Genomic DNA, 57,110 nt, shown 5'->3' with positions numbered 1-57,110 from the left:
ACTTCGACGGCTTCCTCGCCGACCTGGTCCTGGACCGGATCGCCCGCCTGGAGCGCCAGGCCGCCGAACTGCGCGCCGCCGCCGGTACCGGCGGCGTGGTGGCCAACCTGGCCGCGGCACTGACCGAGCTGTTCGGCCCGGTGGCGGTGGCGATCGTCGCCCTGGTCACCTTCCGCGACGAACTGCGCGCCCGGCTGCGCCGGACCAGGCCGACCGGCCTCCCGCTGCTGACCGAGGCCACCGCGATGGTCGCCGACTACCTCGCCGCCGAACGCGCCCTGGGCCGGATCAGTACCGCCGCCGACCCGGCCACCCTCGCCCCCACCCTGATCGGCACCGCCCACCTGCTCTTCGCCGACCGCACCGCCACCCCGCCGGACGCCGCCGCCGTGCACCGCATGGTGGCCGCCACCCTCGAGGGGGTGCTGCCGCGATGACGGACCCTTCGCCGGCGTGGCAGCGCCGGCTCGCCGACCTCCCCCCGGCGCAGCACGCCGAGGCCGATGCCCTGCGCGCCCGCTTCGCGGCCCTGGGCGCGGACGATCCCGAGGGCTGCGCCCGCTCCGAGATCGCCGAGGACCAGCCGCACCTGGCCCGCTACCTGCTGCTCCGCACCCTGTGGCGCACGGTGATCGACAACTGCGGCAGGCCCACCGGGCTGGAGCAGTCGCCGGTCGGGCGCCGACTGCTGGACGCCGGCGCCGACCGGGCGGATCTGGCCCGCTTCGCCCGCGAAGTCGCCTACGAGGCGCTGTTCCTGACCCTCGAGGAACTCGACGGCGGCGGCGGACAGCACGCCGGGCAGGACGCCGGGCCGGCGGTCGGCTGGTCGCTCCAGGAGACCGGTGCGGACGGCGCCCTGACCGGCCGCCGGCTCGCCGCACTCCACGAGGACTTGCTGACCATGGACCCGGGCGAGTCGGCCGCCCGGCCCTGACCGCCCCCACCGCTCGGCGGCCGCCTGCACTTCGCTGACTTGGTCGGGTGACAAGCCGCGCACTGCTGCCCCGCGCCGCCGGTCTCCTGGTGCATCTCCGCTGCTCCTGCGCGCTCGCCGTCGACTCGTGCCCCGCCCTGATGGCCCGCGTGCGGCGGTGCGTCAGGGCACCCCTCAGCGGACGCCCCGGCCCGCGCGGCGGTCGCGGTGGGCCGGCAGGGTGGCCAGCGCCATCGCGGTGGCGGTCAGGGTGAACGCCCAGGGGTAGCCGGTGCCGGCTGCGAGCCAGCCGAAGGTCACGGCGCCCACGCCCATGCCGGCGTCGTAGGCGAAGTTCCAGAGCGCGCTGACGGTGCCGAAGCCGGCGGCGGGGACCCGGGCGTACATCAGGGTCAGGGTGGCGTTCTGGGTGATGCCGAAGCCGATCCCGAACACGCCGACCGCGACCACCAGGGCGATCGGGCTGCCGGTCAGCGCCATCAGCACGGTGCCCGCGGCCGACAGCAGCAGGCCGGGCAGCACCAGCCCCGCCGGGCCGTGCCGGTCCGCGTGCCGGCCGGCGTACCAGCGGGCCAGCGTGGTGGCCGCGGGTTGGACGAAGAGCGCCACGGTGACCAGGCCGGTGGCCGAGGCGGGGACGGCGAGCGGCAGGAAGGTCACCACGATCCCCGCGGCCACGGCGGTGGCCGCGAACACCACGGTGGGCCGCCGCAGTTCGGCCCCGCGCAGCCCCTCGCCGATGCCGACGGCCCGCCCCGCGGTGCGGATCCGGTCGGGCAGGCCGGGCACCGCGGGGATCGCGGCGAGCGGGACCAGCCCGCCCGCGGTGAAGACCACGCCGTAGCCGACGTGAGCGGCCAACCAGGCCCCCAGCGGCAGTGCCACCAGCGAGGGCACCCCGCTGACGAGGCCGACCAGCGCCAGCCCTTCGCCGCGCCGTTCGGCGGGGATCAGCGAGGCCGTCAGCGCGCCGCCCGCGACCATGGTGAACGCGAAGCCCAGCCCACGCAGCAGGCAGACCGCGACGATCCAGCCCAGGGCGCGGGAGCACGGCAACGCCAGCGCCGGCGCACCCAGCAGGGCCAGCCCGACCGCCAGGACGGCGCGGTAGCCGTGGCGGTTGACCAGGGCGGGCGTGGCGAGCTCGCCCAGCACCGTGGCCAGCATCAGCGCACCGGTGGCCAGCCCGGCGCCGGCCCCGCCGGCGTGGGTGGCTGCACCGGCGTGGGTGGCGGCACGGGCGGTGGCGTAGCCGGGGACGACCGACAGCAGCAGGTAGAAGCCGATCGAGGCGCCCAGCATGGAGACGAAGCGGAGCAGCAGCGGCGGGGTGAGCAGCGGCGGGCGCGGGGCGAGCGCCGGGGGCGTGGTGTCGATCGTTTCGGTCACGGCAGGACGCTAAGGGCGCAACCGGACCACCGGTAAGCTCCAGTTCCATGCCTCTGGAATGGTCCGGTTCCTCACCCGAGCTGCTGCTGGTCGTCGACCGGAACAGCGGCCGGCCGCTGCGCGCCCAGCTGGAGCACGGGCTGCGGGAGGCGATCCGCACCGGCCGGCTGGCGGTCGGCGAAAAGGTGCCCTCCTCCCGGGAGTTGGCCCGCACGCTCGGCCTGTCGCGCGGGCTGGTGCAGGAGTGCTACGCCCAACTCCAGGCCGAGGGCTATCTGGTGACCCGACCGGGCTCCGCCACCCGGGTGGCGGCCGGCGCCGCCGCACCGCCCGTGGCCGCCCGGCCGCGCCCGGACACCGGCCGCCTGGTGGCCGACTTCCGCTGGGGCGTACCGGACTTGTCGTCCTTCCCGGTCGAGGACTGGCTGCGGGCCCAACGCGAGGCGGCCCGTGGCATGGCGACCGTGGAGTTCGACTACGGCGATCCGCGCGGCAGTGCCGCCCTGCGCGAGGTGCTGGCCGGCTACCTGCGCCGGGTGCGCGCCGCCGTGGCGGACCCCGAGCACATCGTGGTCTGCAACGGCTACGCCCAGGGCCTCGGCCTGGCCCTGCGGGTGCTGGCCGACGGCGGTCTGGACACCGTGGCCTTCGAGGACCCCGGCTCACCGGCCACCGTCGGCGCGGCCGCCGCCGCAGCGGGCCTGCGCCCGGTGCCGGTCCCGGTGGACGAGCACGGCATCGACGTGGCGGCGCTGGCCGCGACCGGGGCCCGCGCGGTGGTGGTCACCCCCGCGCACCAGTGGCCGACCGGCGTGGCCCTGGCCCCGGAGCGCCGGCTGGCGCTGGTCGAGTGGGCCAGGGACCGCGACGCGATCGTGATCGAGGACGACTACGACGCCGAGTTCAGGTACGACCGCGAACCCGTCGGGGCGCTCCAGGGACTGGCCCCCGACCGGGTCATCGCCCTGGGCACGGTCAGCAAGTCGCTCGCCCCCGCCCTGCGGATCGGCTGGATGGTCTGCCCGCCGGAGCTGGTCGCGCCGCTCACCGCGCTGAAGCACCGGCTGGACCGCGGCACCCCGACCCTGGACCAGGTGGCGTTGGCCCGGTTGATCGAGTCCGGACGCTTCGACCGCCACCTGCGCCGGATGCGCGCCGGCTACGCGGCCCGGCGCGGCACCCTGCTCGCCGCGCTGGCCGAGCACGCCCCCGGCCTGCCGGTGACCGGCCTGGCCGCCGGTTTCCACGCCGTTGCCCAGCTGCCCGCCGGTGTCGACGAGCAGCTGGTGGTGGCCGCGGCCCGGGCGCGCTCGGTCGGCCTCTACGGCATGGCCACCTGCCGCGCGGCGCGGGCCGGTGCACCGGCCCAACTCGTGCTCGGCTTCGGCAACGTGGGCGAACGGGCGATCAGGGCGGGCATCGCGGCGGTGGGTGACCTGCTGCTCGGGCGGGCGTAGGGGCGGTCCGAGAGGACGCCTGGACTAGCCAGACCGGCCCCCGGACCCCCGGGCCGCCGCCACGACGGGCCGCCGTGACCGCGGCCCGCGCGGGTGGTCAGCCCCGGACCGGCTGGGCGGCGTGGAAGTAGTGGCCCTGGTCGAGGTCGTCGAGGAGTCCCGGGCCGGTCGGCCGCCAGCCCAGCAGCTCGCGGGTCAGCGCGCTGGAGGCCGGGGCGTCGGCCCCGACCGGGCCGGCCAGCCAGCCGAAGTGCGCCTGGGCGTCCGCGGGGGCGACGGAGGCCACCGGGAGGTCGAGGTGACGACCGATCAGCTCGGCCACGACCCGGATCGGCACGCCCTCGTCGGCCACCGCGTGCAGCACCGAGCCCGCGGGCGCTTGCTCCAGGGCCAGCCGGCAGAGGTGTGCGGCGTCGCGGCGGTGCACCGCGGGCCAGCGGTTGGCGCCGTCGCCGGGGTACCCGGAGAGCTGCCGCTCCCGGGCCACGCCGATCAGGGCGGGCAGGAAGCCGTGGTCACCCTCGCCGTGCACGGTCGGGGGCAGCCGCAGCACGGCGGAGCGGACGCCCCGCTCGGCGAAGGCGAGCGTCAGCTGCGCGTTGGCCAGCCGCCGTTCGGCACCGTCGATCAGCAGGTGCGCGGCCGCGGCCGGCTCGCCGCCGTCCCGCTCGGTGGCCACCCGCCCCGGGGCCAGGCCGAGCGTGCCGGCGGCCACGACCAGCGGGCGGTCGGTGCCGGCCAGCGCCTCGCCGAACGCCTCGATGGCGCGGCGGTCCGCGTCGGCGGCGCCGTGGAAGTCGCCGGTGAAGGCGATGTCGTGCTTGAAGGCGAGGTGGATCACGCCGTCCGCGGCGGCCGCCGCGCCGCGCAGGGTGTCGAGGTCGTCGAGGGTGCCGCGCAGCACCTCGGCGCCGGCCGCGTCGAGCGCGGCGGCGGAGGCGTCGGAGCGGGCCAGCCCGAGGACCTGGTGGCCGGCGGCCAGGAGTTCGGGGACGACGGCGGAACCGATCCAGCCGGACGCCCCGGTGACGAGTACACGCATGGCAGGAACCTCCCGGTGAGTCGACCGCCCCGGCCGCACGCGGCGGCCCAGGAGGGCGGTCGTGATGTCAGTGACTGTTATCGCCGTTGCCAGCGTACCTCTGATGTCAGGGCCTGTCATCAGCTAGACTCCAGCGCATGGGGCGATGGGAGCCGAACGCGAAGGGCCGACTGGAGCAGGCGGCTCTGGAGCTCTACGTCGAGCGCGGGTTCGAACAGACCACGGTGTCGGAGATCGCCAAGCGGGCCGGCCTGACCGAGCGGACCTTCTTCCGGCACTACGCCGACAAGCGCGAGGTCCTCTTCGGCGGCGCGGGCGCGCTGCAGGACCTGCTGGTGACCTCGGTGGCGGCCGCGCCCGCGGCGCTGGCGCCGATCGACGCCGTGGCCGCGGCCCTCGAAGCCGCTGCTGCGGTGCTGGAGGAGCGCCGCGACAGCGCCCGGCGCCGCCAGGCCGTGATCTCCGCCCACCCGGAACTCCAGGAGCGCGAGCTGATCAAGCTCGCCACCCTCGCCGCGGCACTCGCCGACACCCTGCGGCAGCGCGGGGTGTCGGAGGTGGCCGCGAAGCTGGCCGCGGAAGCCGGCATCGCGGTGTTCAAGGTCGCGTTCGAGGGCTGGATCGAGTCGATGGGTGAGAACGGCGACGGGGTCGGGGGAGCCGTCGGGGAGCGGAAGCTGGCGGAGCTGGTCCGCGAGTCGGTCGACGAACTCAAGGCCGTGACCGCCGGCAGCTGAGCGGTGGCAGCCGAGTGGCGGCAGCTGACCACCACTCAGTCGACCGCCGCCGGCCGACTGGCGGTGGCCCGATCGCGCTCGGCGAAAACGGCCTGGCAGGTCGCGATCCCGGGCGCTATGCTCCCCGTGATGACTACGTACTCCCTGATGAGATTGGGGGTCCCGTCCGCGCAAGGTGAGTGCTGATGCTCACTCACGTCGCGAACCGGGATTCCTCCGCCTCCGCCGAACCGGCTCCCACCGAAGCGGTTCCCACCGAAGCCACTGCTTCCAGCACCGCTTTCTTCTGGGCCGCCTCCTTCTGGCCGCGCGTGCGGGAGTTCGCCGTGCCGGCCGCCATGATCGAGACCGCCACCGCCCGCCGCCACGCCGGCGACTGGGCGGGCGCGTGCGCTGCCGCGGCCGTCGACGTCGACCTGGACCTGCGCGCGGTGCGCCGCACCCACGGTCGGGAGCTCGCCGCTCGGGTCCGCGCCGACCTGCGGCTACTGGCACCCGACCTGCTGCGCTGGCACCTGCCGCGGATCGCCCCCGACGGGTTGCTGCGGCCGGGCCTGACCATCGCGCTCGCCCGCTACGCCGGGACCGGGCACGGCCGGGCCAGTCCGCTGCACCTCGTCGTCCGGACCCCGCCGGCCTGGGCCGATGCCGGCCAGCGGATCAGCCTCGCGCTCTGGGACGGCACGCCCGCCGCGGCCTGGCCGCATCCGCACCCGCATCCCAACCGCCTCTTCCGCCTCGACCTGCACCGCCACCTGTGGGACGCCGGGCGGAGCGACGAGTTGCGCGGGCGCTGTGGCGCCGATCGTCCACCGGCCGTGCCGGCCCACCATCTCGGCCACGGCTGGGCGGTGGACCGCTGGGCGGCCGAGGCGCGGGTGCTGCTCGCGGCCGAGGGGCGGCAGCACGGCAGCGTCCTGGTGCGGCTGGGCGCCCGGCGGCGGCTGATCCTCGACCTGGCCGCGGCCGGACCCGGCGCGGTGGCTGCCGGCTCGCCGCCGACGGCGACCCTGCGCGACGCCCCGCCGCGCACGGGCGACCCCGGCGGTGCGCTGCCGGTGCTGCCGGACGCGGCAGCCCGGGAGCTGCCCGACCTGGCGCTGCTCCGGTCCGGCCTGGTCGACCCCGATCGGCTGCACCCGCTGGTCGCCGCCGCCCTGCTGCCCGATCGGCCGCCCACCGCTCCGGGCGCCTCCTTGGCCACGTCCCTGGCCGCCTTCCCGGACCGGGGCGGGCGGCCCTGGCTGGTCGAGTGCCGCGGCGAGCAGCACCGGATCGGGCTGGTCGACGGGGTGTTGGCCCCGCTGGACCACGATCCGGCGGAGCTGCGCCGCGAGGAGCTGCTGGTCGCGCTGACCGGCACCCCGCTGCCCTGCCTGCAGGTCGTCGACCGGGCGCACCGCCACCCGGCCGGTCTGGACGGCATTCGCGAACGGCTGAACCACGGTGACACCGCCGGCGCGCTGGCCGCCGTCGAGGACCTGTTGGGTCCCGACGCGCTGCTGCGCGGCGGCGTGCTGCGGGACGAGATCGAGGCGGCCGTGCAGCGGCGGCTCAGCCACGAGCGGTACCGGGAAGGCCTCGGCGGACCCGCGCCCGCACCCGCCACCGACCGCCGCAGCCGGCGCGTTCCCCGTCGCTCCCTGAACCACCGCGGACACCCGCGCAACGCGGGCGGCCGCTGAAGCCGGCACCGCCCGGCCGGCCACAGCGGCCCACCACCCACCTGTCCGCCCCGACCCCACGAGGTGATCACCCATGCCCACCCACACCGCCACCCCCACCCGCCGACTCGACGTCGCCGGCGACCTGCTAGCGCTGCTCCGCGAGACCACCACCGAGCCGCGCGCGGACGACCAACTGGCCGCCCTGACCCTGGCGGTCGCCGCCGACCTGCCGGTACTGCTCTGGGGCGAGCCGGGGATCGGCAAGACCGCCGGCCTGACCCAGCTCGCCGAGGCCCTGGACCTGCCGCTGACCACGGTGATCGCCAGCGTGCACGAGCCCTCCGACTTCGCCGGGCTGCCCGTGGTCGGCGACGATCCCGCGGTGCAGGGCGTGCCGATGGCACCGCCGGACTGGGCGGTCCGCCTGGTCCGGGCCGGCCGCGGGCTGCTCTTCCTGGACGAGCTGTCCACCGCCCCGCCGGCCGTGCAGGCGGCGCTGCTCCGGGTGGTGCTGGAACGGCGCATCGGCGCTCTGCAACTGCCCCCCGGGGTACGGATCGTGGCCGCGGCCAACCCGCGCTCCTCGGCGGCCGACGGCTGGGAGCTGAGCCCGCCGCTGGCCAACCGCTTCGTCCACCTGCAGTGGGTGCACGACCACGAGGTGGTGGTCCGCGGGCTCGGCGGGACCTGGCCGCGGGCGACCCTGCCGCAGCTCGATCCCACCGGGCTGCCGGCAGCGGTCGCGTACGCCCGCCGGGCGGTCTGCGGGCTGCTCGCCGTCCGTCCCGCCCTGGTGCACCAGTTGCCGAAGAACGAGGCCCGCCGCGGCGGTGCGTGGCCGTCGCCGCGCAGCTGGGAGATGGCGCTGCGCCTGATCGCCTTCGCCACCGCGGCCGGTGCCTCGCGGGACGTCCTCTCGCTGCTGGTCCGCGGCACCGTGGGGGAGGGGCCGGGCCTGGAACTGCTCGCCGGCCTCGACCGGTTGGACCTCCCGGACCCCGAACTGCTGCTCGCCGACCCGGCCGGCGCCGAGCTGCCCGAGCGGGGGGACCTGCGCCAGGCCGTGCTGGACGGCGTGGTGGCGGCGGTCCGCAACCGCCCCGCGCGGGACCGGTGGGACGCGGCCTGGGCGCTGCTGGTCCGGGCGTTGGAGACCGGCGCCCCGGACCTGGTGGTGGTCCCGGCCACCGAACTCGCCGCGCTGCGCCGGGAGGAGTGGGAGGTGCCGGCCGCGATCGACCGGCTCTCCGGCGCCGTCTCGATCTCCCGCCGCGCGGACCGGGTGGCGGCCCGGATCACGCTCGCGGCCCGGGGTGGGCGATGAGCACGCCCGCCGCCCCGCGCACCCCGCAGCGGCCCGCGGCGCCGGTCGCCCCGCACCGGCCTGCGGCGCCGGTCGCCCCGCTCGTGCTGGACCGCGAGAAGCTCTACGCCGCCCGGCTGCACGCCGCCCGGGTCCGGCCCTACCTGGCGACGGCGCTGTTCGCCCTGCAGGTCGTGGAGTCACGCCAGGTCCCGACGATGGCCGTCGACCCGCACTGGCGCTGCTACGTCTCCCCGGCGTTCGTGGGCCGGACGCCGGAGGCGGAGCTGGCCGCGGTCTGGGTGCACGAGGTGTCGCACCTGCTGCGCGACCACCACGGGCGCGGTGACCGGGTCGCCGAGGAGCGCGGTCTGACCGGCCGCGGGGAGCGGCTGCGGATGAACATCGCCGCGGACTGCGAGATCAACGACGACGCGTTCGGCGACGGCCTGGTGACACCGAAGGGGGCGGTCCGGCCGGCGGACCTGGACCTCGCGCCGGGCGAGCTGATGGAGGACTACCTGCGGCAGTTCACCCTGGGACCGTGGACCGAGCACCTCGCCTGGCTCGACTGCGGCAGCGGCGCGGACGGCCTGGCCCGGCCCTGGGACCTTGGCCCGGACGGCGCGCACGGGCTCACCGCGCAGGAGCGGGACGCGGTCCGGTTCCGGGTGGCGCAGGGCATCGTCGGCCACCCCGGCAGCGCCCCGCGGGGCTGGCAGCGGTGGGCCGAGGAGGCCTTCCACCCGCCGCAGCCGTGGCGGGAACTGCTGGGCGCGGCGGTCCGCTCGGCGGCGGCCGGCTCGGGGGCGGGGCAGGACTACAGCTACGGCCGGCCGGCGCGGCGCTCGGCCGGGCTGCCCGGCGTGGTGCTGCCCGCGCTGCGGCGGCGCCCGCCGCGGGTCAACGTGATCATCGACACCTCCGCCTCGGTGAGCGACGCCGAGTTGGGCAGTGCGCTGCTCGAAGTGGCGGCGATCTGCCAGGCGGTGGGCGGGCGCCGGGACCAGGTGGGGGTGCTGCCCTGCGACGCGGCGGCCCACGCCGTGCAGTCGCTCTGCCGGGCCGAGGGCATCCCGCTGGTCGGCGGTGGCGGCACGGACCTGCGCGCGGGGTTCGCCAGGGCGCTGCGGTCCCGGCCGCGGCCGGACGTCATCGTGGTGCTGACGGACGGCCAGACCCCGTGGCCGGACGCCCGCCCGTCGTGCCGGACGGTGGTCGGGCTGTTCTCCCGCAGCCCCAACTGGCGGCGGCTGGAGAACAATCCGGAGTACCGGCCACGGCTGCCGCCGCCCTGGGCCCGGGTGGTGGAGATCGGCTAGCGGGCGGCCGGACTCCGATCGACGGTCCCCCGTGCGCAGGACCAGGCGCTAAAGGCCGCCTCCGGGAGGGTGGCCAGGGGGGCTGGCGGCGTGCGCGGCGGGCACGGTGCAGGCGCGCAGCCAGGCGTGGACCAGGGTGGTGGCGGCGCGGTGCAGCGCGCTGCGGCCGGTCATCGGGCGGCGGCGTGGTCGGTGGCGGCCGTGGCGAGGCCGCGGATCAGGGGGTGGACCCGGGTGCCGTCGCCGTCCAGTTCGGGTTGGAAGAGGGTGGCCAGGAAGAAGGGGTGGTCGGGCAGTTCGGCGATCCGGGCCTCCCCGGCCTCGTCGGTGCCGGTGACGAGCAGGCCGTGCGCGCGCAGCACGGCCAGGCGCTCCGGGTTGAGGCCGAAGCTGCAGTGGTAGCGGGCCTGCATCCGCTCGGTGCCGATCAGTTGGGCGGCCCGGGAGCCGGGGGCGATCCGGACGGCGCCCTCGTGGCCGACCAGGGAGCAGCTGAGCGGGACGATCAGGGCGTCCTCGTCGCCGGTGGCCGGGTCGTTCTCGGTGTGGCCGGCCCGGTCGAGGCCGCAGACATTGCGGGCGAACTCCAGCAGCGCGTGCTGGAAGCCGCCGCAGGTGCCCAGGAAGGGGATGCCGTGCTCGCGGGCGGTGTGGATCGCGGCCACCGCCCCGGCCTCGCTGCGGTAGGGGCTGCCGGGCAGCACCCAGACCGCGTCGAAGCCCTCGAGGCCCCGGCCGGCCTCCTCGGTGGGGATCCAGTACGCGTCCAGGTCGAGTCCGTCGCGCAGGCGCAGGGCTTCCAACAGGCCGGGGATGCGGTTGTGCGAGCGGACGGCGTCGGAACGGTCGCCCACCAACGCGATGCGTGCGGTGAAGTTCATGGGTGCCATCCTGCTGACCAGCGTGCATCAGGTCTAACGATGATCTCTGCATCCTGGATAAGCAATACTGATGCCCATGGATCCGCATCTGCTCCGCACCTTCGTCGCGGTCCTCGACCACCGGTCCTTCTCCGCGGCCGCCGCGGCGCTCGGCTACACCCAGTCCGCCGTCTCCCAGCACATCGCCGCACTGGAGGCCGACCTGGGCACCCGGCTGGTCGAGCGCCGGCCGGTGGCCGCCACGCCGGCCGGCGCGCGCCTGCTGGAGCACGCCCCCGGCCTGCTGCTGCGATTGGACGCCGTCCGCGCCGACATTGCGCGCCTGCAGCAGACCGAGCCCACCCGGCTGACCCTGGCCTGCTCACCCGCCGCACTGGGCCCCGAGGCGGCCCGGGCCCTGGCGCGGCTGCGCGGCACCACCCACCCGCTGGACCTCGAGGTGCGGGTGCTCGGCCGCTCGGCGGTGATCGAGCAGGTGCTCGCCGGGCACGCCGACCTCGGCCTGGTCGACGGCGCCGCGGCCCCCAGCGACCCGCTGCCGCTGTCGGACCTGGGCCCCGCCGGCACGCTCGCCGTGGCGGAGCAGACCCTGGCCGTGCTGTTCCCGCAGGACCACCCGCTGGCCGGGCGCCGCGGGGTGCGGCTGACCGACCTGACGCAGGCCCAGTGGATCGACGCCCCCGACACCGCGATCCCGCTCGAGCGGTTGCGCGCGGTCTGCCGCACCGACGGCTTCCGTCCCCGGCTCCGCCACCGCGGCACCGACCTGCACGGCCTGGCCGCGCTGGCCGCCGCCGGGCACGGCCTCGCCGCGCTCCCGCTGCCGCTGGCCGCCGCGCTTCCCGGCCTCACCGCCGTCCCGGTCACCGAGCCGCGCCTGGTGCACCGCACCGAGCTGCTCCACCCGGCGGGTCCGACCGAGGCCGCGCAGCGGCTGGTCGAGCTGCTGACCGAACGTCAGGGCGGCTAGGCCCTGGCCGAACCGGCTGCCGCGCCACCCGTCGCCCACGTATCCGTTGCTGAGGAGCAGGTCCTGAACACGTCCGTCGCCGAAGCGCTCCCCGTCGCGCTGCTCCTACTGGTGCTGGTCTGCGCGGTGGTGCGGCCGTGGGGCTGGCCGGAGGCCGTGGTGGCCGTGCCCGCGGCCGGGGTGCTGGTCGGCACCGGGGCGATCTCCCCGGGCCACGCGCTGGCGGAGGCGCAGGGGCTGGGACCGGTGGTCGGGTTCCTCGCCGCGGTGCTGGTGCTGGCCCAGCTCTGCGACGACGAGGCCTCTTCGCCGCCTGCGGGGCCTTCATGGCGCGCAGCGCGGTGGGACGCCCGCGCCGGCTGCTGGTGCAGGTGTTCGTGCTCGCCTCGGTGATCACCGCGGTGCTCAGCCTGGACGCCACGGTGGTGCTGCTCACCCCGGTGGTCTTCGCCACCGCCGCCCGCCTCGGCTCCCGTCCCTAACCGTTCGTCTACGCCTGTACCCACCTGTCGAACACCGCCTCGCTGCTGCTGCCGGTCTCCAACCTGACCACCCTGCTGGCCTTCGCGGCCAGCGGGCTGAGCTTCACCCGGTTCGCCGCGCTGATGGCGCTGCCCTGGCTGGTGGCGATCGGGGTCGAATACCTGGTGCTGCGGCGGTTCTTCGCCACCGACCTGGACGCCGGTGCTGCTGATCCTGGCCCGCGACGGCGACCGCGCCCACCACCCCGGCCCGCACAGCCTCGGCCCCGCCGGGCGCTTCGTGGTCGACCACGCGCCGTGCCCGGTCCTGCTGGTCTGGCCCGCGCCGGCCCGGTCGCCCGAGGCACCGCGCTCGCCCGAGCCGGCCCCGCCCGACCGGCCGCGCTGATCCGGCGGTCAGCCGCCCGCGAGGGCCCGGTCCACCAGCGGCCCGGCGGCGCCGGTGTAGGCGGTGGGGTCGCAGAGCGACTCCAGCTCGGCCGGGGTGAGCAGGCCGTCCAGCGCCGGGTCGGCGGCGAGCACCTTGGCCAGCGGCTCGCCGGCGCGCTGCGCCCGCTCGGAGGCGTCGGAGAGCAGCTGCTTGGCGGCGGCCTTGCCGAGCCGCGGCGCGAGGACCGCCGCCAGGCGCTCCGAGACCACCTGGCTGCCGGTCAGCGCGAGGTTGTCGAGCATCCGTTGCGGGCGCACCTCCAGCCCCTCGGCCAGCTCGACCACCGTGTGGGCGGCGCCGCCGGCCAGCCGCAGGCACTCGCGCAGCAACTGCCACTCGGCGTGCCAGGCGCCGCCGGAGCGCTCGTCCTCGGCGACCAGGCACTGGGTCAGCGCGGCGGCGATCGGCGGGACCTGGATGGCCGCGGACCGGATCAGGGTGGCCAGCACCGGGTTGCGCTTGTGCGGCATCGCCGAGGAGCTGCCCCGGCCGGCCGCACCCGGCTCGGCCACTTCGCCGACCTCGGTGCGGGTGAGGTTCTGCACGTCGAGCGCGATCTTGCCGAGCGCGCCGGTGGTCAGCGCGAGGGCCGCGGCGAGGTCGGCGAGCGGGGTGCGCAGCACGTGCCAGGGCAGGGCGGGGCGGGCCAGGCCGGTTTCCGCGGCGTAGGCGTCGAGCAGGTCGTTCAGGTAGCGGGCCGGGTCGAGCCGCTCGGCGCCGTCGATCCGGGCGTACTCCAGGTAGCCGGCCAGCGTGCCCGCGGCGCCGCCGAGCGCGATCGGCAGGCCCTGCTCGTGCACCCGGGCCAGCCGCTGCTCGGCGTCCAGCAGCAACTGCCGCCAGCCGGCCGCCTTCAGCCCGAAGGTGGTCGGCACCGCCTGCAGGGCCAGGGTGCGGCCGGCCATCACGGTGTCGCGGTGCCGGGCGGCGAGGTCGCCCAGCGCGGCCGCCGCCCGGGTCAGGTCGGCCCGGATCAGCGCGAGCGCCCGGCCGGCGACCAGCATCGCCCCGGTGTCGAAGATGTCCTGGCTGGTCGAGCCCCGGTGCACGTACTCCGCGGCGGCCGGGTCGGTGGCCGCGACCGCCCGGGTGAGCGCCGCCACCAGGCCGACCACCGGATTGGCGGTCTCCCGGGCGGCCAGCGCAAGTTCGCGCAGCGGGAAGTCCTCGGCCCGGGCCGCCGCGGTGATCGCCGCGGCCGCGCTCGGCGGCAGCGTGCCCAGGGCGGCCTGGGCCCGGGCCAGCGCCGCCTCGGCGTCGAGCATGGCCTGCAACCACGCCCGGTCGCAGACGGCCCGCTCCACCGGGGTCCCGGCGCGCACCGGGGAGAGCAGGCCGGCGTCCTGCTGGTCCCACTCGGCGCGGTGCTGGTCGGTCGGCTCCTGCTGGCTGGTCGTCACCTGCGGCTCCTCGTCGTGGCGGTGCGTGCGTCGCCTCCCATGGTGTCGCGTCCGCCGGTCGCCCGGGGGCGGTTCGCGCCGCTGGCCGAGCCGCGGTCCGCCGGGCCTCGAGCGGGCGCGGCTGCTCGGCGGCCGGGCGGCCGCCGACCCGGGGAGCGGTTCGCTGACCGGGGGAGCCGTTCGCAGGACCGCCATCGAGCCGTAACGCCCGTCCATTGACCGGTCGGCGGGCCCTTGCCACGATCGGCGCATGAACCAGGCGAGCTGTCCTTGCCGCCGGTGACCCGCCGTCCGGGCCGCCGGAGCCGCTGATCCGTTCCCGGTCCGCCGACCGGGGTGAGCCCCCGGAGCGAGGACGTCCCATGGTGCCCCTGTTGCTTGCCGAACCCGTGAACCCGCCCGCGGCCGGACGCCTCGACGGCGCGGCCGCCGTGCTCCGGACGGCGCTGCGGTACGGCCCGGTGGCGCGCGGCGAGATCGGCCGCCGGACCGGGCTCAGCCCGGCCGCGGTCTCCCGGCACGGCGCCGACCTGCTGGCGCTGGGTCTGGTCCGCGAGCCGCGGCAGCCGGCCGCGGCGCCGCGACCCGGGCGACCGCGGATCCCGCTGGAGGTCGACACCGGGCACCACCTGGCCGCCGGCGTGCACCTCGCGGTGTCCCGGCTCACCTTCGCCCTGGTCGACCTGCGCGGCCGGGTGGTCGCCCGGGAGGAACTGGCCCGGCGGCCCGGCGCCGCGGTGGCCGAGGACCTCGGTCGACTCCGCGACCACCTGCCCGGCTTCCTGCGCCGGCACGCCGCGGGGCGCTCGGTGCTCGGCCTGGGCGCGGTCACCGGTGGCTGGGTCGACCCGGACCGCGGTCGGGTGGTGGCCAACAGCGCGCTCGGCTGGCGCGACGTTCCGTTGCGGGCGGAGATCGAGCAGGCCACCCGGTTGCCCGTGCACCTGGACAACCACGCCCGGGCGCTGGCCGGGGCGGAGCTGCTCTTCGGGCCCGGTCCCGGCGGCGACCTGGTCCACCTGTTCGTCGGCAACGCCGTCGACGCCGCCATCGTGACCGGCGGTCACGTGCTGCGCGGCCGGCACAACGGCGCCGGCGGCATCGCCCACCTGCCGGTCCCGGGCGCCACGCCGCGTTGCCCGTGCGGCGCCGCCGGCTGCCTGCAGGCGACCGTCGCGGACCGGGCTGTCGCGGACCGGGCCGTGGCGGCGGGCCTGCTGCCCCGCCCCGACCTCGGCCTGCTGCTGGCGGCGGCGCGGGCCGGCGAGCCGCGGGCGGTGGAGCTGTGCCGGAGCCGGCTGCGGCTGCTGGCCCGGCCGATCGGTCTGCTGCTCGACATGCTGAACCCGCACGCCCTGGTGCTCACCGAGGGAGTCGCGCTCTTCCTGCCGGAGCTGCTGCCGGTGCTGCACGAGGCGCTGGCGGAGCAGGCGGGCCGGCGGGTCGAGCAGGTGGTCCGAGCGGGTGCGTTCGGCTCGGACACGCTGGCCGTCGCCGCGGCGGCGCCGGTGCTGGCCGCGGTCTACCAGGACCCGCTCGCGCTGCGGACCGGGCGGACGCGATGAGGGTTTCTTCCACGGCGTCGGAAACCGTTGTCCGCCGTGCGCGCGGACGCGAGACTTGCGGCATGGACGCACCGCAGAGGGCAACGATCCGGGCCGCCGCCGACCGGCAGCCCGTGAACGCCTTCCGGGCGCACCACTTCGCCGGGCTCGGTTGTTGATCCCGCCTGCCTGCTGAACCGGTCCTCTGCTGAACCGGCCCTCTTGGTGAACCGGCCTGCCTGCTGATCGGGCCTGCCTCCTCAACCGGCCTGCCTCCTGAACCGGCACGGCCGTCGAGCCGGCACTGCCCGTTGCCATTCGGGCCCGCTGCCCCGTGCCGCTGCCCGCTGCCCGCCGCTGTGCCCGTGCCCCCGCCCACCCCTGCCCGGGCCCCGGCACCACCCTGCCCGGCACCGCCCTCCCCTCCCGAGGAACCCGCATGAGACGCCTGCTGTCCCGACGCACCCTCCGCCGCCTCGCCCTGGCGGCCCTGCTGCCGGTGCTCGCCGCCTGCGCCAGTGCCAAGGCCGACACCGCCGGCACCGGTGCGCCTGGGCACGTCACCCTGCACATCGGCGACCAGGGAAAGTACCTGCAGACCCTGCTGCAGAGTTCCGGCCGGCTCCAGGGGCTGGGCTACCAGGTGGTCTTCGACCAGTTCAACAGCGGCCCGCTGGTCAACCAGGCCTTCGTGGCCGGCGCGATCGACTTCGGCGTGATGGGCGACACCCCGGCCGTCTACTCGGCCGCCGCCGGCCTCCCGGTGGACGTGGTCGCCGCCAGCCACACCGTCGGCCCCGGCTACACCCTGGTCGCCCGGGCCGGCACCGGCATCCACGGCCTGGCCGACCTCAAGGGCCGCAAGGTCGGCTACTCCAAGGGCACCGCCAACCAGGGCTTCCTGATCCAGGCGCTGACCACGGTCGGCCTGAAGCAGCAGGACGTCACGCCGGTGGACGTGCCGCTGCAGAACATCGGCGAGGTGCTGGAGTCGGGCACCGTGGACGCCGCGACGGCGGCCCCGCAGGACCTGATCAACTACACCCGGAGCCACCCCGGTGCGGTCCAGCTGATCAACGGTCAGCAGGTCTCCTCCGGCTACAGCTTCTGGCTGGCCACCCGAAAGGCCCTGGCCGACCCGGCGAAGCACGCCGCGCTGCTCGACCTGGTCGGCCGGATCGTCCAGGCCAACAGCGCGACCCGGGCCGACCCCGGTCCCTGGATCGACGCCTACTACGTCAAGGTCGACAAGCAGCAGCCCGCGATCGCCCGGCAGATCTGGCAGGCCTCGGGGGAGACCTCCTTCGCGCTGCTGGACGCCCAGGTGGTCGCCGCCCAGCAGCGGCAGGCCGACCTCTTCCTCGCCAACGGCCAACTCCCGCACCACGTCGACGTGTCGGGGGAGTTCCCGCCCGACGTCGAGAGCACGTTCAACGCCCAGGTCACCGCCGCCCAGCCCTGACCGTCCGCGCCACGCCCGACCCACTTCGAGAGGACACGGACACCATGACCGACACCCTGACGGTGCGCCCGGTCGCCGGACACATCGGCGCCGACATCGACGGCGTCGACCTGTCCCGGCCGCTGGCCGCCGGGACCGTGCAACAGATCAAGGACGCACTCCACCGCCACAAGGTGGTCTTCTTCCGCGCCCAGCAGCTGGACCACGCCGCGCAGATCGCCTTCGCCCGCCAGTTCGGCGAGCTCACCTACGCCCACCCGCACGACGACGCCCCGCCGCAGGACCACCCGGAGATCTTCACCATCGACCCGCGCCGGTTCGCCGAGCGCTACGGCGCGGACTTCGTCGACGAGTACCGCAAGCGCCAGTACAGCTACTTCGACGGCTGGCACACCGACGTCACCGCCGCGGTGAACCCGCCGGCCGGCTCCATCCTGCGCGCCGAGATCGCGCCGGAGGTCGGCGGCGACACCCAGTGGACCAACCTGGTCGCCGCCTACCAGGGCCTGTCCGCACCGGTGCGCTCCTTCGTCGACACGCTGCGCGCCGAGCACCGCTACGGCGGCAGCCGCAGCCTCGACGGCGACAGCGGCTACGCCAAGCGGATCAACGACAACCTGCTGGTCGCCGTCCACCCGGTGGTCCGGGTCCACCCGGAGACCGGCGAGCGGGCGCTGTTCGTCAACCCCGGCTTCACCAACCGGATCGTGGACGTCACGGCGAGCGAGAGCCGGCGGATCCTCGACCTGCTGTACGCGGAGATCACCCGCCCCGAGTACACCGTCCGGTTCCGCTGGGAGGCCGGGCACGTCGCCTTCTGGGACAACCGGGCCACCGCCCACCTGGCCCCGCGTGACCTGGAGCACCTGGACGTCGAGCGCCGGCTGCACCGGGTCACGCTGATCGGCGAGGTTCCGGTGGGCCCCGACGGGCGGCCCTCCGAGCTGCTCGCCGGCCGTCCGTTCACCGCCGACCGGCCCGCGGTCGCGCTCTCCTGACGCCCGATCACCCACCGGTGGCCCGCGCGAGCCGTGCGGCGCGGGCCACCGCTCCCGGAAGGAGCCGTCATGGCGAGCAGTCACACCGCCGCCGTCGACACCCCCGCCCACACCGTCACCCCGACCGCCGCTGCCGCCGGGCGTGTCGCCGCCGAGCGCGCCACGCCCGAGCCGCCGCCGTCCCTGCTGGTGGACGCCGCCGGGCTGAGCCGGCCGCGCCGCACCCTGGTCCCGCTGCCCCGCCCGATCCGCCGGCTGGCCGGCCCCGCGCTCGTCGTCCTGGTCTGGCAACTGCTCGGCGCGACCGGCGAGATCGACTCCCGGATCCTGGCAACGCCCGGCCAGGTCCTGTCCGCCGGTTGGGACCTGGCCAAGGACGGGGAGTTGGCGAGCAACCTGTTCGCCTCGCTGCAGCGGGTCGCGGCGGGCCTGCTGATCGGGGTGGCGCTGGGCGTGCTGCTCGCCGTGCTGGCCGGCCTGTTCCGGCTCGGCGAGGACCTGGTGGACTCCACCATGCAGATCCTGCGCGCGCTGCCCGTCCTGGGGCTGCTGCCGCTGGTGATCATCTGGTTCGGGGTCGGCGAGGAGCCCAAGGTGGTGCTGGTCGCCTTCGCCACCGCCTCCCCGGTCTACGTCAACACCTACGCCGGGATCCGCGGGGTGGAGAGCCACCTGGTGGAGTCGGCCCGGGTGCTGGGCCTGGGCCGGGCCGGCCTGGTCCGGCACGTGATCCTGCCCGGCGCGGTGCCGGGCTTCCTGGTCGGGTTGCGGTTCGCGCTGACCAGCGCCTGGCTGGTGATGATCATCGCCGAGCAGCTCAACGCCACCAGCGGCATCGGCTACCTGATGAACCAGGCGCAGGCCTGGTACCGCACCGACATCATCGTGCTCGGCCTGCTGATCTACGGGCTGCTCGGCCTCGGCGCCGACGCGCTCGTCCGCCTGCTGGAACGCCGACTGCTGGCCTGGCGCCGCGGCTACGCCGGCGGCTGAGGAGGAGTTGCACCATGACCGTGCTCGATCGACCCACCGCGGACCCCGCAGACCCCGCGGACCCCGCAGACCCCGCGGACCCCGCGGACCCCGCGGCCGTCCCCGCCGCTCCCGCCGTCCCGCCCGACCTCGCGGTGCTCGCCGAGGGCCTGCACCGCTCCTTCGCCGGCCGCACCGTGCTGGCCGGGGTCGACCTGCGGATCCGGCGCGGCGAGTTCCTCGCCCTGCTCGGGCGCAGCGGCTCCGGCAAGAGCACCCTGCTGCGCGCGATGGCCGGCCTCGACCCCGACTTCGGTGGCCGGCTGCTGGTGCCGCAGCGCCGCTCGGTGGTCTTCCAGGAACCGCGGTTGCAGCCCTGGAAGCGGGTGCTCGACAACGCGGTGCTCGGGCTGCCCGGCCGGCGCGCCGAGGCCCGGGCCCGCGGCCTGGCCGCCCTCGCGGAGGTCGGGCTCGCCGACCACGCCCGGGCCTGGCCGGCCACCCTCTCCGGCGGCGAGGCCCAGCGTGCGGCGCTCGCCCGGGCGCTGGTGCGCGATCCCGAACTGCTGCTGCTGGACGAGCCGTTCGGCGCGCTCGACGCCCTCACCCGGATCCGGATGCACACCCTGCTGCGTGACCTGTGCCGGCGCCACCGCCCCGCGGTGCTGCTGGTCACCCACGACGTGGACGAGGCCGTGCTGCTCGCCGACCGGATCGTGGTGCTCACCGACGGCCGGCTCGGCCCCGACCACCCCGTCCGGCTGCCCGCGCCGCGCCGCCCCGGTCACCCGGGTTTCGCCACCCTGCGCGCCGCCCTGCTGGCGGAACTCGGGGTGCCGGAGGAGGACGGACCCACTGCCCCGAGGACCGTACGACAGGAGCCCCATGACTGACCTGCTGGCCGCCACGCAGCAGCCCGACAGCCCGGCCGACGCCCCGCTCGGCGTCTCGCCCGACACCGCGCCCGACACCCCGCCCGGCGTCTCGCCCGGTCGGTTCAAGCGGGCCTTCCGCAGTCACCCGGCGGGCGTGGTGGTGATCACCGTCGACGCCGGCCGCGGACCCGCCGGCTTCACCGCCACCTCGCTCAGCTCGCTCTCCCTCGACCCGCCGCTGCTCTCCTTCGCCGTCGCCACCAGGGCCTCCAGCTGGCCGCACCTGCGGGACGCCGAGACCCTGGTGGTCAACTTCCTCGGCGCCGGCCAGGCGCCGGTGGCTGCGCGCTTCGCCACCAGCGGGATCGACCGCTTCGCCGCGCCGACCCGCTGGCACCGGCTGACCGGCGGCGAACCCGCCCTCGACGACACGCCCGGTCTGCGCGCCCGGGTGGTGGACCGGGTGGCGGCGGGCGACCACCGGATCGTGATCGCCCGCGTCGAGCACACCTGGTCGGTCGCGGCGCACCGACCGCTGGTCCACCACGAGGGCACCTACCACGCGCTCTGATCGGTCCATCCCGCCGCCCCGCCCCGCCCGTTCCCCCGTCTCCCAGGAGTCCGAACCATGAGCACCACCGACCGCCGCCTGCACTTCAACCTCTTCATCCACGACATCGGCCACCACGAGGCCGCCTGGCGGCTGCCGGAATCCGACCCGCTGGCGTACCTCGACATCGAGCACTACCGGCGCCTGGCCCGGCGGGCCGAGGAGGCGAAGTTCGACTCGGTCTTCCTCGCCGACAGCCCGTCCCTGTGGGGCGACCCGGGCCGGCGCCCGAGCGGGCAGTTGGAACCCACCGTGCTGCTGACCGCGCTGGCCGCCGCCACCGAGCGGATCGGGCTGATCGCCACCGCCTCCACCAGCTACAACGAGCCCTACAACCTGGCCCGCCGGTTCGCCTCGCTCGACCACGTCTCCGGCGGCCGTGCCGGCTGGAACATCGTCACCACCGCCGGCGACGCCGCGGCCCGCAACTTCGGCCTGGACGGCCAGCCCGCGCACGCCGAACGGTACGCCCGTGCCGCCGAGTTCCTGGAGGTGTCCACCAGGCTCTGGGACAGCTGGCAGGACGACGCGGTGGTCGCCGACAAGGGCCGCGGGGTGCACGCCGAGGCGGACCGGGTGCACCCGATCGACCACGTCGGGCGGCACTTCCGGGTCGCCGGGCCGTTGAACCTGCCGCGCTCGCCGCAGGGCCATCCGCTGCTGGTGCAGGCCGGTTCGAGCGAGGACGGCAAGGAGTTCGCCGCCCGGTACGCCGAGGCGGTCTTCACCGCGCAGCCGACCCTGGCGGAGGGTCAGGCGTTCTACGCGGACGTCAAGCGGCGGGCCGCGGCCCTCGGCCGTGACCCGGAGCAGCTCAAGGTCCTGCCGGGCATCGTCCCGGTGATCGGCGACACCGAGGGCGAGGCCCGCGAGCTGGAAGCCGAGCTGGACCGGCTGATCCAGCCGGAGCACGCCCGCCGGCAACTGGCCACCCTGCTCGGCGTCGAGCCCGAACGGCTGCCGCTGGACCGGCCGCTGCCCGCCGACCTGCCGAGCGAGGACCGGATCGAGAGCGCCAAGAGCCGCTACACCCTGATCGTCGAGCTGGGCCGCCGGGAGAACCTGACGGTGCGGCAGCTGATCGGCCGGCTCGGCGGCGGCCGCGGTCACCGGACCTTCGCGGGCACCGCCGTGCAGGTGGCGGACACCATCGAGCACTGGTTCCGGCACGGTGCGGCGGACGGCTTCAACGTGATGCCGGCGGTGCTGCCGTCGGGCCTGACCGCCTTCGCGGACCGGGTGGTGCCGATCCTCCAGGAGCGCGGACTCTTCCGGACCGAGTACACCGGGCGTACGCTGCGCGAGCACTACGGCCTGCCGCGCCCGGTGAACCGCTTCGCGGTGGGGGCGCCGGCGGCACAGGTGGTGACCACGGGCGCCGGCCGGTGAGCCGGCCGAGGCGGTGACCCGGTCTCCTCGACAGCCGCTCCGCGGCTCGACCCCCACTTCCCGCCACTTTAAACCTATACCCGACCCGGGGCCTTGTGGCAAGGCCCCGGTCATGGCGCACAATCGCTGGCCGAGGCCGGAAATCCGCGGCCGTGGGCGGGGCGTGCGCACCGCCGGACTCCGCGGCGGCGGCGACCTCAGAAATCGGAGTTGATGCCATGACCTCCCTGACCACCAGCGCGTTCGACCTGCCCGACCGCCTCGCCCCGAAGGCCGACCCGACGCTGATCGCCGGCGACGAGCAGCACTTCGCGGCCATCGCGGCGAGCCTGGACCAGGCGATCGCCGAACTCTCCGACCGCCTCGACGCCGAGCGCCGGGCGCCCGGCGGCCTCGGCCGGGAGGCGATGGACCGGGACCTCGAAGTCCACCGGCTGACCGGCCGGTTGCGCGCGCTGCGCCGCTTCGGCCTCGACCTGTGCCTCGGGCACATCGTCGGTGCGGACGACGCCGAGCCGGTGTACATCGGACGGCTCGGCCTGACCGACAGCGACGGCCGCCGGCTGCTGCTCGACTGGCGGTCGCCCGCGGCCGAGCCGTTCTTCGCGGCGACCCACGGCAACCCGATGGGCCTGGCGAGCCGCCGCCGCTACCGCTGGACCCGCGGGCGGATCAGCGACTACTGGGACGAGGTGTTCACCCCCGACAGGCTCGAGGGACGCGCCGCGCTCGACGACCAGTCCGCCTTCATCGCCAGCCTGGGCGGCAACCGGTCGGACCGGATGCGGGACGTGCTCGCCACCATCCAGGCCGACCAGGACGCCATCATCCGGGCGGGCTCCCGCGGCGCACTCGTCGTCGACGGCGGCCCGGGCACCGGCAAGACCGTCGTCGCGCTGCACCGCTCCGCCTACCTGCTCTACTCCGACCCCCGGCTCGGCCACCGGCGCGGCGGCGTGCTCTTCGTCGGCCCGCACCAGCCCTACCTGGCCTACGTCGCGGACGTGCTGCCCAGCCTCGGCGAGGAGGGCGTGCAGACCTGCACGCTGCGGGACCTGGTCGCCGAGGGGGCCGGCGCGGCGGTCGAGCGCGACCCGGAGGTGGCCCGGCTGAAGTCCTCCGCGGAGCTGGTGCGGGCGATCGAGGCGGCCGTCCGGCTCTACGAGGAGCCGCCCACCGAGGGGATGACGGTCAGCACCCCCTGGGCCGACCTCTGGCTGAGCGCCGAGGACTGGGCCGAGGCCTTCGAGGCGCCCGAACCGGGCACGCCGCACAACGAGGCGCGCGAGCAGATCTGGGCGGAACTGGTCCGGATCCTGCTCGACAAGCACGACGGCGAGGTCCCGGCCGAGCAGTTCCGCCGCGCGCTGCTGCAGGACGAGGACCTGGTCACCACGCTCAACCGCGCCTGGCCGCTGATCGAGGCGGCCGACCTGGTCGGGGACCTCTGGACGGTCCCCGCCTACCTGCGGATGTGCGCACCCTGGCTCGGCCCCGACGAGGTCCGCACGCTGCGCCGGGCGGACGCCCAGGCCTGGACGGTCTCCGACCTGCCGCTGCTGGACGCGGCCCGGCACCGGCTCGGCGACCCCGAGGCGTCGGCCCGCAGGCGGCGGCAGTCCGCCGCGACCGCCGCCGAGCGCGCCCGGATGGCCGACGTCATCGACCACATCCTGGAGGCCGACGGCGACGGTGAAGGCGCGGTCGCGATGCTGCGCGGCCGGGACCTGCAGGACACCCTGGTCGACGAGACCGCCCTGCCCACCAGCCCCGCCGAACCGCTCGCCGGTCCGTTCGCGCACGTCGTCGTCGACGAGGCCCAGGAACTGACCGACGCCGAGTGGCAGATGCTGCTGCTCCGCTGCCCGTCCCGGAGCTTCACCATCGTCGGCGACCGAGCCCAGGCCCGGCACGGCTTCACCGAGTCGTGGCAGGAACGGCTGGCCCGGGTCGGCCTCGACCGGACCACGGTGACCTCACTGACCATCAACTACCGGACGCCGGAGGAGGTGATGGCCCAGGCCGAGCCGGTGATCCGGGCCGCGTTGCCCGACGCCAACGTGCCGACCTCGATCCGCAGCAGCGGCATCCCGGTCGTCCACGGCGCCGTGGCGGAGCTGGACGCCGTCCTCGACTCCTGGCTCGCCGCGAACCCCGAGGGGGTCGCCTGCGTCATCAGCGCGGGTGGGGCCGACGGCGGCGCCGGCACCTTCCGGGGCCGGCCCCGGGTCCGGTCGCTGACCCCGGAGCTGTCGAAGGGGCTGGAGTTCGACCTGGTCGTCCTGGTCGACCCGGCGGAGTTCGGCACCGGGATCGAGGGAGCGGTCGACCGCTACGTGGCGATGACCCGGGCGACCCGCCAGCTGGTGGTCCTCACGGGGTGACGGCCTGTTTGATGGTGTCGTGTCCGGCCGTGTCGCGTCCGATGGTGTCGCGTCAGGTCGTGTCGCTGCGCGGGACGAGCAGGTGGGCGGCGATCAGCGGCAGCCCCATCCGCCGGGCGGTCGCGGCCGACCGGGCGTCCCGGTCGGACACCGAGTAGCCAGCCCGGGCTGCGGCACGGACGGTCTCCCGTGCTTCGGCGCTGTCCTCGGCGCGGAAGGCGAGGGCCCGGTGCATGCCCAGCATCCAGACCCCGAGCCGGGTGAGGTCGTCGATCAACGCCTCACCCAGGTCGTACGCATCGACCCAGGCAAAGGCGTTGACGATCTCGGTGACCGCGTGCTCCGGCAGCACCGCGTGGGGGAGGACGGCGTCGACCAGGTCGTCGGAGTCCCCGGTCAGCCAGCGGATCACGGCCCGGCCGCTGAGCAGGGCGTGCTGATCCTCCGGCCTGGCGTCCGGGGCGATGGTCCTCGACCAGTCGGGCACCTCGTACGGGTGCAACGCGGGTGGCAGCAGCGCCAGCCGCGGGTCGCCGGGCCGGTCCGTGATCGTGCGGCCACCGGCGTGCAGCCGGGCCGGCTCGGCCGGACGCCGGCCGGCCAGCACCGGCCCGTAGGCGGCGCGGATCCGTTGCCTGGCGGCGGTGGAGCTGTCCTCGGTGCTGGGCTCGGCCCCGTGCTGACTCATGCCGCGCAGCGTAGGGCGCCGGTGTGACAGCGGACTCGCGCCGGTGGGTTCAGCGCCCCGGGTCGCTCGGGTGCGGGGCGAGCGGAGTATGGGGCGGAGACCGCAGGGTGCGGGTCGTTGACGGGCGGCGGGCGTCAGGGGCGGCGCTCGGCCGGGATGTGCAGCGTGAAGCGGGCTCCGCCGCGCTCGCTCGCCGCCACGGTGAGCGAGCCGCCGTGGGCCTGGGCGACCCAGGCGGTGATGGACAGGCCGAGGCCGGTGGAGTCGGTGCCGCTGCGGAAGCGTTCGAAGAGCGAGTCGGCCAGGTGGGGTGGCACGCCTGGTCCGGCGTCGTCGACGGCGAGGGTGCCGTCAGGGCTGACGGTGAGCTCGATCTCGGCGGGTCGGTCGGGCGCGTGGCCGTGGGTGAAGGCGTTGGTGAGCAGGTTGCCGACGGCTCGTCGGAGCAGGTCCGGATCGCCGTCCACCACGGTGGGCTCGGTGCGGAGGGTGACGTGGTGCCCGGCGGCGGGGGTGTCCTCGACGACGGCCTCGACGAGCTGGTCGAAGCGCAGTGGTTCACGTGCGAGGGTGGCGACGCCGGCGGTCAGGCGGGCCCGGGTGAGCAGGCCGTCGACGAGGTCGCCCATCCGAGTGGCCAGGCTGACGGTGCGCTCCAGCGCCTCGGTGCGTGCGGCGTCGTCGCGCAGCGCGGTCTCGGCGAGCAGGCGCAGTGAGGCGGCGGGGGTGCGCAGGTCGTGGGCGGCGTCGGCGAGGAAGGCCTCCTGCAGGTGGACCGCCTGGACGGCGGGCCGGATGGCCCGGCCGGAGAGCAGGTGGCCGGCGAGCGCGGAGAGTGCCAGCAGGACGGCGCAGCCTGCGGCGAGCAGGAGGGTCAGGTCGTTGTGGGCGGCCCGATCGGTGGAGGTGTCGGTGGCCACGACGAGTGCGCCGCCGGTGCTCCTGCCGTCCGGCCCGGTGAAGACCTCGGCGAACAGGCGCAAGGGGTGGCCCCTGTCGTCCCGTGCGTCGCTCTGGGCGCTCCCGTCGTCCGCGACGGCTGCCGCGGCGGCCGCCCGGATGTCGGTGGTCCGGGCGTGGACGCAGGGCTGCTTGGGAGTGAAGACGGTGGTGAGGTCGTCGTCGGTCCCGGACAGCACGGTCACCGGCGGGCACGAGGTCTCGACGAAGTCGGGCAGGTTGGCGGTGTCGAGGGTTCCGTTGTCGTTGTAGCCGAGGCCGGCGACGGCCTGCGCGGCCTGCAGCTTGAGGGTGTTGTCGATCTGGTGGCGCCGGGAGACGTCGTCACTGTGCACGGCGAACGCGGCGAGCGCGACCAGGCCGACGGCGCTGGTCAGCGCGTACAGGGCGGTGAGGCGCCGGCGCAGCCTGCGGGCCCGCCGCTGCGCCGGGGTCCGCTCGCTCCGCCGGGCCCGGCGCAGCGGTGGCTTCACCGGTCGGCCTGGGCGTCGGCGAGCCGGTAGCCGATGCCCCGGACGGTGTGGATCAGCTGCGGATCGCCGAGCTTGCGGCGCAGTTGGGCGATGAGGACGTCGACGACGTTGGAGTTGGGCGCGGCCATCTCGTCCCAGCACTTCTCGACCAGCTCGGCGCGGGGCACCGCCTGGTCGGCCCGAACGGCCAGCAGCTCCAACACGGCGAACTCCTTCGCGGTGAGCAGCAGGAGCACACCGCCACGGTGCACCTGGCGGCGGGCGGTGTCGATCTCCAGGTCGGCCACGCGGTGCACGGGCGGGCTGACGGTGCCCGCCCGGCGGCACAGGCTGCGGACCCGGGCGACGAGCTCGGGCACGGCGAACGGCTTGACCAGGTAGTCGTCGCCACCCGCGGCGAACCCGGCGACCCGGTCGGCGACCTGGTCCCGCGCGGTGAGGAAGAGCACCGGCACGGCGCGGCCGGCCCGGCGCAGCTCCCGGACGTGGTCGAGGGCGTCACCGGAGGGGAGCATCCGGTCGAAGACGGCGCAGTCGTAGTCCGTGACGAACAGCGCCTCGTCGGCTGCCGGCAGGTCCGCTGCCACGTCGACGGCGAACCGCAGGTCGTCGTTGTCCTCCACCACCAGTACGCGCACGGCGGCCAAGGATAGCCGCACCCGCCTCATCAGAACCTCATGCGGGCTCGGCGACGCTCTAGTGGAGCAACCAGGCACGCCGACGTGGGACGGGACCGAGAAGTGCAGCGTTTTCTCCGGAGCAGGAGCACCGAGCAGGTCGTCGAACCCGGTGACCCGGGCGCGCGGGCGCCGCGCCGCATCCGCCGGCGGCGCGTCGCCCTCGCCTTGGCCCTGACGGCGGCGGGCGTCGCCCCGCTCACCGCCTGCTCCCCCGACCGGCCGCCGACGCCGGCACCGGCGCCGGCGCCGTCGAGCCCGCCGCCCAGCCGGCGCTGCAGCGCTTCTACCAGCAGAAACTCGCCTGGACCGGCTGCGGCGACCTGCAGTGCGCCACCCTGACCGTCCCCATGGACTACGCGCACCCCGAGAACGGCAGGACCTTCACCCTCCCGTTGGCCAGGGCGACCGCCGCCGACCCGGGCCGGCGCATCGGGTCGCTGGTCCTGGACCCGGGCGGTCCGGGCGCCTCCGGTGTGGACCTGATGAAGTCGGGCGGCGCCGACTCGTTCGGCAAGCAGGCCAGGGCCCACTTCGACATCGTCGGCTTCGACCCGCGCGGCGTCGCCGGCAGCAAGCCCGCCGTGGACTGCAGCACCCCGGACGACGTACCCGACCAAGGCGGCAGCGACACACCGTCGCCCCTCTACCCGCGCACCGACGCCGAACGCCGGGCCGCCCTCGCGGACGCCGACCGCACCCTGGCCGCCTGCCAGGCGCACAGCGGCGACATCCTCCCGCACGTCGGCACCCTCGACGCGGCCCGCGACCTGGACGTGCTGCGCGCCGCCCTCGGCGACGACAAGCTCAGCTACCTCGGCTGGTCCCACGGCACCTACCTCGGCACCGTCTACGCCGAACAGTTCCCCCACCGCGTGCGCGCCCTCGTCCTCGACGGTGCCATGGACCCCGCCAAGGACTGGTCCGAGGAGGCACTCAGCGGTGGCCGGGCGTTCCAGAAGGCGGTCGACGACTACGCCGACAACTGCTCCAAGGTCGTCCGGCAAGGCTGCCCGGCAGCCACCCCGGACGGCATCCGCACGCTCGTCTCCGACCTGTACACGAAGACGGCCCGCCACCCGCTGCGGATCAAGGGCAGCACCCAGCGGCTCGACGAGAACACCCTGCTCTCGGCCATCACCAGCTCGATGTACTCGCCGGAATCCCAGTGGCAGGACCTCTCCCAGGGCCTGAGCGCCGCGGCCAAGGGTGACGGCACCAAGCTCGCCGTGATCGCGGACCACGGCGCAGGCCTCCAGGACGACGGCTCCGGCGCCCCGGGCTCCCCCGACAGCGGCACCGGTCAGGACAGCGGCAGCGGTCAGGACGCCGGCACCGGTCAGGACAGCGGCACCGGTCAGGACGCCGGCAGCGGTCAGGACACCGCCGACACGGCGCCGCGCGACAACAGCGGCGACGTCCTGACGGCCGTCAACTGCCTCGACAACCCGCACCCCACCGACCCGCAGGCCTACTGGCACCTGCTCGACCGCGCCCATCAGGAGTCCGGGGCCTTCGGCACCACCACGGTGCTCGCCGACCTCAACTGCCGCAACTGGCCCACGGGTCCGCTCAAGCCGCACCGCGTCAAGGCGGACGGCCTGCCGCCGGTCCTGGTGGTCGGCACCACCGGCGACGCCGCAACCCCCTACCAGGACGCCCAGAGCCTGGCCGCCCAGCTCCCCGGCGGCATGCTGCTCACCTACCAGGGCCTGGGCCACACCGCCTACGGACGCAGCAACGCCTGCGTCACCGACGCCGTGGACGGTTACCTCGTCGACCTCAAGCCCGTGCAGCCCGGCACGAGTTGCTGACCGGTCACGCGGGCGGTGGCCAGTCGCGGAGCCGGCCCGACACCGGGGCCCCGCCACGCGTGTGCGGGCCCGAGGCAGCTGACGTCGGGGCGGAGCGGGCAGCACGACCTCCTTACCGGTGGCCCGTTGAGCGGGCGACGGCGCGTCGTCCTGACGGTGGCCGTGAGCGGCCGCGGTCGTTCACTGGTTGCCGAGTGCGGCTTCCTCGCGGTCGAGGTCGTGCTGCAGGCGCCGCCGGGTGGTGTCGCTGATCCGGTGCTCGTCGTAGAGGCGGTGCAGTTCGGTGTTCTGGACGGCTATCACCGCGCGCCGCAGCTGGTGGTACGGGGCGTCGACGGCACTGACGTCCGGTCCGTCACCGGTGCGGTCGAGGCGGGCGTTGAGAGCCCGCCGGGCGCGGTCGATCGTGGTCTGTGGCATGGCGTCCAGGTCGGCGAGCTGTTCGACGTGGTCGAGTGCGGCGTGGTTGAGGGCGTCCTGGGCGTCGGCTTCCTCGCGGGCGGTGTGCTCGGGTTCCAGGGCGAGTCCGGAGCGCTTGACCACGGTGGCCAGGCTCAGTCCCTGGACGACGAGGGTGAACACGATGACCGCGGCGGTCAACACCAGGACGAGGGGCCGTCCGGCGAGGGCGGTGCCGTTGTTCGCGGTCAGGGGGATGGACAGGGCGGCGGCCAGCGGCATGACGCCGCGGGTGCCGGCCCAGGTGACCACTCCGGCGACCCGCCAGGAGAGGCCGCCCTTGCTGGGCTTGACCGCGCGGGCCAGCGGCAGGGTGCAGGTGACCCGGACGGCGACCAGCACCACGGCCACCGCGAGGGCCTGCAGCGGCCACCAACCACTGCCCGCCGGCAGGTCCCGGACGAGTTCCGGCAGTTCGAGGCCGATGATGCTGAAGACGACGCTCTCCAGCACGAAGACCACCACGGCGTAGACGGCGTGCAGTTGGAGGCGGCTGGGGGCGTCGGTGAGGCGGTGGCCGGAGCGGCCGAGCAGGACGCCGGCGATGACCACCGCGGTGACACCGGAGGTGTGCGCGGATTCCGCCAGCACGTAGGCCGCGTACGGGGTGACCAGCGCGATCACGGTCTCCAGCACCGGTTCGGTGGTGCGGCGGCGGATCAGCCACACCAGGCCGGCGACGGTGGCGCCGATCACGGTGCCGCCTCCGCCGAGCAGCAGGAACTGCCCGCCCGCCGCGGGCAGGCTCACCGCGGCCCCGGTGGCGATGGCGATGCCGGCGGAGACCTTGAACAGGACCAGGGAGGTGGCATCGTTGAACAGGCTCTCGGCCTGCACCAGCACCTGGACGCGGCCGGGCAGGGCCAGGCGGCGGCCGAGGGCGGTCACGGCCACCGGGTCGGTGCTGGCGAGGATCGCTCCGAGGACGAACGCCATCGCGGGTGGCAGGCCGGTCAGGACGACGGCCGCGAAGCCGACGGCGGCCGCCGAGGCGAAGACCAGGCCGAACGCGAGGATGGTGACCGGACGCCACACGATCCGCAGGTCGCGCAGCGACAGTTCCTCGGCGGAGGCGTACAGCAGCGGGGGCAGCACGACCAGGGCGATCGTCTGGGGAGGAACGTGCAGGGCCGGCGCCCCGGGTATCAGCGCCACGCCGATGCCGGCCAGGACCAGCAGGGAGGGCGCGGGCACGCGCCAGTGCCGGGCGAAGGTGGCCACGGCAGTGGCCAGGACGACCAGGAACAGGACGATTCCGACGGCGTGCACCGGTGATGAATCCCATCATGACGAACGGGGTCACCGCCGCTCGGTCGCTGCAGTCGTCCCCCGTGCCGACCAGGCTTCCCGGCACACCACCGGTCATCTTATCGGGACATTAGCGGCGTGCGGCAGGGGCTGATGCGGGGCGCACGCAAACAGCCGCCGTGCGCCCTCACCCCGTATCGCCCTCGCCCTCCGCCACGCCCAGCTCTCCCGCCAGCTCCTGCTCCGCCGGGGCTTCGCCCTCGAACACGCCACCCGGAACCGGGGGAGTGGCAGAAGCGGGTGCCGAAGCTGATCGGGCTCGGCTTCGGGCTGCTCGGGCTCCACCCGCTCGCACCGCCGCCGCCCTCCGGTCTTCCCACTCCAGGGCCGAGGCCATCGGCCCGACGGAGGTGGGTCCGTGGCCACCGGCCTACCCGGCGTCCAGCTGGAAGGTCCGCAGTATCCGTCCGTCCCGGTCGTATACCGCGACCCGCGACGGCGGCCGCTTGCCCGTGGCGACGAAGTGCTCTCTGATCCGGGCGACCGTCCGGGGCAGGGCCGCATCGGTGCTCGGCGGGATCGGGCCGGCCGCGAGCCAGTGAACCGTCAACTCCCAACGGCGGCCACGGCCGTTGCCGCGTGGTGCGGTGGGCTCGGCGTCGAGGTCCAGCTCGTCGAACAGGTCGAGGATGACGTTCATGTCGACGCCATCGATGTGTGCGAAGTTCTCCTCCACCAGGATCTCGTCCATGCACGCTCACTACCCGGGCGCCCGAACGGCCAACCGGGTGGTGGGAACGGCCGGGTCCGGGCACGACGAGCCGGCCCCGGGTCCGCCCCATTCCCGGCCGACCGGGCTGACCCTCTTGGACCGGTGCAGGAGAGGGTCACCCAGGAGGCGCAGGCGCCCTGCCGGGGTGCCCTGGAGCACGGCTGCATCGTCCACGGGGTGGAACTTCAGGGGAGGCCAAGGTGGTTTCTCGGTTGTCAGTTGTGAGTCCTGCGGGGGCTGAGGTCAGTGGCGAGATGGGTGGCAAGAGTGCCCCACCGGTCACGCAAGTACATGTGCCCGCCCGGGTACGTGCGGACGGTGCAGTGTGCGGCGGTGTAGGAGGACCATTCCGCGAGGTCGGTGTGTGGGACGATGTGGTCTTCGTCGCCGCCGTATACCGTGATGGGGAAGTCGAGTAGGGCGCCTTCCTCATACGTGTAGGCCGTGTACATGGGGAGGTCGCGCCGCAGGGCGAAGGAAACCAGCGTGCGGATGTCCGTGCTGATGCGCTGTTCTTCGTGAATGACCTGCTCGAAGTACAGGGGGTTGGTGAGTAGCCGCATGAGTTGGGGTGCGGCTGCCGGGGCGGGGACGGCTGAGACGGCGAGCAGAGCAAGGGTGAAACCGCGGCCGCGGAGACACCGCGCCGTTTCGTACGCGAGGAGACCTCCGCCGCTGTGGCCGAAGAGCCCGACGAGGTGGGATCCGTCAGCCTGCGCGGAGCGGGAAGTGTCGTGCTGGGCGGCTATTGCGGTGGCGATCGCGTCGACTGCGGTCTGCACGGTGGGGTAGGTGGGCCTACCGGCGTCACCGGCCGGCAGGTTGATGCCCACTGGGGTGATGCGGGTGGGCAGCAGGCGGGCGAGCGGCTGGTAGACATCGTGGCCGCCCCCGGCGTAAGGGAAGCAGTAGAGAGTTGCGGACGTCTCGGAGGCGGGAGTGCGCAGAGGAACAGCCAGGGGGGTGGTGATGTCGGGGTTCACCGGGATGCCTTCCTGGGGTAGGCGGGTGACGTGCGCTGATCGCCTGATCACAACAGTGTGACGCTGCGGCACTGTTGACGGTTCATCATGTCATGAGCACAGTTGAGATCATGGAGCTTTCTCCCGGTGGAGCGCAAGAGACGGACGGGCGTATTGCGGTGGTGGGCATGGGATGCCGACTGCCCGGCGGGGTGGTGTCGCCCGCGGCCCTTTGGGAGGCCCTCATCAGGGGCCGGGACCTGGTCGAGGAGGTGCCGGCGGATCGTTGGGACTCCGGCCGGTACTACGACCCCGAGCCCGGCGTACCCGGCAGGTCGGTGTCGCGCTGGGGTGGGTTCGTAGAGGATCTGCACGGCTTCGATCCTGGGGCCTTCGGGATCGGTGCGGGCGAGGCGGAGTTCATGGATCCGGCGCAGCGCCTGGTTCTGGAGGTGTCCTGGGAAGGGCTGATACACGCGGGGATCGCGCCTTCCTCGCTGGCCGGTGCGGCGGCCGGGGTGTTCCTGGGCATGTCGCACAACGACCACGAGGTTCTGCTGGATGGCGTGGGGTTGGTCAGTCATCCGTACGCCACCACGGGAAGCGCGCACAGCATCGCGGCCGGCAGGGTTGCCTACCACCTGGACGTGCACGGCCCGGCGGTCACCGTGGACACTGCCTGTTCCTCCGGGCTGGTGTCCGTGCACCTGGCGGTTCGCAGTCTCCTGGCGGGGGAGTGCGATCTGGCCCTGGCCGGTGGCGTGACGGTGATACAGCGACCGGAGACCGGACTGGCGTTCTCGGGGCTGGGCATGTTGTCACCGACCGGACGCTGCCGGCCGTTCGACGCAGGCGCGGACGGGTTCGTGCGCAGTGAGGGCTGCGCCGTGGTGGTGCTCAAGCCGCTGGCGGCGGCGTTGCGCGATGGTGACCGGGTGTGGGCGGTGATCAGGGGGACGGCGGTCAACCAGGACGGCCGGTCCGACAGCATCACCACGCCGTCCAGGAGTGCCCAGGAGGCGGTCTACCGGCGGGCGCTGCGGGAAGCGGGTGTGGAGCCGGGGACGGTCGGACTGGTGGAGACCCACGGAACGGGCACCCCGGTGGGGGATCCGATCGAGTTCGCTGCGCTGCGCGCGGTGTACGGGGTGGGGGAGCAGCCGTGTGCGCTGGGTGCGGTCAAGTCGCAGACCGGGCACACCGAGTCGGTCTCCGGCGTTGTCGGGTTGATCAAGGCCGTGCTGGCGCTGGACGCCGGGGTGGTGCCCGGCAACCTGCATTTCGATCGCTGGAACCGGGAGATCGACCCGGCCGGCTCGCGGCTGTTCGTTCCCCAGGCTGTCGGGTCGTGGCCGGTGACTGCTGGTCCCCGCAGGGCAGCGGTGTCCGCGTTCGGGTTCAGTGGAACGAACGTGCACGCCGTTCTCGAACAGGCCCCGCAGGCCGTGCCGGCCGTCTGTGCTGCCGATACCGCCGAGGGCGACACCTTCTCGCCCGGTGCCGGGCGGGCGCGGCTGGTGGTGTGGTCGGGCTCCACGGCTCAGGCTCGCGATGCCGGCGCCGGCGCGCTCGCGGACTGGCTCGAGGCTCACCGGTCTCCGCCTTCGTTGAGTGACCTTGCGCACACACTGGCGGCGCGTCGTGACCACCTGCCGTTCCGGCTGGCGGCGACCGCCGCCGACATCCCCGAGCTGGTGGCGCAGTTGCGGGCCGCCTCGACCGGGCAGAGTGCGGTCGGTCTGTCGGCGGACAGCGTCAAGGGGCGTGTGGCGGCACCGGTGTGGGTGTTCTCCGGGCAGGGCTCCCAGTGGCCGGGCATGGTTCGGGACCTGTTGGACACCGAGCCCGCGTTCGCCGACGCGCTGGCGCGGGTGGAACCTCTCATCGTCGCGGAGGCGGGCTTCTCCGTCCTGGCGGAGTTGCACGCGCTGGAGCCGAGTGAGCGGATCGACCGGGTGCAGCCGGTGCTCTTCGCTCTGCAGACGGCCCTGGCAGCCACGTGGCGCGCGCACGGGGTCGAGCCGGCAGCAGTGATCGGGCACTCGATGGGCGAGGTGGCCGCTGCGGTCGTCGCCGGGGCGCTCACTCTGGCTGACGGAGCCCGCGTCATCTGCGGTCGAACCCGGCACATGGTGGGTCTGTCCGGTCGTGGCGCGATGGCCTCGGTCGAGATGCCCCCGCACCAGGTGCGGCAGGAGTTGGACGCCGCGGGCATCACGGACGTGACGGTGGCGGTGCTCGCCTCGCCCACCACCACGGTCATCGCCGGTGACACCGCACGCGTTCACGACCTGGTCGACGTCTGGGGCGAGCGGGGGTTCATGGCCAGGCTCGTCCGCGTGGACGTCGCTTCCCACTCATCGCAGCTCGACCCGATTCTGGACGACCTTGCCGAAGCCATCGCGCAGGTCCAGCCCACCCGAGCCCTGTCGGTGCCCTTCTACAGCACCGTCCTCGACGACCCACGGGCCACGCCGGCTTTTGACGCCGGCTACTGGGTCGACAACCTGCGTCGTCCTGTCCGGTTCACGGCAGCCGTCGAGGCGGCCGTCACCGACGGCCACCGTGTCTTCATCGAACTGTCACCGCATCCCCTGCTGACCCGGGCGATCAGCGAGACGGCTCGGCACGCCGGGCGGGAGGTCGCGGCCCTGGCCACCTTGCGTCGAGGGGAGAGCGACGGCCGTGGGATGCTGGACGCGCTCGGCGCTGCCCACTGCGCAGGCGCCGCCGCGGACCGAACCCTGTGGGACCTGCCGTCCGACCCCGGGCAGCTGGCCGACCTGCCGCTGCCGCGCTGGGACCGCTCCGCCGACCCCACACCCAAGCTGCCGACGAACGTTGGGGCCACCACACGCCGCAGCACCAGCCATCCCCTCCTCGGCAACGGCGTGGAAGTGCCGCGCACCGACGGCGAGCGCTTGTTCACCGCGTCGGTCGGCACCGACACCGTCCCGTGGCTGGCCGACCACCGCGTGCGGGGCATTCCCGCGATGCCGGCCGTCGGCTATGCGGAGATCGCCCTCGCCGCGGCGACTGACAGCACCATCGCCGCGTGCGGACCGGCCGGAGCTGTCGAGATCACCGGGCTGTACTTCGAGGACCTCCTGCTCCTGGCGGAAGCGACGACCCTGACCACGACGCTCACCCCCACCGCCGACGGGATGCAGGTGGCAGTCCTCAGCGCCCAGGGCCGGGAATGGACCACCCACGCCCGGGCCACCATCCTCGACCATCCTGCCCCACGAACGGCACCGCCCCGGCAAGACCTGGGCGAACTGACGAAGCGCCACACCGAAGCGGTGGACACCAGCGGGTTCTACAGCTGGACACAGCGGCACGGCATCCACCTCGGCCCCGCCTTCCAGGGCCTGGTCACCGCCCGCACCGTTGCAGCAGGCGACGCGAAGGCGCCCAAGGCGCGCACGCTCCTGGCCGAAGTCCGTCTGCCGGCCGCCCAACGCGCGGAAGCCGACGCCTACCGCGTCCACCCCGCCCTGCTCGATTGCACGCTCCAAGCCTTGGCTCTGCTCGCCGCACCGGCACTCTCCAGTGACCGGCTGATCCTCCCCCAGCGCATCGACACCCTGCACGCCTATGGCGACCTGGCGACGGCCCGCTACTGCCTGGCAGTCCTGCGGGACCACGACGACCGCTCGTTCTCCGGCGACGTGCGGCTGCTGACCTCCACGGGCGAGGTCGTCGCAGAACTGGAGGGCATCCAGATCGGTCGGCCCAGGTCCGCGAACATCGCCCTGCTGGACGAACACCTCGTCAACGTCGAGTGGGACCGAACTCCGCGTGCACACACACCTTCAGGCGCGCTCAGCACTGCTCGGGACGTGCGATCGCAGGGCCCCTGGCTCCTGCTGACCGACACCAGCATCGACACGACGAGCGGGCAGCCCACGACGACCGCTCCGCACACGCTGGCGGCAGCCCTGCGCGAGGCCGGCATCACCGAATGCCACGTCACCGCACTCACCACCGCCGACGGCACCCCGCCCCCCGCGCTGGTGGACGGAACCGCGTGGAGCCGAGTAGTGCTACTTCCCGCAGCCCATGCCCCCCAGAGCAACGGCGACCTCTTGCCGGTCACCTCCGAGACGATCACTCACGCACGGGACCTCGTCCAGCACCTGACCCGAATCGCCGCCGTCCTGGCCGAGCACCCGACACACCCGCCGCGCCTGTGCGTCATCACCTCCGGAGCCCAGGCCGTTGAGGACGGTGAGACCCCCAACCCCCTCCACGCCGGACTCACCGGAGCCTGCCGGGTCCTGCGCAACGAACATCCCGACATCGCCCTGACGCTGATCGACATCGACGACCTCCACGCACCGGGAACCGCCGCGCAGACAGCCGCCGAACTCGCAGCCTCCCGCACCGACGAGGAGATCGCGGTCCGATCCGGCCGGCGGTACGCCGCCCGACTGCGCGTGGCACCGCTGAAGGACGCCGATCTGCACACCGTCACCGCTGACCCGGCCATCGACGGTATGAGCCTTCAAGTCCGGTCCCCCGGCGACCTGGAGACCGTCACACTGCTGACCCACCGGCGCCGGCACCCCGGCCCCGGCGAGATCGAGGTCCGCGTCCACGCCTTCGGCCTCAACTTCGTCGACGCCCTCGCCGCCGCCGGCGTCGACACCTACTTCGACGACCCGGGCGCCTCAGGGGGATGCGACATCGCCGGCACGGTCACAGCCGTCGGCCCGGGTGTCCGACACCTGCGACCCGGCAGCAGGGTCGCGGCGATGGTACCCGCGGCGCACAGCCACGCCATCGGCAGGGCGGACGCCGCATTCGAACTTCCCGAAACCATGTCCTTCCAGGAAGGCGCCGGCCTGCCCTCGGTCTACCTGACCGCCTGGACCGCCCTGCACCACCTCGCCCACCTGCAAGCCTCCGAACGCGTGCTGATCCACTGCGCCAGCGGCGGTGTCGGTCACGCCGCCATCGCGGTAGCCCGGTCCATCGGAGCCGAGATCTTCACCACCGCCGGTACCGAGGCCAAACGCGAATACCTGCGCACCCTCGGCATCCGCCACGTCCACGACTCGCGCTCCCTCGACTTCGCCGACGAGATCCGCGCCGCCACCGACGGCGCCGGCGTCGACGTCGTCCTCAACTGCCTGACCGGACCCGCACTGCGCGCAGGCCTGGAACTCCTGCGCCCCGGAGGCCGGTTCGTCGAGATCGGCAAATACGACCTCTACGCCGACACCCTCCTCGGCATGGGCGCCCTCAAACGCAACATCTCCTTCCACGCCCTCGACCTCCAGCACCTGTTCCACCAGGACACCGCCCGCTTCGCGGGCCTCCTGCGGGAAGTCGCCGAGCCCCTGTACACCGGAAAGCTGCCGGCCCTGCCCGTCACCACCTACCCGCTGACCGCTGCCGCAGACGCCCTGCGCACCCTCGGTGCCGGAGCCCACCTCGGCAAACTCGTCATCGACATGCCCCAGCAGGGCGCTCTCACAGCCCTGGTCCCGCCCGACCAGGCCACCCCCGTACGCCCTGACGGCTCCTACATAGTCACCGGGGCCTTCGGCGGCCTGGGACAACTCGTCATCCGGTACCTCGCCGAGAGCGGTGCCGGACGCGTGGTACTCAACGGCCGGACTCCGCCCGACCAGCAGACGCAGGCCACGCTCGCCGCCCTCCAAGCCACCACCGGCTGCGACATCCAGACCGTCCTCGGCGACATCTCATCGCCGGCCACCGGCCACCGCCTGGTCGAAGCCGCCACCGCGAGCGGCCTACCGGTCCGCGGAGTCCTGCACGCCGCCGCCGTCATCGAGGACGCTGCCGCCACCCGCCTCACTCCTGACCTCACAGCCCGGGTCTGGGCACCCAAGACCCTCGGCGCCCTCCACCTGCACCACGCCGCCCGCCAGCAGCCCCTGGACTGGTGGTGCAACTTCTCCTCCGCCTCCGCCCTCCTGGGCATGCCCGGCCAAAGCGCATACGCCGCCGCCAGCACCTGGCTCGACGCCTTCACCCGTCACCAACGCGCCCAGGGAACCCCCGCCATCTCCATCGGCTGGGGAGCCTGGGCCGAACGCGGCCGCGGCACCCACCTCGCCGACCAGGGATACGCCATGATCGCCCCCGACGAGGGAATCCAAGCCCTGGACCGACTCCTGCGCCACACCCGCGCCCACAGCGGCTACCTGCCCATCCACGGATCCGGGTGGCTGCCCGCCTTCGCACCCCACGCACCCCGCTACCTCTCCGCCCTCACCCCGCAGACCACGACCGACGGCGACCCCCAGGACCACACCGCCACCGCACTACTGGCCGAACTCGCCGAACTGCCCGCAGAGCAACGCCAGACCCGCCTCGAAGGCATCCTCATCCACCACGCCGCAACCATCCTGCGCATCGCACCCACAGCCCTCGACCCCGACCAGTCCCTCATCGAGCGCGGACTCGACTCCCTTGGTGTCCTCGAACTCCGCACCCGCATCGAACGCCAACTGACCGTCTGGCTCAGCCCCAAAACCGTATGGGCCAACCCCACCCCCGCGCAGCTCGCCCGCCACATCCAGAACCACATCGACAACCGCGCCCCCGCCACCGGAGAAGGTACTCAACAACGCCCACGGTAGATCCGCCTCCAACGCCCAGAACGCTGCTGGGGGCACTCCACGACCACGCCTGCGGCCACGGCCACCGGCAAGGTCTCGAACCGACCCACCCCAGCGGGAGGCAAACCCCCGGGCTACCCACCCGGCAACCGAGGAATACGACGCTCAAGGAAATAGGTGCTCTCCGTCGGCATAACAGGCAGGAAGTAGGAAGCAGGAAGGACCGCCACCAGTGTGGGTGGCGGTCCTTCCCGCGGTGGGTCAGGTTGGTCATCGCCGGGATCTGGTTGGTCGGCTGGCGCAGGCACTGACTTGGGCTCATACCGTCAGGAGCAGGAGGTGCCCGGGTGGGCCGGGGAGCTGTCGGGCGTGATGCGGGGGCGATAGCCGCCTGCGGTGACGGATTCGTCCAACCTCCTTGCGGCGAGATGCTCCTGAGCATCCATCAGGGAGAGATCAGGGTTTTCCCGGGGGCGCTCCCTGATGGGCCGGGCGGCCCGGCGCGAGGAGGCTGACCGTGGTGCCAGGTCGCCCGTCGCCCGGGTGTCCGCGGCTGCACCTGCTCCCCCCGTCGTCGGCATCGTCAAGGAGCGGATTCGTGAGAAGCACCAGCCTTCGGTCACCCCTGGCCCTCCTCCGCCGACTGGGGTTGCCGGCAGTCGTGTTGATCCTGCTGGCGTGGCTGCCGCCGGTCGCCGCCGGGGCCGCCGCCGGGTCCCCGTACCGGGCGACGATCGTGCGGACCGCGTACGGGATCCCGCACATCACGGCGGGCGACTACGGTTCGCTCGGGTACGGCTACGGCTTCGCGTTCGCCACCGACGACCTGTGCACGATGGCGGACGACTACGTCACCGTCGAGGCGGAGCGCTCGCGGTACTTCGGCCCGGACGGTTCGTACGACCAGGGCGGTGGGTCGCGCGTGGACAACCTCGACAGCGACCTGTACTGGAAGTCGGTCGGCGACTCCGGCGTGGTGGCGCGGATGCTGTCCGTGCGCTCCGGCCCGAGTGCGGTCCTGCCGCAGGTGAGGCAGCTGATGGCCGGGTACGTGGCGGGGTACGACGCCTACCTGGCCTCGGTCGGCGGGGCCTCCGGCGTGCCCGACCCGACCTGCCGCGGTCAGGCCTGGGTCAGGCCGATCACGCTCACCGACGCCTACCTGCGGATCTACCAGCTCACCGACATCGTCGGCACCGCGGGCGACCCGGGCGGCTGGACCGGGGCGCAGCCGCCCACCCCGGCGCCCGCCCCGGCAGCTGCCCCCGCTGCCGCGGGCCGACCGGACATCGCCCGCCTCGCCGCCGCGCTGGCCGCCGACCGCAGCGGCGCGCCCGGCAGCAACGCGCTGGCGATCGGCTCCGCGGGCACCCGCGACGGCGGCCCGGGCATCCTGCTCGGCAACCCGCACCTGCCCTGGGCCGGCGCCGAACGCCTCTACGAGGTGCAACTGACCATTCCGGGACGGACGGCCGTGGAGGGCGCCACGCTCTTCGGCGAGCCCCTGGTGGCCATCGGCTTCAACGGGTCGGTCGCCTGGAGCCACACCGACACCCCCTCCTTCCCGATGTCGCTGGTCCAGCTCACGCTGGTGCCCGGACACCCGACGGAGTACCGGTACGACGGCCGCACGGTGCCCATGATTCGGCAGACCGAGACGGTGCTGACCACGAGCGCCTCGGGTCGGCCGGTACCGGTCAGCCGCACCTTGTGGACGACGCGCTGGGGCCCGGTGATCCAGGAGCTGGAGGGGGTGCCGCTGCCCTGGTCCGCCACCTCCGCCTTCGTGCTCGAGGACGCGGACGCCACCGACTCGCGCTTCCTCAACGACCTGTTCGCCACCGACGAGGCCACCGACACCGGCCGGATCCTGGCCGGCGAGGAGCGGTACGAGGGCAACCCGTGGGTCGACACGGTCGCGGCCGACGCCCAGGGCCACGCCCTCTACAGTGACGTCGGCAACTTCCCGGACGTGACGGACGCGCTCGCGCAACGCTGCGACACCCCGCTGGGCGCCGATCTCTTCGCCCGGGCCGGCATGCCGATCCTGGACGGCTCCGACCCCTCCTGCGGGTGGGGCACCGACGCGGACTCGGTGGTGCCCGGGATCTTCGGCGCGAACGAGGAACCGAAGCTCGGCCGCTCGGACTACGTCGAGAACTCCAACATGAGTTACTGGCTCAGCAACGCGAGCGATCCGCTGACCGGTTACCCGCGCTTCCTCGGCCTGACCGGCGTCCCGGTGAGCCTGCGCACCCGCAGCGCCCTCGCCATGGTCACCGAACGCCTGGCCGGCACCGACGGACTCGGCCCGGCCGGCTTCACCCTGCAGGGCGTGCAGGACCTGATGTACTCCGACCTCCAGTACGGTGCCGAGCTGGCCAAGCCGCAGCTGGTCGCCTCCTGCGAGGCGCTGCCCGGCGGGCTGGCCCCGACCAGCGGCGGCGGCGAGATCGCCGTCGGCGACGCGTGCCGCGCCTTGGCCGAGTGGAACGACCGCGAGGACGCCGACTCGCGCGGCGCCCTGCTGTTCCGCGACTTCTGGGAGCGGGCCCTGGAGCTGCCCGAGGGTCCGTGGTCCACACCGTTCGACGCCGGCCGGCCGCTCACCACGCCCAGCGGGCTCGACACCGGTGACCGGGCCGTCGACGAGGCGTTCGGCGACGCGCTGGGCGACCTGAAGGCGGCGGGCATCCCGTACGACGCGCCGCTCGGCAGCCGGCAGTACGTCGTGCGCGACGGCGTGCAACTCCCGATCAGCGGCGGGCCGGGCGACCCGGACGGCGAGTTCAACGCGATCTACCAGGACGTGCTGGGCCACCCGGGAGCGGACCCGGAGATCGGCAGCAGTTACATCCAGGCCGTCACCTGGCAGGAGGGCAGCTCCTGCCCGGTGGCGCGCACGGTGCTCACGTACTCGCTGTCCGCCGACCCCACCTCGCCGTTCCACGCCGACCAGACCAGGCTCTTCGCGCAGCACGGCTGGGTGGACGCCCCCTACTGCACCGCGGACGTCCTCGCGCAGGCCCGATCGGTCCGACTCGTCTCCCAGGACCGGCTCTCATCGCAGGACTGACCCTCCGTCAGAATCCCTGGGTGGCGGCCCCTCGGGGCGGGTAGTCTGGAGCGAAGGGGCTTGCAGCCGATGGTGGGGGTGGGCGTGGACAGCAGGATCTCGATATCGCTCAAGGGATCGCTGGGACTGGACGATGCGGACCGGCTGCTCGAGGAGCTGACGGCCGCGACGAGTCTGGCGTGGCGCGAGGAACCCGTCGACGAGGGCAAGGTCCTCAGCGGCGGGCTGGAGGAGATCCTGCTGGTGGCGGTGCTGGGGAAGACGACCGAGATGGCCGTCGAGTACGCGGTGGAGCGTGCCAGGCAGGTCGTGGAGCGCTGGCGCGAGGAGCGGATCGACCAGCCGGAGGCCTCGGTCCGGACGGAGGCCCTGCCGGCGGCCGAGGCCGAGGCGACCGGTGCGGAGGGGCGGGACGGCTGAGATGGCGTCCAGGGCGCTGGTCATCGGACCGGGAGAGTACGCCGAGGACGCGGCCATCCCCGGCCATCCCACGATCCGCGCGAGCGCCCTGGTGTACGGGGAGGTGCTGGCCGGCGACGAGATGTGGGGCCCCGAGAGCTGCCGCGTCCTGGTCGGCGAGCAGGTGCGGACGGCCGACGGCATCATGCGGGCGTTGCAGGAAGCGGCGGACGCGACCGGGCCGGACGACATCCTGCTGGTCGTCTACGTCGGCCACGGCCAGTACTGGGCCGACGTTCCGGGCGGCCAGGTCCACTTCTCGGTGGGCTCCTCCTACAAGGACAAGCCGTGGACCTGGCTGTCCAGTTGGTACCTCTACCGCGCCATGCGCAAGGCCCGGGCCCGACTCAAGGTCCTGATCGCCGACTGCTGTTACTCGAACCTGCTGCCGGTCCTGGGCGGTGGCGACGACGAGATGGTGCTGCCCGGGGTGCTGGGCAAGCAGGACGAAGGCAGTTGCGTCTTCACGGCCGTCAAGAACGTCCGGGCCGCCGACGCCGAGGGCTGCTCGACCCTGCCCCCACCGCTGGACCGGTGCACGCCGTTCAGCGGGCACCTGCTGCGCGTCCTGCTGGGGGGCACCAAGGACCACCACGACCGGCTGACCATCGGTCTGCTGCGCGAGGCGATGCGGCTGGAGATGGAGTCCTGCACGCACCAGGCACCCGGCATGCTGCTGAACGACGCCCGTGACGGCACCCCGCTCTTCACCAACCGGATGGAGGCCAGGTTGCGGGACCGCAGTCAGGTCCCGGCGAGCGCCGAGGAGTGGATCAGGCACCTGATGCTGGACCAGGACTACCTGCTCGACGAGTTGCTCGGGGACGAGCGGATGACCGGGGACATCGTCGGCGCGCTGAGCCGGAGGTCCGACGACGCCAGTCGCTCCCTCGCGCGCCACCTGGACGAGAAGGCGAACGCGAGGTTCCAGGACGCCGAGACCTTCGCCCGGTACTGGAACCGGGTGGAGCAGGCGCAGCGGACATGACCGACCGGCAGCGCAGCACGGGCTCCGAGAGCGTCCCGGCCCGCCCCCCGGCCCTGGGCTACGAGTGGGTGACCACCTGCTCGATCGAGAGGTTCGTGAGCCGGATGCAGGCCATCCGGCTCGGTTCCCCCACCGAAGGCGGAGCGCAGCCGGCCACGGCGCTCCGGCTGCTGCACGCCTTCGCCGTCAGTCGATCCATCGACGACCTGCTCACGGCGGCCTCGGCGTCGATGGTCGCGTCCAGGTCCGGCGCCGCGCCGAGGGACCGGCTCAACTACTGGGACTCCGTCAACATGCTGGCCACGGCGGCCCTGTGCCGCAGCCCGGAGCAGGCGGCGGAGCTGGCGCGCAAGCAGTGGGAGGCCGAGGGCCGCGGGGCCACGGGCCAGGGCGCGCCGCTGACCGACGGCATCGTCCACGACGTGGCCTGCCAGCGGACGGCACCGGACGTCGCCGTCTTCATCCAGGAGTGCCGGCCGGCGGAGGGTCTGGTGGAGAAGACGCTGCGGGTCTTCACCCGGCCGAGCTCCGGACGGACCAACCTCGACAAGGCCCTGCTCTACATCCTGCTGCGCGACCAGGGCTGCGACGCGGAGGCAAGCAGGCTGCTCCTGGAGACGCTGTCCGCGATCGACCGGCACGGGTCCACGCAGGCAGCGGACACCGATCCGGCGCAGTTCCACGACCTGGTCGGGGCGCTGTACCAGCTCAGCCCCGCGGAGCGGATCCTGGAGAACTGGGTCGTCGAGCAGTTGGACGATGCGGACCAGGTGATCACGACGCGACGCATCGTGGCCCGGCTGATCGCCAGCGAGACGGGCAGCCCCGACACGCTGGTCGAACTCGTCGGCGCCCGGCTGTCCTGGCACGACATCGTCGAGATCTGCGGCCTGTTGGCGACGACACGGGCCGCGAAGTGCGACGAGATCCGCCGGCACGCCGCGGCCCGGCAGCGCGACGAGGAACTGGCCGAGATCGTCATCGCCTGGCACCGCTCCGAGGTGCTCGGCCGGACCACCAAGGCCCTCCTCGCCGACATCGTCGCCACCGAGGCGGGTGGCGGGCCCGGCCCCCGGTCGCGGTCGAGGACCGAGGACCTGGACAAGGTGCTGGTCAACTTCAACGCCGAAGCGGAGTGCCGGCGGCTGCTGTGGATGGCGGCGGCCGAGCACGTCGAGGGCCGCTCGGGGAGCGAGCTGGTCCGACTGCTGGGCAGGGTCGAGCGGACGAGCGACCGCTACCGCGTGGCGCGGGTGGTCGCCCGCAGGCTCACCGCGTACGTCCTGGGGGCGGGCGCCGACCCCGCGATGTTCGTCGACTACGTCACGGAGCTGCGGGCCGACGGGCGGTCGGACGCCGTCTTCCTGGCGCTCAAGGAGTTGGCAGACCCCTCCGACGAAGGCAGTGCGCTCGAGGGGTCGGCCTGGGTGATCGCCGAGATCGCGGTCCGGCTGTACGCCCGGGGCGCGGAGCGGGACGGCTGGGACCTGCTGGAGCGCTGCCTGGAGAACGAGCAGCGGATCGACCGGCATGACGTGGCGGCCGTCGTCACCCGGTTGCGCCAGCCCGACAGCACCCTGCCGGAGGACCGCAGGCTCTTCCTGCTGCGCGCCACGGTCGGCCGCTGGGCGGACCCGCACGCGCGGGAGAACGCGGTGGAGCTGCTGCGGACGATCGGCTACGACGCGGAGGCCGCGGAGGTCATCCGCTCGCTCCGCTAGCCCGGGCGGCGGAGGCGGGCGTCGGCGCCGGCAGCACGGGGGGCACCGTCCCCATGTGCTGCCGTGACGTTCTGACCAGGGCCTCGAAGGCCCCGAGCGCCAGGGCGGCCACCAACACGCCCACCAGGCGCGTCTGGTGATCCACCAGGAACATCTGGTGCGTCCCGACCGAGGAGTTGCCCAGCAGGGTCAGCAGCGTCAGCACGCCCAGATAGGCGATCAGCCAGATGGCCGCCCGGGCCGACGGAGAGGTGCGCCACTGCCGGAAGAGCATCACGTGCTCCTTGGCGTCGTAGACCCGGCCGAGGACCGGGAGCCGGCGCGACAGGACGGGGAGCACCAGCAGCAGGGTGCTGCCGATGGCGAGGGACGCCATGGCACGCCAGACGGGTGCCCAGCCCGCCCCGTAGAGGATCAGCGCGATCAGGGTGAAACTCAGGCGTGCCATCACGTCCTGGGCGGTGCGCCGGGTCGGGGAGTAGGGCCCCACCCTGCCCCGCAGCGACACCAGGACCACCGCCGGGAAGGCGTAGACGACGAGCGTGAGGACCCCGGTGGCGGCGGCCAGCGGGTCCCAGTTCCCGTTGACCAGCCACAGCGTGACCGCCCCGATGAAGAAGTTGACCAGCAGGATGAGCCAGTAGACGTCGTAACGCTGCCGCAGTGAGGACTTCCGGGCCGTCTGCAGTCCCCGGTGGGTGAGGTGCGCGCGGCTGAGCGCGGCGACCTCCCGGGTCACGGCCTGTCCGAAGACGACGCCGGCGCCGAAGGGGGCCGCCACGGCGGCGATCCTGAGCAGCCACTCCAACCAGTACTGCCCGGCATGGTGGGCGAACCGGACGTACGGCGAGACGGAGTCGTCATTGACCTGGGCCGGTACGTGGTGCCGGGCGAAGACGAGCTGGAGCGCGATGTACAGGGCGGTGGAGGCGACGATCGTCCCGAAGACCGCCCAGCGCAGCCGGGCCGCCTCGCCGATCCCGCGCCGCCTGATGTTCCCGGCCAGTTCGAGCGGTGCCTGGAAGCCCACGTAGGAGTAGATGACACCGCTGTTGACCACGGCGCGCAGGACTGCGCCGAAGCCGTACCCACCGGTCTTGGCCTCCGGCGGGAGCGGGATGCCGAGGGGGGCGAGGGTGAACAGCATCGCCACGGCCAGGACGGCGATGGCGACCTTCGCGAACGTCAGCCCGGTGGAGAACCGGAAGAGGACCCGGGGCGCGATCACGTTGACGGCGGAGATCGCCGTCATGAAGGCCAGCGTGCACCCCCAGCCGGTGAGGGTGAGGTGGCCGTGGGCCACCAGCCGCAGGGACGTGGAGGAGAGTCCGCGGCTCATCGCTACCGCCTCGCTGGCCGAGTTGATCGCGTAGAAGATCCACAACCCCGCGGCGACCACGGTCGCCACCAATGGACCGCTGCTCTGCAGGGGGAGGAAGACCAACCCGCCGGTCTTGGGTGCGGCGGTGCTGAGTTCGACCATCACCCAGGCCACCGCCAGCATCAGTGCGCCGCCGACCAGCCACGCCAGCCAGGCCCGCGGACCGGCCTGCGTGTACGCGCTCTGCGCGCTCAGCAGCCAGCCCGAGCCGAACACACCCCCGGCCGCCAGGCCGACGAGATGATGGAGCGGCAACCGGCGTTGCTCGTCCTCATCCTCGATCCGCACCGTACGACGCCGCGCCTGTTGGACGCTCACTCAGGCCCTCCCCAGGCTTTCGTGTCGACCGGTCACCCCCACGCACAGAGTCGAAAGAGTACAGAATGCGACACCGCACATGTGACGGTTCATCAGGTATCAGTGCTGCAACAGTGAAACCCCACAGGAGCCGGTGACCACAGGAGCCGTTGACCGCCGGAGGTCACCAGCCGCTGACCCCGGTGAGCCCGAGCCAGCCGGCCAGCGAGGCGAGTTCGGCGCGCACCGCGCTGCGCAGCGTACGCCCGAAGGGCTCGTCCTCGTGGACGGCGTGCACCCGGAGCAGCTTGGCGCGGTGGTCGGCGGCGGCGTCGACCTTGCCCACCAGGCGGTCGGCGTGCAGCACGGGGAGGGCGAAGTGGCCCCAGCGGCGGTCGGCCCGGGGAACGTACATCTCCAGCTTGTACTCGAACTCGAACAGCTCGGCCATCCGCCTGCGGTCGTGGATCAGCCGGTCGAAGGGTGACAGTAGCGCGGTCCGCCCCTCGAAGGGGCGCTCGGCCAGCCGCTCCAGCAGCTCGCCGTCCACTCGCCAGTCGCCCCGGGTGTCCGTGACCCGGACCGGCTGCCCGGCCTCGCCGACCGCCGGGCCGCGCGCGATCCCGAGCGAGCGCAGCGTCCGTTCCTGGCGCAGGCGGTGCGCCTCGGCCCGTGCCTGCTCCCGCTGCGCCTGCTCGGCCGGGCCCTCGGGGCGGTCCGGGTGGACCGGGACCGTCGGGTAGACCCGCTCCGCCAGGTCCCAGCAGCGCTGCCGGCCGCTGCGGCCGGAGATCGCGATCTCCCCGCGGGCGGCGAGGAACTCCAGCAGCTGGGTGACGTTGCGGTTGTTCGTCCAGCCGGTGGAGGGCCACGGGACGACGCTGCGGTCCTCGATCTCGCGGGAGGGCAGCGGGCCGCGCTCGCGCAGCAGGTCCAGCACGTAGCGGCGGAAGCCGTCGTTGGCGCGCAGCCAGTCGGTGTACTTCGCGCGCCGGTCCGCGCCGGGCGCCGACCAGGCGGCCATCTCCGGTAGGAAGAGCGGGAGGTCGGCCATCGGCCGGACCATCGCCCGGTACTCGAAAAGGGTCCGGTCCTGCTCCAGCGCCTGCTGCAGCTGCTCGGGCCGGTAGGCGGCGCCGAGCCGGGTCCAGGCCACCAGGTCCGCGTTCGGGGCGATGACGGCGGTCGGGTCGAGCTGCAACAGGGTCAGGTGCCGGACCACGGGCAGCAGACCGGCGGCCGGCGGCCCGCCGTCCAACAGCTGGGCGCGGACCGCCAGGCGGCGGGCCGTTGCGCGGTCGATCTCGGGGATGGCCATGCCGGGACCCTAGCCCCACCGACCGACAACGCCGCCGGGTCAGTCGTGCGGCAGCCGAGTAGCGGGCCGCCGAGCGGCCGGCTGCCGGGTGGCGCCGAAGCCGGTCTCGTGGTCCCAGACGTGGGTGCAGTTCGGGCACTGCAGGTGGAGCCGGCTGCCGGTGTTGGCGAGCAGGTAGCGCCAGTGCTCGCCGCAGTTGCGCTGCTCGGCGCAGGGGCCGCAGGAGCGGGCGTCGTCGCAGGTCGGGCAGGCGACCCAGGCCCGGCGGCCGAGGTCGGCCTGCGGGTCGATCGGCAGCGGGAGGGTTCGGCGGGCAAGGAACATGACTGCGAACTTAGGTAAGGCTTGCCTATCTTGTCAATCTCGTGGGGGTGCCCGGGTCGGTCCGGCAGGATGTCGCCGTGAACTCATGCCACCGGGGGTGTTGACGTGCCGTCCCACGTGTACCGGATCACCAAGTACGATCCCGCCGACCGGGACGAACACGGCGGCTACCGGGGCCCCGAGCAGCCGGTCAGCGACCACGGGCCGGTCGAGGCCGCCTACCTCGCGGCGGTCGCCGCCTTCGCCGGGGCGAGCGGAGTCGAGCGGCTGGCCGTCCGCGAACCGCAGCTCGCACCCGACTTCGTGGACTTCGGGACGGCGTAGGCCGTCCCCGGGCACGGCCTCGTCGGCCTCTTCCCGGCCGACCTCGGCGGCTTCCACGCCGGCTTCCACGACGGCGCCGAGGTGCCGCTGCCGGTCGCGCTGGAACTGGTCCGGGCGATGCTCCGCGACAACGGCCTCTGGTGCGGGCTCGAGGTCGAGGACGGCTTCACCGTGCACGTCGGGTGGGACCAGTACCTCTACGTCGGCAGCGACCTCGCCTGCGAGGCCGCGGTGGCGCGCACCCGGGCGCTGGGGCTCTTCGCGGAACGGGTGGACGCCTCGCCGTACGCGCAGGCGGACGACGAGCCGGCCGGCGAGCAGCGCCCCGCCGACGAGATCTTCTGGGACCACCTGCGCTGGTGGGTGACGACGCGCGGGGCGGCCCTGCTGGAGGAGACGCCGGTGGACAACGTCACCCGGTGGCACCGGCTCGACGAGGGTCCGTTCGACCCGGTGCGGGCCCGGCTGGCGCCGCGCGCCAAACTGGCCCTCTGGCCGGACCTGGTCACCGACGTGGCCGCGGTGCTGGCCGCCCTCCCGGCGGACGAGCCGGTGGAGGTGGTCTGGGAGGACCGCGACGGTCGGATCAGCAGTACCACGACCTTCGACGAGAGCCGCCTCGCGGCCGTGCGCGCGCACCTCGCCACCGCCCGGGCCGCCGCTCTGCTCTCCGTCTACCTGGACGACCGGACTCCGCTCTGCACCGCCGTGCTGCCGGACGCCGACGGCGTGCTGCGGGCCCGCTGGCGCACCGAGCCGACCCGGAGTGACCGGGACTGGGCGTTCCTGAAGGCCCTGCGCCCCGGGGAGGTGCGCCCAGCCGTCATCAGCGAGGTGACGCCGTCCGGGGCCGCCGTCGTGGACCTCGGCGGCTTCGCGGCGAGCGCCGAGACGCAGGAACTGGGCGAGCTGCCGGGGGTCCTGGCGATCGGGCGGCGGGTCGAGGTGACGATCCTGGAGGTCGACCTGGTCCGCGAACGGGTGTCGTTCTCCCTGGGCGCCGGCTCACCTCGGGGGGAGAGGTAGCGGGGCCACGCCCTGGGCATCACCGGGTCGTCACGGGCGCTGGAGCCGCCGGCCCCGCGGCGCGCAGGCGTGCGGAGCGGCGGATGCCGGGGGCAGCGCACTTCCCAGGCGAGCGCGCGCCCGGCTCGCGCCACCCACCCGCACGGCGGTCGCGCCGGCTGTGCCGAGTCCACCGCTGCCGACGGCTCCGGCGCCTGCACTCACGGCCGCCGCACCCACGACAGCCGGACCGGCGGCGACCGTGACCTCCGCGCGCGGCTCCAGCGGCTCCGCCTGCTCCAGGGCCAGTTCGAACCAGACCCGTTGGCCGGAGCCCGCCCGCGGCGGCTCGAAGCCGTACGCCGCCGCGAGGGCGGCGAGCAGGAAGAGCCCGCGCCCGTGCTCCGCCTCGCCGTCGGCCGGCCCCACCGTCGCAGGCGGGCCGGTGCCGGCGTCGGCGGGGTGCGGCAGGCCGCGCCCCGGGTCGGTGACGGCGGCCCAGAGGCGACCCGTCCCCGGCCAGGACTCGGCCTCGACGGTGAGCCGTTGCGCCGGGTCCTCGCCACCCACGCCGTGGAGCAGCGCGTTGGTCGCCACCTCGGAGATCAGCAACCCGAGGGTGAACCCCTCCTCGTCGGAGAGCGGGACCCCGGCGCTGGCCAGTGCCTTGGCCAGCTGCCCGCGGATCGCGTGGACGGCGGAGCTGGTGGCGGCGGTGGTGAATCTCACCGTGGGCATGGCGGTCCTCCCAGGGCCGAGCCGTTCGACCCGCGTCAGCAGGCGGGCGGTCCGCGGGGCGATGGTTGGCCGACCGGTCGGACCACCGACCGACCCGGTCGACCAGCCGGCCGCGCAGTCACCCGCCCCTCGTCACCACCTGCTCCGCGGGGCCCGCAGGGGTGCTGCGGGTCACGCCAGGTTCACCGGTCCGGCGCGCTGTCGACAACCGCAACAAGTGGTGGGTCGGTCGCCGGCTGACGTTGCCGTAGCCGATGCCACCTCATGAACCCCAACTTCTTGCGGTTTCCCACCTCCCCCCACGGCGCCTCCCACTACTCTGGGCAGCCGTACGATCACCGGGAGAGGTGGCAAGGCGATGGTGCACGGGCTCTCCTGCACGCGGGAGATCTGCCGCCGCGCGCAGCTCGAGCAGTGGCCGTTGGAGCGGACGGTCGACGCGATCGAGAGCTGCTGCGGCACCGGCCGGCTGCGCGCGCACCGGATCGCCCGCGGCTGGACGCTGCGGGACGCGGTCGGTGAGCTCCGCGCGCTGGCGCACCACGACGGTGCGCCGGCGCCCGCCGTCAACGAGGAGCAACTGCGCGCCTGGGAGACCACCGCGCGCCGCCCCCGCACCGGAACGGTCGACCTGCTCTGCCGGCTGTACCGGACCGACGCGCACGGCCTGGGCCTGATCGGCGACTACCGTCCGGACAGCCGTGACCGGTCCACCCAGGTCCCGCTCCCCGCTGCTCCCTCCGCCCACCTTCCCGCGCCCACCCCCGCGCTCGCGCCCCTTGGGGAGGCGCTCCCCGGCACGGCGCCCCTCGCCGAGGTGTCCTGCGCCTCCGTGCTGCCGATCGGCGAGGACCCGCTGGACGCGGCCGTGGACACCGCCCGCCGCTCGGTCGAACGGACCCTGGCGCTCACCACTGTCAGCAGCACCCAGCTGGAGGTGCTGGAGGAGCGGATGCTGGAACTGCGCCGCAGCTACGTGTTCACCCCGCCCGCCCCGATGCTCAGCCAACTCCTGCTCGAGCTGGAGGAGTTGCGCGTGCTGTCGGCGGACCGGCAGCCGGCCAGCGTCCAGGTGCGGCTGTCCGAGATGACGGCGCTGGTCGCCACCCTGATCGCCGACGCGCTGATGAAGCTGGGCCGGATCCACCAGGCCCAGCGCTGGTACGGCACCGCGCGTTCGGCCGCCGACGACAGCGGGAACACCGACCTGCGGGCCCGGGTCAGGGCGCAGGCCGCGATGCTGCCGTACTACTACGGGCCGTTGGATACCGCGGTCGAACTCGCCCGCCAGGCCCGGCTGCTGAACCGCAACCGGCCCACCGCCACCGGTGCGCTGGCGGCCGCGGCCGAGGCGCGGGCGCTGGCCCGCCGCGGCAGCGTCGAGGACGCCCGGGCCGCGATCTGCCAGGCCCAGGAGTTGTTCGACCGCTGCCACCACGGTCCGCCGGACGACGCCTGGGCCTTCCCGGAACGGCGGCTCTACCTCTACCTGAGCGGCGCCTACACCTACCTCGGCGAGACCTCCCGGGCCCGCGCGGTGCAGCAGCAGGCACTGCCGCTCTACCCCGACGGCGGTGGTGGGATCGACCCCGCGCTGCTGCGGTTGGAGGAGGCGATCTGCCTGGTCCGCGAGCGGAACCTGACCGACGCCTGCCAACTCGCCGGTCAGACCTACCTCCAGGTGCCGCAGGCGCACCGGACCAGCATCCTGGAGTCCCGGGCGCAGGACGTCATCGAGATACTGCCGGCGAGCCTGCGGTCGGCCCGGGCGGTGCGGGAACTCGGCGACATCCTGGCGTTGCCCGCGGCGCAGCAAGGTCGTTCGGGATGACCGGGTTGCTGGGATGGCCGGTGTTCACCGAGTGCTCACCCGGGACTGACGGGTTCGATGTGACAGGGCCACTGATCGTCCGTCAGCCTTGAGTCCATGAGCGCATCGGCACAGATCGGCGGATTCGCCGCGCCCGAAGTCAACCGCATCCTCGCCACCGCCTGCCGTCGGGCGGGCCTCGACCCGGCCGGTGCCGAGGTCCTGCGCGGCCACACCAACGGGGTGTTCCGGCTGGGCACCGCACCGGTGGTGGTCAAGGTCGCCCGCCGCGGCACCCGGCCGGTGGGGGTGCGGCGCACCGTGCAGTTGGTGGAGTGGCTGACCGGTCACGGCTTCCCGACCGTTCCGCTGCACCCGGTCGAGCAGCCCGTGCTGGTCGACGAGCACGCGGTGACCTTCTGGACCTACCTGCCGCAGCCGGAGCACCCGGTCAGAGCCGAGCAACTCGCCGGTCCGCTCGCCCGGTTGCACCGGTTGCCGGAACCGCCGTGCCGGCTGCGCCCGCTCGACACGGTCGGCGCGATCCGCCGCTCGTTGGCCACCATCAGTGCGCTCGCCACGCTCTCCGTGCCCGACCTGGTGTACCTGACCACGCGGCTGGCCCGGTTGGAGAAGCGGCTGACGGAGCTCCGGTTCGCGCTGCCGCCGGGCATCCTGCAGGGCGATCCGCAGCACCGCAACGCGCTGCACGACGGCGGCCGGGCGGTGCTCTGCGACTGGGACACCGCGAGTTACGGCCCGCCCGAGATGGACTTGGTCACCATCGAGATCCACTGTCGTCGCTTCGGCTACGGACCCGCCCACTACGCCGCGTTCGCCGCGGCCTACGGCTTCGACGTCACCGCCTGGGACGGCTACCCGGTGCTGCGCGACCTGCGCGAGCTGCGCATGATCACCACCAACGCCAAGCGCGCCGCCCCGGGGTCCCGCACCTGGGCCGAGGTGCGCGGCCGGATCGCCGGTCTGCGCACGGAGGACCACACCCAGCGCTGGCGAATCCTGTAGCCGCCGGTGCCGCCGGCGCGGGCCGGGCAGGTCGGCACGGGCTGGGCACCCCCGTACGAGCCGCGCGCCGGTACGGGCCGGGCCCGGGTGCGCCCGGCCGGCGCGCGGCAGCCGGGCGCGCCGGTGTGTGCGACCGCCCTGCGAGCTGCGAAAACGGGGTCGCTACCCTGTCCGCCATGGCGAGAACCCGGCTGTACCAGAACGGCAACCTGATACTCGAGGACTTCCCGGTCGAGGACATCTCCGAGCACGTCGCGGACCCCGACGCGACCGTGTGGCTGGACGTGTGCGCACCGACCGCCGAGGACTTCGAGATGCTCGGCCGCGAGTTCGGCCTGCACGCCCTCGCACTCGAGGACGCCCGGCACGACCACCAGCGTCCCAAGCTGGACTGCTACCGCACCCACTCCTTCCTGAGCGCCTACGCGGTCTCCACCGACCCCGGGACCGGGATGCTGAGCGCCACCGAGATCTCGGTCTTCATCACCGCCAACGCGCTGATCACCCTCCACAAGGACGACTCCTTCGACGTGGCGCAGGTCGTCGCCCGCTGGGACAGCAACCCGGACCTGGCCAAGCACGGGGTGGGCTTCCTGGTCCACGGCCTGCTCGACGTCCTGGTCGACGGTCACTTCGACGCCGTCCAGGACCTCGACGACCGGATCGAGGAGGTCGAGGACCTGCTCTTCGCCGACGGCAGCCGGGAGGTGGAGGCGGTCCAGCGCCGCTCGTTCGAGCTGCGCAAGAACCTGGTGAAGCTGCGCCGGGTGGTGCTGCCGATGCGCGAGGTGGTGAACACCCTGCTCCGCCGCGACCTGCACATCGTCAACGAACCGCTGACGCCGTACTACCAGGACGTCTACGACCACGTCCTGCGGGCCACCGAGTGGACCGAGTCCCTGCGCGACATGATCACCTCGGTGATGGAGACCAACCTCACCATCCAGAGCAACCGGATGAACCTGATCATGAAGAAGGTGACCAGCTGGGCGTCGATCATCGCCGTCCCGACCGCGATCACCGGCTTCTACGGCCAGAACGTCCCCTACCCGGGCTTCGGCACCGAGTGGGGCTTCGTGGTGTCGACCGCGCTGATGGTGGTGCTCTCGGTGGGGCTGTACGTCGGGTTCAAGCGCCGCGACTGGATCTGACGGTCTGACGGTCCTGACGGGGCCGTCGGCCCGTCAGGTACACCCTTACGTCGACTCGCGACGCTTAGGCCACGGGCCTCAAGGATCGCGCCGTGGGCGGTCCGGCTGCCACCCTCGTGATCGGCCGGCCGCACCACCAACTCACCGACGACGTAAGGAACACCCGGTTCGCTGCGGAACGACTTCGCCGGCAAGTGCCTGGACGACCCCGACTTCTGGACGGGGGACTGGACGGTGCTCCAGATCCGCGACTGCACCGGGGCGGCCAATCAGAAGTGGGTGCTCGGCTGATCCGAACCGCTGCTACAGCCCCTGGAATGCCACCAGCGAGAGCAGGAGCCCGCCCGCGGCCGCGAGCAGGCCGAGGCGCAGGCCGGCGCCGTCCGCGCCGCGGAGGCCGATGGAGACGGCGGGCGCGGTCTGCCGGGTCTCCGGCGGGGCGCTGTCGATCTTGGTGAGGGCGATCCGGCCGGCGAACGCCGCCCCCGGGTTGCGGCGCACCTGCACGTTCCACGGCCGTACGGGGTCGTGGTCGACCACGATGATCCGCCCGGTGCGGAAGTCGTCCAGGTCCATCAGGTTGACCACGACGGTCGCCTCCGCGCGGTAGCCGGGCCGGCCGTCCGGGGCGACGGTCAGGTCCAGCCGCAGCGGGATGTCGGGCCCTTCGCCGGTCGCCCGGGCGGACTCGATCCGGGCCAGCGCCGGCTCCGGTCGCGGCGGCTCGGCCGGTTCCCCGGCGGCCCGCGCCCGCAGCGCCGCGCGCCGTTGCCGACCGCGGAAGAGCAGCGCGAAGCCGCCGATCCCGGTCCACGGCGCCAGGTTCGCGCCGACCACGATCAGGGTGATGCTCAGGCCGGTGTCGGAGACGAAGAACCCGGTCAGCATGCCGCCGACCTCTCCGCCCAGCAGTGCGCACAGCAACAGTCCGGCCCAGTACACCGTGATTCCTCCCGTAGTCCGGCGCGCATCGTACCGGCCCGGGGTGACCTGCGAATTCGGCTGCACACGACGGGAACTGAGGTCGCATACGAAGCTACGGAATCGTGACCTCCGGATTTTGCCGACCGGGAACCCGGAGCCTTACGGTGCACGTCGCTGCATGCACCGCCGCTCCGCGCGGTGCAGACGCCCCTGGGCCCCGAGGGCCCGGGGCGCCGGCCGGCCCGACCGAGAGACGAACGATGAACGCCCTGACCGACGGCGGCGCGGCCGAACCCGATGACCGCCGACCCTGGACCCTGCCCGGCTACACCCACGAGCGCGAGCTCGGCTCGGGCGGCAGCGGCTGGGTGGCACTGGCCCGGCACGAGGCGACCGGGACCCGGGTGGCGATCAAGTACCTGAGCCCCGCGGTCGGCGACACCAGCGGACTGCGCAGTGAGGCCGCGCTCCTCGGCGGCCTGCACTCGCCGCACGTGGCGGCGCTCTACGAGTACGTCGAAGGCCCGCAGGGTGCGGCGATCGTGATGGAACTGGTCGACGGCCTGGCCCTGCGGGCCCTGCTGCGCCAGGAGGGTGCCACCACGCCGGAGGCGGCGCTGGTGGTGCTCAAGGGCTCGCTGCTCGGCCTGGCCGCCGCGCACGCCGCGGGCGTGGTGCACCGCGACTACAAGCCGGAGAACGTGCTGATCGCCGTCGACGGCTCGTCCAAGCTGGTGGACTTCGGCATCGCCGCCCGCACCGGCGAATCGGCGCAACTCGCCGGTACCCCGGTCTACATGGCGCCCGAGCAGTGGGCCGGCGAGCCCGCCTCGCCCAGTGCCGACGTCTACGCGGCCACCGCGACCTTCTTCGAGTGCCTCACCGGCGCCAAGCCGTACAGCGGCACCACGCTCGCCGAACTCGCCGTCCAGCACACCGAGGCCCCGATCCCGGACGACCTGGCCCCGGAGCCGGTCCGCCCGCTGATCCGGGCCGGCCTGGCCAAGACGCCCGGGCAGCGTCCGGCCGGTGCGGCCGAGCTGGTCGAGGAGTTGGAGCGGGTCGCGGTGGCCGGGTACGGCGCGGACTGGGAGGAGCGCGGTCGGCGCACGCTGGCCGCCCTGGTCGCCCTGCTGCCGCTGCTGCTGCCCTCCGCCGGCGGCGCCGGCACCGGCGGCACCGCGCTGGCCACCACCGTGCTCGGCGCACCGGACCCGTCCCCGGCCGGCTGGTCCCGGCCGCTGAAGCTCGGTCGGCGCGGGCGGCTGGTCGCGGGCGCGGTCGGCATCGCGGTGCTGGGCTGCACCCTGGGCCGGTTCGCGATGGTGGACGGCTTCGACGGTGCGACAGCGGCGAACGTGCTGCCGGCGCCCGGGCCGCAGATCACCACCTCGCTCGGGCCGGGGCAGCCGGCGCCGTCGGTGACCGCGTCGGCGACTGTCTCGGTCTCGGCCTCGGTCTCCGCGTCGGGTTCGCCCAGCGCGTCGGCCTCGGTGTCGGCTTCGGCCTCGGCGTCCGCCTCGTCGTCGGGCTCGCCGAGCGCCTCGGCCACGGCGACCGGGCCGGCCGGGGCGGCCGCGACGACGCGGGCCACCGGGTCGGCGGCATCCGGTGGTGCGGCCACGACCGCGGCCGCGGGTGGCGGGGGCGGCCCGGTCGGCGGGACGGGTG

The 57,110-nt window shown here is 74.1% G+C and carries 45 protein-coding genes and 1 pseudogene (2 of these 46 running past the window's edge); 30 read left to right on the top strand and 16 right to left on the bottom strand.

Going from position 1 to position 57,110, the window contains the following annotated elements; genetic code table 11:
- Together ACQRUO_RS00500 and ACQRUO_RS00495 are read left to right on the top strand one after the other, a co-directional pair.
- Positions 1-437: the 3' portion of a TetR/AcrR family transcriptional regulator gene (locus ACQRUO_RS00500; protein WP_428313644.1), read on the top strand. 154 nt of this gene lie to the left of the window's left edge; only the last 437 of its 591 coding nucleotides appear in the window; the start codon falls outside the window, past its left edge; its stop codon occupies positions 435-437.
- Positions 434-937, top strand: coding sequence for a hypothetical protein (locus ACQRUO_RS00495; RefSeq protein ID WP_428313607.1), 504 nt, complete (start codon positions 434-436; stop codon positions 935-937). Before ACQRUO_RS00500 ends, ACQRUO_RS00495 begins: the two co-directional genes overlap by 4 nt.
- Before the next feature lie 174 nt (positions 938-1,111).
- Here the strand turns inward: ACQRUO_RS00495 and ACQRUO_RS00490 are convergent, their stop codons facing one another.
- Positions 1,112-2,326 carry an MFS transporter gene (locus ACQRUO_RS00490; RefSeq protein ID WP_428313606.1) on the bottom strand — a complete coding sequence of 405 codons (1,215 nt, stop codon included), beginning with the start codon at positions 2,324-2,326 and terminating at the stop codon, positions 1,112-1,114.
- Between the two features lie 47 nt (positions 2,327-2,373).
- Between ACQRUO_RS00490 and ACQRUO_RS00485 the strand changes: the two genes are divergently transcribed.
- The gene (locus tag ACQRUO_RS00485) at positions 2,374-3,783 is read left to right on the top strand and encodes a PLP-dependent aminotransferase family protein (RefSeq protein WP_428313605.1); all 1,410 of its coding nucleotides are present in this window, start codon (positions 2,374-2,376) and stop codon (positions 3,781-3,783) included.
- Positions 3,784-3,880: 97 nt separating this feature from the next.
- On the opposite strand, the gene ACQRUO_RS00480 is transcribed toward ACQRUO_RS00485, so the two are convergent.
- Positions 3,881-4,825, bottom strand: coding sequence for an SDR family oxidoreductase (locus tag ACQRUO_RS00480; RefSeq protein ID WP_428313604.1), 945 nt, complete (start codon positions 4,823-4,825; stop codon positions 3,881-3,883).
- A 137-nt stretch (positions 4,826-4,962) separates the two neighbouring features.
- Between ACQRUO_RS00480 and ACQRUO_RS00475 the strand changes: the two genes are divergently transcribed.
- From ACQRUO_RS00475 to ACQRUO_RS00460, 4 genes are all read left to right on the top strand, one after another.
- The gene (locus ACQRUO_RS00475; protein WP_428313603.1) at positions 4,963-5,562 is read left to right on the top strand and encodes a TetR family transcriptional regulator; all 600 of its coding nucleotides are present in this window, start codon (positions 4,963-4,965) and stop codon (positions 5,560-5,562) included.
- 185 nt (positions 5,563-5,747) lie between these two features.
- Positions 5,748-7,247: a hypothetical protein gene (locus ACQRUO_RS00470; protein ID WP_428313602.1), complete on the top strand. Its 1,500-nt coding sequence runs from the start codon at positions 5,748-5,750 to the stop codon at positions 7,245-7,247.
- Positions 7,248-7,320: 73 nt separating this feature from the next.
- Positions 7,321-8,553: an AAA family ATPase gene (locus ACQRUO_RS00465; RefSeq protein WP_428313601.1), complete on the top strand. Its 1,233-nt coding sequence runs from the start codon at positions 7,321-7,323 to the stop codon at positions 8,551-8,553.
- Positions 8,550-9,854, top strand: coding sequence for a vWA domain-containing protein (locus tag ACQRUO_RS00460; RefSeq protein WP_428313600.1), 1,305 nt, complete (start codon positions 8,550-8,552; stop codon positions 9,852-9,854). Before ACQRUO_RS00465 ends, ACQRUO_RS00460 begins: the two co-directional genes overlap by 4 nt.
- A gap of 48 nt (positions 9,855-9,902) precedes the next feature.
- Here ACQRUO_RS00460 and ACQRUO_RS00455 read toward each other — a convergent pair whose 3' ends face one another.
- Together ACQRUO_RS00455 and ACQRUO_RS00450 are read right to left on the bottom strand one after the other, a co-directional pair.
- Positions 9,903-10,028, bottom strand: a complete 126-nt coding sequence (locus ACQRUO_RS00455) for a hypothetical protein (protein ID WP_428313599.1) — start codon at positions 10,026-10,028, stop codon at positions 9,903-9,905.
- Complete coding sequence (locus tag ACQRUO_RS00450; RefSeq protein ID WP_428313598.1) at positions 10,025-10,735, bottom strand: CTP synthase C-terminal region-related (seleno)protein; 711 nt, start codon at positions 10,733-10,735, stop codon at positions 10,025-10,027. Before ACQRUO_RS00450 ends, ACQRUO_RS00455 begins: the two co-directional genes overlap by 4 nt.
- 76 nt (positions 10,736-10,811) lie before the next feature.
- Between ACQRUO_RS00450 and ACQRUO_RS00445 the strand changes: the two genes are divergently transcribed.
- The 3 genes and pseudogenes from ACQRUO_RS00445 to ACQRUO_RS00435 all read left to right on the top strand — a co-directional run bounded on the left by ACQRUO_RS00445 (position 10,812) and on the right by ACQRUO_RS00435 (position 12,575).
- The gene (locus tag ACQRUO_RS00445; RefSeq protein WP_428313597.1) at positions 10,812-11,705 is read left to right on the top strand and encodes a LysR family transcriptional regulator; all 894 of its coding nucleotides are present in this window, start codon (positions 10,812-10,814) and stop codon (positions 11,703-11,705) included.
- 63 nt (positions 11,706-11,768) lie between these two features.
- A pseudogene (locus ACQRUO_RS00440) lies at positions 11,769-12,407 on the top strand (SLC13 family permease); the annotation flags it as partial.
- Complete coding sequence (locus tag ACQRUO_RS00435; RefSeq protein WP_428313596.1) at positions 12,390-12,575, top strand: hypothetical protein; 186 nt, start codon at positions 12,390-12,392, stop codon at positions 12,573-12,575. The pseudogene ACQRUO_RS00440 and the gene ACQRUO_RS00435, both read left to right, overlap by 18 nt.
- Positions 12,576-12,583: 8 nt before the next feature.
- Here the strand turns inward: ACQRUO_RS00435 and pcaB are convergent, their stop codons facing one another.
- Complete coding sequence (gene pcaB / locus ACQRUO_RS00430; protein WP_428313595.1) at positions 12,584-14,017, bottom strand: 3-carboxy-cis,cis-muconate cycloisomerase; 1,434 nt, start codon at positions 14,015-14,017, stop codon at positions 12,584-12,586.
- 362 nt (positions 14,018-14,379) lie between these two features.
- Here pcaB and ACQRUO_RS00425 point away from each other — a divergent pair, with 362 nt between their 5' ends.
- The 8 genes from ACQRUO_RS00425 (at position 14,380) to helR (ending at position 24,251) form a co-directional block, all read left to right on the top strand.
- Positions 14,380-15,582 (top strand): ROK family protein, encoded by a 1,203-nt coding sequence (locus tag ACQRUO_RS00425; protein WP_428313594.1) that lies wholly within the window; start codon positions 14,380-14,382, stop codon positions 15,580-15,582.
- Between the two features lie 418 nt (positions 15,583-16,000).
- Entirely contained in the window at positions 16,001-17,023 is a 1,023-nt protein-coding gene (locus ACQRUO_RS00420; RefSeq protein ID WP_428313593.1) for an ABC transporter substrate-binding protein, read from the top strand.
- Positions 17,024-17,067: 44 nt separating this feature from the next.
- Positions 17,068-18,021: a TauD/TfdA dioxygenase family protein gene (locus tag ACQRUO_RS00415; RefSeq protein WP_428313592.1), complete on the top strand. Its 954-nt coding sequence runs from the start codon at positions 17,068-17,070 to the stop codon at positions 18,019-18,021.
- Positions 18,022-18,090: 69 nt separating this feature from the next.
- Positions 18,091-19,014, top strand: coding sequence for an ABC transporter permease (locus ACQRUO_RS00410; protein WP_428313591.1), 924 nt, complete (start codon positions 18,091-18,093; stop codon positions 19,012-19,014).
- 14 nt (positions 19,015-19,028) lie between these two features.
- A complete protein-coding gene (locus tag ACQRUO_RS00405; RefSeq protein ID WP_428313590.1) occupies positions 19,029-19,886 on the top strand; it encodes an ABC transporter ATP-binding protein in 858 nt (285 codons plus the stop codon).
- Positions 19,879-20,439 carry a flavin reductase family protein gene (locus tag ACQRUO_RS00400; protein WP_428313589.1) on the top strand — a complete coding sequence of 187 codons (561 nt, stop codon included), beginning with the start codon at positions 19,879-19,881 and terminating at the stop codon, positions 20,437-20,439. Before ACQRUO_RS00405 ends, ACQRUO_RS00400 begins: the two co-directional genes overlap by 8 nt.
- Positions 20,440-20,496: 57 nt before the next feature.
- A complete protein-coding gene (locus tag ACQRUO_RS00395; RefSeq protein ID WP_428313588.1) occupies positions 20,497-21,867 on the top strand; it encodes an LLM class flavin-dependent oxidoreductase in 1,371 nt (456 codons plus the stop codon).
- A gap of 218 nt (positions 21,868-22,085) precedes the next feature.
- On the top strand, positions 22,086-24,251 hold the full coding sequence (gene helR / locus ACQRUO_RS00390) for an RNA polymerase recycling motor ATPase HelR (RefSeq protein WP_428313587.1): 2,166 nt from the start codon (positions 22,086-22,088) through the stop codon (positions 24,249-24,251).
- 52 nt (positions 24,252-24,303) lie between these two features.
- Here the strand turns inward: helR and ACQRUO_RS00385 are convergent, their stop codons facing one another.
- The 3 genes from ACQRUO_RS00385 to ACQRUO_RS00375 all read right to left on the bottom strand — a co-directional run bounded on the left by ACQRUO_RS00385 (position 24,304) and on the right by ACQRUO_RS00375 (position 27,010).
- A complete protein-coding gene (locus ACQRUO_RS00385) occupies positions 24,304-24,939 on the bottom strand; it encodes a hypothetical protein (protein WP_428313586.1) in 636 nt (211 codons plus the stop codon).
- Between the two features lie 134 nt (positions 24,940-25,073).
- Positions 25,074-26,372, bottom strand: a complete 1,299-nt coding sequence (locus ACQRUO_RS00380) for a sensor histidine kinase (protein WP_428313585.1) — start codon at positions 26,370-26,372, stop codon at positions 25,074-25,076.
- Complete coding sequence (locus tag ACQRUO_RS00375) at positions 26,369-27,010, bottom strand: response regulator transcription factor (RefSeq protein WP_428313584.1); 642 nt, start codon at positions 27,008-27,010, stop codon at positions 26,369-26,371. The genes ACQRUO_RS00380 and ACQRUO_RS00375 overlap by 4 nt, the downstream gene beginning before the upstream one ends.
- 389 nt (positions 27,011-27,399) lie before the next feature.
- On the opposite strand from ACQRUO_RS00375, the gene ACQRUO_RS00370 reads away from it, so the two are divergent.
- Positions 27,400-28,863 (top strand): alpha/beta hydrolase, encoded by a 1,464-nt coding sequence (locus ACQRUO_RS00370; protein ID WP_428313583.1) that lies wholly within the window; start codon positions 27,400-27,402, stop codon positions 28,861-28,863.
- Between the two features lie 180 nt (positions 28,864-29,043).
- Here the strand turns inward: ACQRUO_RS00370 and ACQRUO_RS00365 are convergent, their stop codons facing one another.
- The 3 genes from ACQRUO_RS00365 to ACQRUO_RS00355 all read right to left on the bottom strand — a co-directional run bounded on the left by ACQRUO_RS00365 (position 29,044) and on the right by ACQRUO_RS00355 (position 32,325).
- The gene (locus ACQRUO_RS00365; protein ID WP_428313582.1) at positions 29,044-30,591 is read right to left on the bottom strand and encodes a Na+/H+ antiporter; all 1,548 of its coding nucleotides are present in this window, start codon (positions 30,589-30,591) and stop codon (positions 29,044-29,046) included.
- Positions 30,592-31,000: 409 nt separating this feature from the next.
- The gene (locus tag ACQRUO_RS00360) at positions 31,001-31,321 is read right to left on the bottom strand and encodes a hypothetical protein (RefSeq protein ID WP_428313581.1); all 321 of its coding nucleotides are present in this window, start codon (positions 31,319-31,321) and stop codon (positions 31,001-31,003) included.
- Positions 31,322-31,557: 236 nt separating this feature from the next.
- On the bottom strand, positions 31,558-32,325 hold the full coding sequence (locus ACQRUO_RS00355) for a thioesterase II family protein (protein ID WP_428313580.1): 768 nt from the start codon (positions 32,323-32,325) through the stop codon (positions 31,558-31,560).
- A 92-nt stretch (positions 32,326-32,417) separates the two neighbouring features.
- On the opposite strand from ACQRUO_RS00355, the gene ACQRUO_RS00350 reads away from it, so the two are divergent.
- From ACQRUO_RS00350 to ACQRUO_RS00330, 5 genes are all read left to right on the top strand, one after another.
- On the top strand, positions 32,418-38,918 hold the full coding sequence (locus tag ACQRUO_RS00350) for an SDR family NAD(P)-dependent oxidoreductase (RefSeq protein ID WP_428313579.1): 6,501 nt from the start codon (positions 32,418-32,420) through the stop codon (positions 38,916-38,918).
- A 577-nt stretch (positions 38,919-39,495) separates the two neighbouring features.
- Positions 39,496-41,973, top strand: coding sequence for a penicillin acylase family protein (locus ACQRUO_RS00345; protein ID WP_428313578.1), 2,478 nt, complete (start codon positions 39,496-39,498; stop codon positions 41,971-41,973).
- A gap of 84 nt (positions 41,974-42,057) precedes the next feature.
- Positions 42,058-42,393 carry a hypothetical protein gene (locus ACQRUO_RS00340; RefSeq protein WP_428313577.1) on the top strand — a complete coding sequence of 112 codons (336 nt, stop codon included), beginning with the start codon at positions 42,058-42,060 and terminating at the stop codon, positions 42,391-42,393.
- 1 nt (position 42,394) lies between these two features.
- Complete coding sequence (locus ACQRUO_RS00335; protein WP_428313576.1) at positions 42,395-43,420, top strand: hypothetical protein; 1,026 nt, start codon at positions 42,395-42,397, stop codon at positions 43,418-43,420.
- Positions 43,417-45,141: a hypothetical protein gene (locus tag ACQRUO_RS00330; protein ID WP_428313575.1), complete on the top strand. Its 1,725-nt coding sequence runs from the start codon at positions 43,417-43,419 to the stop codon at positions 45,139-45,141. Before ACQRUO_RS00335 ends, ACQRUO_RS00330 begins: the two co-directional genes overlap by 4 nt.
- Here ACQRUO_RS00330 and ACQRUO_RS00325 read toward each other — a convergent pair.
- The 3 genes from ACQRUO_RS00325 to ACQRUO_RS00315 all read right to left on the bottom strand — a co-directional run bounded on the left by ACQRUO_RS00325 (position 45,122) and on the right by ACQRUO_RS00315 (position 48,461).
- A complete protein-coding gene (locus ACQRUO_RS00325; protein ID WP_428313574.1) occupies positions 45,122-46,840 on the bottom strand; it encodes an APC family permease in 1,719 nt (572 codons plus the stop codon). The two genes, ACQRUO_RS00330 and ACQRUO_RS00325, sit on opposite strands and share 20 nt — an antisense overlap.
- 163 nt (positions 46,841-47,003) lie before the next feature.
- A complete protein-coding gene (locus ACQRUO_RS00320) occupies positions 47,004-48,137 on the bottom strand; it encodes a DNA glycosylase AlkZ-like family protein (protein ID WP_428313573.1) in 1,134 nt (377 codons plus the stop codon).
- A gap of 39 nt (positions 48,138-48,176) precedes the next feature.
- Positions 48,177-48,461, bottom strand: a complete 285-nt coding sequence (locus ACQRUO_RS00315; RefSeq protein ID WP_428313572.1) for a hypothetical protein — start codon at positions 48,459-48,461, stop codon at positions 48,177-48,179.
- Positions 48,462-48,566: 105 nt separating this feature from the next.
- On the opposite strand from ACQRUO_RS00315, the gene ACQRUO_RS00310 reads away from it, so the two are divergent.
- Both ACQRUO_RS00310 and ACQRUO_RS00305 read left to right on the top strand, forming a co-directional pair.
- Positions 48,567-48,785: a hypothetical protein gene (locus tag ACQRUO_RS00310; RefSeq protein ID WP_428313571.1), complete on the top strand. Its 219-nt coding sequence runs from the start codon at positions 48,567-48,569 to the stop codon at positions 48,783-48,785.
- Between the two features lie 81 nt (positions 48,786-48,866).
- Complete coding sequence (locus tag ACQRUO_RS00305; protein ID WP_428313570.1) at positions 48,867-49,811, top strand: S1 RNA-binding domain-containing protein; 945 nt, start codon at positions 48,867-48,869, stop codon at positions 49,809-49,811.
- Positions 49,812-49,841: 30 nt separating this feature from the next.
- On the opposite strand, the gene ACQRUO_RS00300 is transcribed toward ACQRUO_RS00305, so the two are convergent.
- Positions 49,842-50,528 (bottom strand): ATP-binding protein, encoded by a 687-nt coding sequence (locus ACQRUO_RS00300; protein WP_428313569.1) that lies wholly within the window; start codon positions 50,526-50,528, stop codon positions 49,842-49,844.
- 358 nt (positions 50,529-50,886) lie between these two features.
- On the opposite strand from ACQRUO_RS00300, the gene ACQRUO_RS00295 reads away from it, so the two are divergent.
- From ACQRUO_RS00295 to ACQRUO_RS00285, 3 genes are all read left to right on the top strand, one after another.
- A complete protein-coding gene (locus tag ACQRUO_RS00295; protein ID WP_428313568.1) occupies positions 50,887-52,359 on the top strand; it encodes a hypothetical protein in 1,473 nt (490 codons plus the stop codon).
- 96 nt (positions 52,360-52,455) lie between these two features.
- Positions 52,456-53,364 carry an aminoglycoside phosphotransferase family protein gene (locus ACQRUO_RS00290; RefSeq protein ID WP_428313567.1) on the top strand — a complete coding sequence of 303 codons (909 nt, stop codon included), beginning with the start codon at positions 52,456-52,458 and terminating at the stop codon, positions 53,362-53,364.
- A gap of 176 nt (positions 53,365-53,540) precedes the next feature.
- Positions 53,541-54,515 (top strand): magnesium transporter CorA family protein, encoded by a 975-nt coding sequence (locus ACQRUO_RS00285; protein ID WP_428313566.1) that lies wholly within the window; start codon positions 53,541-53,543, stop codon positions 54,513-54,515.
- 303 nt (positions 54,516-54,818) lie between these two features.
- On the opposite strand, the gene ACQRUO_RS00280 is transcribed toward ACQRUO_RS00285, so the two are convergent.
- Positions 54,819-55,457, bottom strand: coding sequence for a hypothetical protein (locus ACQRUO_RS00280; RefSeq protein ID WP_428313565.1), 639 nt, complete (start codon positions 55,455-55,457; stop codon positions 54,819-54,821).
- A gap of 242 nt (positions 55,458-55,699) precedes the next feature.
- Between ACQRUO_RS00280 and ACQRUO_RS00275 the strand changes: the two genes are divergently transcribed.
- Positions 55,700-57,110: the 5' portion of a serine/threonine-protein kinase gene (locus tag ACQRUO_RS00275; protein ID WP_428313564.1), read on the top strand. Its footprint extends 461 nt past the window's final position; 1,411 of the gene's 1,872 nt are visible here — the first part of the coding sequence; it begins with the start codon at positions 55,700-55,702; its stop codon lies off the right edge, out of view.

It is taken from the genome of Kitasatospora sp. LaBMicrA B282 (assembly GCF_050325825.1).
Classification (GTDB): Bacteria; Actinomycetota; Actinomycetes; order Streptomycetales; family Streptomycetaceae; genus Kitasatospora.
The sequence above is the reverse complement of the archived record's forward strand: the minus strand, read 5'-3'. Positions and strand labels throughout refer to the sequence as shown.

What these genes read in the sequence shown, in the direction of transcription:
- ACQRUO_RS00285 (WP_428313566.1), top strand. Translation starts at nt 53,541, where the DNA reads ATGGCGAGAACCCGGCTGTACCAGAACGGCAACCTGATACTCGAGGAC.
- ACQRUO_RS00455 (WP_428313599.1), bottom strand. Translation starts at nt 10,028, where the DNA reads ATGACCGGCCGCAGCGCGCTGCACCGCGCCGCCACCACCCTGGTCCAC.
- ACQRUO_RS00385 (WP_428313586.1), bottom strand. Translation starts at nt 24,939, where the DNA reads ATGAGTCAGCACGGGGCCGAGCCCAGCACCGAGGACAGCTCCACCGCC.
- ACQRUO_RS00470 (WP_428313602.1), top strand. Translation starts at nt 5,748, where the DNA reads ATGCTCACTCACGTCGCGAACCGGGATTCCTCCGCCTCCGCCGAACCG.
- ACQRUO_RS00335 (WP_428313576.1), top strand. Translation starts at nt 42,395, where the DNA reads ATGGCGTCCAGGGCGCTGGTCATCGGACCGGGAGAGTACGCCGAGGAC.
- ACQRUO_RS00460 (WP_428313600.1), top strand. Translation starts at nt 8,550, where the DNA reads ATGAGCACGCCCGCCGCCCCGCGCACCCCGCAGCGGCCCGCGGCGCCG.
- ACQRUO_RS00315 (WP_428313572.1), bottom strand. Translation starts at nt 48,461, where the DNA reads ATGTTCCTTGCCCGCCGAACCCTCCCGCTGCCGATCGACCCGCAGGCC.
- ACQRUO_RS00480 (WP_428313604.1), bottom strand. Translation starts at nt 4,825, where the DNA reads ATGCGTGTACTCGTCACCGGGGCGTCCGGCTGGATCGGTTCCGCCGTC.
- ACQRUO_RS00475 (WP_428313603.1), top strand. Translation starts at nt 4,963, where the DNA reads ATGGGGCGATGGGAGCCGAACGCGAAGGGCCGACTGGAGCAGGCGGCT.
- ACQRUO_RS00330 (WP_428313575.1), top strand. Translation starts at nt 43,417, where the DNA reads ATGACCGACCGGCAGCGCAGCACGGGCTCCGAGAGCGTCCCGGCCCGC.
- ACQRUO_RS00370 (WP_428313583.1), top strand. Translation starts at nt 27,400, where the DNA reads ATGGACTACGCGCACCCCGAGAACGGCAGGACCTTCACCCTCCCGTTG.
- ACQRUO_RS00465 (WP_428313601.1), top strand. Translation starts at nt 7,321, where the DNA reads ATGCCCACCCACACCGCCACCCCCACCCGCCGACTCGACGTCGCCGGC.
- ACQRUO_RS00300 (WP_428313569.1), bottom strand. Translation starts at nt 50,528, where the DNA reads ATGCCCACGGTGAGATTCACCACCGCCGCCACCAGCTCCGCCGTCCAC.
- ACQRUO_RS00350 (WP_428313579.1), top strand. Translation starts at nt 32,418, where the DNA reads ATGAGCACAGTTGAGATCATGGAGCTTTCTCCCGGTGGAGCGCAAGAG.
- ACQRUO_RS00360 (WP_428313581.1), bottom strand. Translation starts at nt 31,321, where the DNA reads ATGGACGAGATCCTGGTGGAGGAGAACTTCGCACACATCGATGGCGTC.
- ACQRUO_RS00405 (WP_428313590.1), top strand. Translation starts at nt 19,029, where the DNA reads ATGACCGTGCTCGATCGACCCACCGCGGACCCCGCAGACCCCGCGGAC.
- ACQRUO_RS00400 (WP_428313589.1), top strand. Translation starts at nt 19,879, where the DNA reads ATGACTGACCTGCTGGCCGCCACGCAGCAGCCCGACAGCCCGGCCGAC.
- ACQRUO_RS00485 (WP_428313605.1), top strand. Translation starts at nt 2,374, where the DNA reads ATGCCTCTGGAATGGTCCGGTTCCTCACCCGAGCTGCTGCTGGTCGTC.
- ACQRUO_RS00425 (WP_428313594.1), top strand. Translation starts at nt 14,380, where the DNA reads ATGGTGCCCCTGTTGCTTGCCGAACCCGTGAACCCGCCCGCGGCCGGA.
- helR (WP_428313587.1), top strand. Translation starts at nt 22,086, where the DNA reads ATGACCTCCCTGACCACCAGCGCGTTCGACCTGCCCGACCGCCTCGCC.
- ACQRUO_RS00445 (WP_428313597.1), top strand. Translation starts at nt 10,812, where the DNA reads ATGGATCCGCATCTGCTCCGCACCTTCGTCGCGGTCCTCGACCACCGG.
- ACQRUO_RS00420 (WP_428313593.1), top strand. Translation starts at nt 16,001, where the DNA reads ATGAGACGCCTGCTGTCCCGACGCACCCTCCGCCGCCTCGCCCTGGCG.
- ACQRUO_RS00320 (WP_428313573.1), bottom strand. Translation starts at nt 48,137, where the DNA reads ATGGCCATCCCCGAGATCGACCGCGCAACGGCCCGCCGCCTGGCGGTC.
- ACQRUO_RS00415 (WP_428313592.1), top strand. Translation starts at nt 17,068, where the DNA reads ATGACCGACACCCTGACGGTGCGCCCGGTCGCCGGACACATCGGCGCC.
- ACQRUO_RS00290 (WP_428313567.1), top strand. Translation starts at nt 52,456, where the DNA reads ATGAGCGCATCGGCACAGATCGGCGGATTCGCCGCGCCCGAAGTCAAC.
- ACQRUO_RS00410 (WP_428313591.1), top strand. Translation starts at nt 18,091, where the DNA reads ATGGCGAGCAGTCACACCGCCGCCGTCGACACCCCCGCCCACACCGTC.
- ACQRUO_RS00395 (WP_428313588.1), top strand. Translation starts at nt 20,497, where the DNA reads ATGAGCACCACCGACCGCCGCCTGCACTTCAACCTCTTCATCCACGAC.
- ACQRUO_RS00495 (WP_428313607.1), top strand. Translation starts at nt 434, where the DNA reads ATGACGGACCCTTCGCCGGCGTGGCAGCGCCGGCTCGCCGACCTCCCC.
- ACQRUO_RS00450 (WP_428313598.1), bottom strand. Translation starts at nt 10,735, where the DNA reads ATGAACTTCACCGCACGCATCGCGTTGGTGGGCGACCGTTCCGACGCC.
- ACQRUO_RS00295 (WP_428313568.1), top strand. Translation starts at nt 50,887, where the DNA reads ATGGTGCACGGGCTCTCCTGCACGCGGGAGATCTGCCGCCGCGCGCAG.